This window comes from Salinivibrio sp. VGrn1, from assembly GCF_009377995.1.
In the GTDB taxonomy this organism is placed as follows: Bacteria; Pseudomonadota; Gammaproteobacteria; order Enterobacterales; family Vibrionaceae; genus Salinivibrio; species Salinivibrio siamensis.
In genome coordinates this window covers 461,370-519,040 of the sequence record NZ_SATA01000002.1, presented here as the reverse complement: position 1 = coordinate 519,040, position 57,671 = coordinate 461,370, and the positions used below count along the sequence as shown (strand labels likewise).

The 57,671-nt window shown below is 50.0% G+C and carries 51 protein-coding genes (2 of these 51 cut by a window edge); 27 read left to right on the top strand and 24 right to left on the bottom strand.

All coding sequences use genetic code 11. The features are described 5' to 3' along the window. Window positions 1–214, top strand: the final stretch of a protein-coding gene (gene msrB, locus EHW56_RS05320; protein WP_046075494.1) for a peptide-methionine (R)-S-oxide reductase MsrB. It extends 230 nt beyond the left edge of the window; 214 of the gene's 444 nt are visible here — the last part of the coding sequence; its start codon lies beyond the left edge, outside the window; its stop codon occupies window positions 212–214. A gap of 120 nt (window positions 215–334) precedes the next feature. Continuing rightward, window positions 335–1,747, top strand: coding sequence for a GGDEF domain-containing protein (locus EHW56_RS05315; protein WP_152798819.1), 1,413 nt, complete (start codon window positions 335–337; stop codon window positions 1,745–1,747). 6 nt (window positions 1,748–1,753) lie between these two features. On the opposite strand, the gene EHW56_RS05310 is transcribed toward EHW56_RS05315, so the two are convergent. After that, a complete protein-coding gene (locus EHW56_RS05310; protein ID WP_152798817.1) occupies window positions 1,754–3,136 on the bottom strand; it encodes a lyase family protein in 1,383 nt (460 codons plus the stop codon). A 154-nt stretch (window positions 3,137–3,290) separates the two neighbouring features. Here EHW56_RS05310 and EHW56_RS05305 point away from each other — a divergent pair, with 154 nt between their 5' ends. After that, on the top strand, window positions 3,291–3,575 hold the full coding sequence (locus EHW56_RS05305) for a hypothetical protein (RefSeq protein ID WP_046075496.1): 285 nt from the start codon (window positions 3,291–3,293) through the stop codon (window positions 3,573–3,575). Window positions 3,576–3,629: 54 nt separating this feature from the next. Here the strand turns inward: EHW56_RS05305 and EHW56_RS05300 are convergent, their stop codons facing one another. The 3 genes from EHW56_RS05300 to EHW56_RS05290 form a co-directional block, all read right to left on the bottom strand. Then, on the bottom strand, window positions 3,630–4,097 hold the full coding sequence (locus EHW56_RS05300) for an ASCH domain-containing protein (RefSeq protein ID WP_046075497.1): 468 nt from the start codon (window positions 4,095–4,097) through the stop codon (window positions 3,630–3,632). A gap of 192 nt (window positions 4,098–4,289) precedes the next feature. Further along, window positions 4,290–5,537: a cysteine desulfurase-like protein gene (locus EHW56_RS05295; RefSeq protein WP_152798885.1), complete on the bottom strand. Its 1,248-nt coding sequence runs from the start codon at window positions 5,535–5,537 to the stop codon at window positions 4,290–4,292. A 2-nt stretch (window positions 5,538–5,539) separates the two neighbouring features. After that, window positions 5,540–6,175: a 2OG-Fe dioxygenase family protein gene (locus EHW56_RS05290; RefSeq protein WP_152798815.1), complete on the bottom strand. Its 636-nt coding sequence runs from the start codon at window positions 6,173–6,175 to the stop codon at window positions 5,540–5,542. A gap of 438 nt (window positions 6,176–6,613) precedes the next feature. On the opposite strand from EHW56_RS05290, the gene EHW56_RS05285 reads away from it, so the two are divergent. Together EHW56_RS05285 and acnA are read left to right on the top strand one after the other, a co-directional pair. After that, complete coding sequence (locus EHW56_RS05285) at window positions 6,614–7,216, top strand: DUF6151 family protein (RefSeq protein ID WP_152794500.1); 603 nt, start codon at window positions 6,614–6,616, stop codon at window positions 7,214–7,216. Between the two features lie 175 nt (window positions 7,217–7,391). Further along, a complete protein-coding gene (gene acnA / locus EHW56_RS05280) occupies window positions 7,392–10,130 on the top strand; it encodes an aconitate hydratase AcnA (RefSeq protein WP_172969920.1) in 2,739 nt (912 codons plus the stop codon). A 39-nt stretch (window positions 10,131–10,169) separates the two neighbouring features. Here the strand turns inward: acnA and EHW56_RS05275 are convergent, their stop codons facing one another. Further along, a complete protein-coding gene (locus EHW56_RS05275) occupies window positions 10,170–11,213 on the bottom strand; it encodes a glycosyltransferase family 9 protein (RefSeq protein ID WP_152798813.1) in 1,044 nt (347 codons plus the stop codon). A 96-nt stretch (window positions 11,214–11,309) separates the two neighbouring features. On the opposite strand from EHW56_RS05275, the gene EHW56_RS05270 reads away from it, so the two are divergent. Both EHW56_RS05270 and EHW56_RS05265 read left to right on the top strand, forming a co-directional pair. After that, window positions 11,310–11,720, top strand: a complete 411-nt coding sequence (locus EHW56_RS05270) for a diacylglycerol kinase (protein ID WP_152798811.1) — start codon at window positions 11,310–11,312, stop codon at window positions 11,718–11,720. Between the two features lie 64 nt (window positions 11,721–11,784). After that, window positions 11,785–13,614 carry a DUF3413 domain-containing protein gene (locus tag EHW56_RS05265; protein ID WP_152798810.1) on the top strand — a complete coding sequence of 610 codons (1,830 nt, stop codon included), beginning with the start codon at window positions 11,785–11,787 and terminating at the stop codon, window positions 13,612–13,614. Between the two features lie 77 nt (window positions 13,615–13,691). Here the strand turns inward: EHW56_RS05265 and EHW56_RS05260 are convergent, their stop codons facing one another. From EHW56_RS05260 to EHW56_RS05250, 3 genes are read right to left on the bottom strand one after another with little or no spacing between them, the layout of a single operon-like run. Continuing rightward, entirely contained in the window at window positions 13,692–14,642 is a 951-nt protein-coding gene (locus EHW56_RS05260; RefSeq protein ID WP_152798808.1) for a biotin-dependent carboxyltransferase family protein, read from the bottom strand. Then, window positions 14,627–15,322 (bottom strand): 5-oxoprolinase subunit PxpB, encoded by a 696-nt coding sequence (pxpB, locus tag EHW56_RS05255; RefSeq protein WP_152798806.1) that lies wholly within the window; start codon window positions 15,320–15,322, stop codon window positions 14,627–14,629. The genes EHW56_RS05260 and pxpB overlap by 16 nt, the downstream gene beginning before the upstream one ends. Then, window positions 15,319–16,050 (bottom strand): 5-oxoprolinase subunit PxpA, encoded by a 732-nt coding sequence (locus EHW56_RS05250; RefSeq protein ID WP_152798882.1) that lies wholly within the window; start codon window positions 16,048–16,050, stop codon window positions 15,319–15,321. Before EHW56_RS05250 ends, pxpB begins: the two co-directional genes overlap by 4 nt. A 402-nt stretch (window positions 16,051–16,452) precedes the next feature. Here EHW56_RS05250 and EHW56_RS05245 point away from each other — a divergent pair, with 402 nt between their 5' ends. After that, window positions 16,453–18,123, top strand: coding sequence for a methyl-accepting chemotaxis protein (locus EHW56_RS05245; RefSeq protein ID WP_152798804.1), 1,671 nt, complete (start codon window positions 16,453–16,455; stop codon window positions 18,121–18,123). Window positions 18,124–18,186: 63 nt separating this feature from the next. Here EHW56_RS05245 and EHW56_RS05240 read toward each other — a convergent pair whose 3' ends face one another. The 3 genes from EHW56_RS05240 to EHW56_RS05225 all read right to left on the bottom strand — a co-directional run bounded on the left by EHW56_RS05240 (window position 18,187) and on the right by EHW56_RS05225 (window position 20,457). Next, window positions 18,187–19,491 (bottom strand): MFS transporter, encoded by a 1,305-nt coding sequence (locus tag EHW56_RS05240; RefSeq protein WP_172969919.1) that lies wholly within the window; start codon window positions 19,489–19,491, stop codon window positions 18,187–18,189. A gap of 165 nt (window positions 19,492–19,656) precedes the next feature. Continuing rightward, window positions 19,657–20,013 carry a hypothetical protein gene (locus tag EHW56_RS05230; RefSeq protein ID WP_046075510.1) on the bottom strand — a complete coding sequence of 119 codons (357 nt, stop codon included), beginning with the start codon at window positions 20,011–20,013 and terminating at the stop codon, window positions 19,657–19,659. Window positions 20,014–20,070: 57 nt separating this feature from the next. Continuing rightward, entirely contained in the window at window positions 20,071–20,457 is a 387-nt protein-coding gene (locus EHW56_RS05225) for a hypothetical protein (protein ID WP_052708091.1), read from the bottom strand. A gap of 253 nt (window positions 20,458–20,710) precedes the next feature. On the opposite strand from EHW56_RS05225, the gene EHW56_RS05220 reads away from it, so the two are divergent. From EHW56_RS05220 to EHW56_RS05210, 3 genes are all read left to right on the top strand, one after another. After that, window positions 20,711–21,730, top strand: a complete 1,020-nt coding sequence (locus EHW56_RS05220; RefSeq protein WP_172969918.1) for an ABC transporter substrate-binding protein — start codon at window positions 20,711–20,713, stop codon at window positions 21,728–21,730. Then, window positions 21,731–23,566: a GGDEF domain-containing protein gene (locus EHW56_RS15670; protein ID WP_152798798.1), complete on the top strand. Its 1,836-nt coding sequence runs from the start codon at window positions 21,731–21,733 to the stop codon at window positions 23,564–23,566. It abuts the gene before it with no gap. A 193-nt stretch (window positions 23,567–23,759) separates the two neighbouring features. Then, window positions 23,760–24,299, top strand: coding sequence for a histidine phosphatase family protein (locus EHW56_RS05210; protein ID WP_152798796.1), 540 nt, complete (start codon window positions 23,760–23,762; stop codon window positions 24,297–24,299). A 137-nt stretch (window positions 24,300–24,436) separates the two neighbouring features. Here EHW56_RS05210 and EHW56_RS05205 read toward each other — a convergent pair whose 3' ends face one another. Continuing rightward, window positions 24,437–25,867: a 6-phospho-beta-glucosidase gene (locus EHW56_RS05205; RefSeq protein ID WP_152798794.1), complete on the bottom strand. Its 1,431-nt coding sequence runs from the start codon at window positions 25,865–25,867 to the stop codon at window positions 24,437–24,439. A 222-nt stretch (window positions 25,868–26,089) separates the two neighbouring features. Here EHW56_RS05205 and EHW56_RS05200 point away from each other — a divergent pair, with 222 nt between their 5' ends. Together EHW56_RS05200 and EHW56_RS05195 are read left to right on the top strand one after the other, a co-directional pair. Then, window positions 26,090–26,974 carry an aspartoacylase gene (locus EHW56_RS05200; protein WP_046075515.1) on the top strand — a complete coding sequence of 295 codons (885 nt, stop codon included), beginning with the start codon at window positions 26,090–26,092 and terminating at the stop codon, window positions 26,972–26,974. A gap of 92 nt (window positions 26,975–27,066) precedes the next feature. Then, complete coding sequence (locus EHW56_RS05195; protein WP_172969917.1) at window positions 27,067–28,461, top strand: diguanylate cyclase; 1,395 nt, start codon at window positions 27,067–27,069, stop codon at window positions 28,459–28,461. 1 nt (window position 28,462) lies between these two features. On the opposite strand, the gene EHW56_RS05190 is transcribed toward EHW56_RS05195, so the two are convergent. From EHW56_RS05190 to EHW56_RS05175, 4 genes are all read right to left on the bottom strand, one after another. Continuing rightward, a complete protein-coding gene (locus EHW56_RS05190) occupies window positions 28,463–28,816 on the bottom strand; it encodes a hypothetical protein (protein ID WP_152798792.1) in 354 nt (117 codons plus the stop codon). 9 nt (window positions 28,817–28,825) lie between these two features. After that, window positions 28,826–29,083 (bottom strand): glutathione S-transferase N-terminal domain-containing protein, encoded by a 258-nt coding sequence (locus EHW56_RS05185; RefSeq protein WP_025744429.1) that lies wholly within the window; start codon window positions 29,081–29,083, stop codon window positions 28,826–28,828. 185 nt (window positions 29,084–29,268) lie between these two features. Further along, window positions 29,269–29,787 carry a GNAT family N-acetyltransferase gene (locus EHW56_RS05180; protein ID WP_152798790.1) on the bottom strand — a complete coding sequence of 173 codons (519 nt, stop codon included), beginning with the start codon at window positions 29,785–29,787 and terminating at the stop codon, window positions 29,269–29,271. A 12-nt stretch (window positions 29,788–29,799) separates the two neighbouring features. Then, window positions 29,800–30,201, bottom strand: coding sequence for a GFA family protein (locus tag EHW56_RS05175; RefSeq protein ID WP_077520382.1), 402 nt, complete (start codon window positions 30,199–30,201; stop codon window positions 29,800–29,802). 370 nt (window positions 30,202–30,571) lie between these two features. Between EHW56_RS05175 and EHW56_RS05170 the strand changes: the two genes are divergently transcribed. The 4 genes from EHW56_RS05170 (at window position 30,572) to EHW56_RS05155 (ending at window position 32,886) form a co-directional block, all read left to right on the top strand. After that, window positions 30,572–31,249 (top strand): hypothetical protein, encoded by a 678-nt coding sequence (locus EHW56_RS05170; protein ID WP_152794454.1) that lies wholly within the window; start codon window positions 30,572–30,574, stop codon window positions 31,247–31,249. Window positions 31,250–31,349: 100 nt separating this feature from the next. Continuing rightward, window positions 31,350–31,679 carry a hypothetical protein gene (locus EHW56_RS05165; RefSeq protein WP_152794451.1) on the top strand — a complete coding sequence of 110 codons (330 nt, stop codon included), beginning with the start codon at window positions 31,350–31,352 and terminating at the stop codon, window positions 31,677–31,679. Between the two features lie 137 nt (window positions 31,680–31,816). After that, window positions 31,817–32,281 (top strand): CreA family protein, encoded by a 465-nt coding sequence (locus EHW56_RS05160; RefSeq protein WP_108743013.1) that lies wholly within the window; start codon window positions 31,817–31,819, stop codon window positions 32,279–32,281. 50 nt (window positions 32,282–32,331) lie between these two features. Further along, window positions 32,332–32,886, top strand: coding sequence for a DUF1415 domain-containing protein (locus EHW56_RS05155; protein ID WP_152798788.1), 555 nt, complete (start codon window positions 32,332–32,334; stop codon window positions 32,884–32,886). On the opposite strand, the gene EHW56_RS05150 is transcribed toward EHW56_RS05155, so the two are convergent. Beyond that, entirely contained in the window at window positions 32,847–33,542 is a 696-nt protein-coding gene (locus EHW56_RS05150; RefSeq protein WP_152794447.1) for a fumarylacetoacetate hydrolase family protein, read from the bottom strand. The two genes, EHW56_RS05155 and EHW56_RS05150, sit on opposite strands and share 40 nt — an antisense overlap. A gap of 154 nt (window positions 33,543–33,696) precedes the next feature. Here EHW56_RS05150 and EHW56_RS05145 point away from each other — a divergent pair, with 154 nt between their 5' ends. After that, complete coding sequence (locus EHW56_RS05145; protein WP_152794444.1) at window positions 33,697–34,389, top strand: HAD-IA family hydrolase; 693 nt, start codon at window positions 33,697–33,699, stop codon at window positions 34,387–34,389. Here the strand turns inward: EHW56_RS05145 and EHW56_RS05140 are convergent. Further along, complete coding sequence (locus EHW56_RS05140) at window positions 34,345–35,064, bottom strand: GntR family transcriptional regulator (protein WP_152794441.1); 720 nt, start codon at window positions 35,062–35,064, stop codon at window positions 34,345–34,347. The two genes, EHW56_RS05145 and EHW56_RS05140, sit on opposite strands and share 45 nt — an antisense overlap. Before the next feature lie 269 nt (window positions 35,065–35,333). Between EHW56_RS05140 and EHW56_RS05135 the strand changes: the two genes are divergently transcribed. Next, window positions 35,334–38,180 carry a diguanylate cyclase gene (locus EHW56_RS05135; RefSeq protein WP_172969916.1) on the top strand — a complete coding sequence of 949 codons (2,847 nt, stop codon included), beginning with the start codon at window positions 35,334–35,336 and terminating at the stop codon, window positions 38,178–38,180. A 77-nt stretch (window positions 38,181–38,257) separates the two neighbouring features. On the opposite strand, the gene putP is transcribed toward EHW56_RS05135, so the two are convergent. From putP to EHW56_RS05115, 4 genes are all read right to left on the bottom strand, one after another. After that, window positions 38,258–39,754 (bottom strand): sodium/proline symporter PutP, encoded by a 1,497-nt coding sequence (gene putP, locus EHW56_RS05130; protein WP_152794435.1) that lies wholly within the window; start codon window positions 39,752–39,754, stop codon window positions 38,258–38,260. A 47-nt stretch (window positions 39,755–39,801) separates the two neighbouring features. Then, on the bottom strand, window positions 39,802–40,512 hold the full coding sequence (locus EHW56_RS05125; protein ID WP_046075581.1) for an aldehyde dehydrogenase family protein: 711 nt from the start codon (window positions 40,510–40,512) through the stop codon (window positions 39,802–39,804). A 31-nt stretch (window positions 40,513–40,543) separates the two neighbouring features. Continuing rightward, entirely contained in the window at window positions 40,544–43,657 is a 3,114-nt protein-coding gene (gene putA / locus EHW56_RS05120) for a bifunctional proline dehydrogenase/L-glutamate gamma-semialdehyde dehydrogenase PutA (protein WP_152798784.1), read from the bottom strand. A gap of 231 nt (window positions 43,658–43,888) precedes the next feature. Further along, window positions 43,889–44,665, bottom strand: a complete 777-nt coding sequence (locus tag EHW56_RS05115; protein WP_077606648.1) for an AraC family transcriptional regulator — start codon at window positions 44,663–44,665, stop codon at window positions 43,889–43,891. Between the two features lie 582 nt (window positions 44,666–45,247). Between EHW56_RS05115 and EHW56_RS05110 the strand changes: the two genes are divergently transcribed. Both EHW56_RS05110 and EHW56_RS05105 read left to right on the top strand, forming a co-directional pair. After that, window positions 45,248–47,101 (top strand): SUMF1/EgtB/PvdO family nonheme iron enzyme, encoded by a 1,854-nt coding sequence (locus EHW56_RS05110; protein WP_046075584.1) that lies wholly within the window; start codon window positions 45,248–45,250, stop codon window positions 47,099–47,101. Window positions 47,102–47,617: 516 nt separating this feature from the next. Continuing rightward, complete coding sequence (locus EHW56_RS05105; RefSeq protein WP_152798782.1) at window positions 47,618–48,316, top strand: PAS domain-containing protein; 699 nt, start codon at window positions 47,618–47,620, stop codon at window positions 48,314–48,316. 96 nt (window positions 48,317–48,412) lie between these two features. On the opposite strand, the gene pdxH is transcribed toward EHW56_RS05105, so the two are convergent. Continuing rightward, the gene (gene pdxH, locus EHW56_RS05100; protein WP_046075586.1) at window positions 48,413–49,051 is read right to left on the bottom strand and encodes a pyridoxamine 5'-phosphate oxidase; all 639 of its coding nucleotides are present in this window, start codon (window positions 49,049–49,051) and stop codon (window positions 48,413–48,415) included. Between the two features lie 244 nt (window positions 49,052–49,295). Between pdxH and EHW56_RS05095 the strand changes: the two genes are divergently transcribed. Genes EHW56_RS05095 through EHW56_RS05070 form a run of 6 tightly spaced genes read left to right on the top strand, consistent with a single transcriptional unit; the run spans window position 49,296 to window position 57,376 of the window. Further along, window positions 49,296–50,696 carry an HlyD family type I secretion periplasmic adaptor subunit gene (locus EHW56_RS05095; protein ID WP_077579440.1) on the top strand — a complete coding sequence of 467 codons (1,401 nt, stop codon included), beginning with the start codon at window positions 49,296–49,298 and terminating at the stop codon, window positions 50,694–50,696. A 16-nt stretch (window positions 50,697–50,712) separates the two neighbouring features. Continuing rightward, the gene (locus EHW56_RS05090) at window positions 50,713–52,041 is read left to right on the top strand and encodes a TolC family outer membrane protein (RefSeq protein ID WP_152798780.1); all 1,329 of its coding nucleotides are present in this window, start codon (window positions 50,713–50,715) and stop codon (window positions 52,039–52,041) included. Beyond that, on the top strand, window positions 52,038–52,646 hold the full coding sequence (locus EHW56_RS05085) for an OmpA family protein (protein ID WP_152798778.1): 609 nt from the start codon (window positions 52,038–52,040) through the stop codon (window positions 52,644–52,646). Before EHW56_RS05090 ends, EHW56_RS05085 begins: the two co-directional genes overlap by 4 nt. 13 nt (window positions 52,647–52,659) lie before the next feature. Then, window positions 52,660–53,325, top strand: a complete 666-nt coding sequence (locus tag EHW56_RS05080) for a transglutaminase-like cysteine peptidase (protein WP_046075590.1) — start codon at window positions 52,660–52,662, stop codon at window positions 53,323–53,325. 6 nt (window positions 53,326–53,331) lie between these two features. Next, window positions 53,332–55,266, top strand: coding sequence for an EAL domain-containing protein (locus EHW56_RS05075; protein WP_152798776.1), 1,935 nt, complete (start codon window positions 53,332–53,334; stop codon window positions 55,264–55,266). Further along, on the top strand, window positions 55,259–57,376 hold the full coding sequence (locus EHW56_RS05070; protein ID WP_152798774.1) for a type I secretion system permease/ATPase: 2,118 nt from the start codon (window positions 55,259–55,261) through the stop codon (window positions 57,374–57,376). The genes EHW56_RS05075 and EHW56_RS05070 overlap by 8 nt, the downstream gene beginning before the upstream one ends. 22 nt (window positions 57,377–57,398) lie before the next feature. Here the strand turns inward: EHW56_RS05070 and EHW56_RS05065 are convergent, their stop codons facing one another. Next, window positions 57,399–57,671 carry the 3' portion of a DUF342 domain-containing protein gene (locus EHW56_RS05065; protein ID WP_152794412.1) on the bottom strand. Its footprint extends 1,392 nt past the window's final position, so only the last 273 of its 1,665 coding nucleotides appear in the window; its start codon lies beyond the right edge, outside the window; its stop codon occupies window positions 57,399–57,401.

Sequence of the window (57,671 nt, the reverse complement as noted above, 5' to 3'; positions counted from 1 at the left end):
AAAGTTTGATTCAGGTACAGGCTGGCCCTCGTTTACGCAACCGGCGCAAGATAATGCTATCGCTTATCACAAAGATGGCAGTCACGGGATGACACGGATTGAAACCACCTGTGCGACCTGTGACGCGCATCTTGGCCATGTATTTCCTGATGGTCCCCCACCATCTGGTTTACGCTTTTGTATGAATGCCGTCGCGTTGAAAAAGCTCGATTAAAAAGTACCTGTCCCGCTGAAAACGCAGAGCTCTACCTCGGCTCTGCTATACTATTCATTAACCGTACTGCCGCTATCAATCACGTTTATATCCTATTGCATCGCACGACGCAGAGGTGACATGCTACTGGGGATCTCTCTACCTTCCGCTCGCCACATTTTGTTGTGGAGCTTCATTTACGGGGCAATCGTCTGGCTGGATATGCGCTATTTATCCGCGATACTCGATGTCCACACGGTCACCTTGCTCAATATCTCCAGTGGCCTTGCGGTGGTATTATTCCGGCATCTGGGAATGGGGATGATACTCCCGCTTATCCTTGCCGGCTCTCTTGGCCACGGTCTAGCCGCCATCGCCCGCATCGAGTCGCTCCATCTCGCGACAGGCATTTTTTTTGGTACATTTTTAACGCTCGCCTCGGCGCTCTCCGCATGGCTATGGCAAAAATATTATCCACATTGCCTGGATACCGTGCGGGCCCTTTTTCGGTTTGTTCTCGTTGGATGCCTATTCCCCGCAATAGCAATGGTGGCCATTGTCGCGATCCCGCTTTATATCGATGATCAGTTAGTTCACGGACGACTACAATTCTTGACCATTGAATTTATGATGACTTACACCACATCAACACTGCTTTGGGTCAGCTTGTACACCGCTTGGCAAAGATTGGGGATCGACTGGTCAAAACTCAGTTGGCAAAACGTGGGCTACGTCACTGCCATTATGGCACTCACACTCATCAGTTTTTCTGTGTTTCCAGGCGCAATCTACATCGAGCTTGCGTTGCTGATTTATATCGCTTTCTCCGGCCATTGGCGTACGCTTCTGATTGGTCTTTGTGGCTTAATCATCGTGTCTATCTTAATGGCACCCTTCGATATGGGCGCATTCGCGATCCCTAACCTCTATGACGGCGTGTTAGCACTGCTTATTTTTATCTTTACCACCGTACTGGCCAGCATCAGTATTTCCATCCAAGTGATGGAGTATAAAAATGCCGTGGCAGCACGAGACAGCTGGCAACGAAAAGCCAGCTTAGATCCACTGACGGGCACCGTTAATCGCTACGGCCTATTGCCTGAATTAGCGATTGAATACGAACGCGCTCGGCGAACGCAATACACCTATACGGTCGCGGTCATTGATGTCGATAACTTCAAACAATTTAACGACACATATGGCCACTCCGCCGGCGATCGCGTCTTGCAAGATGTTGCTGCTGAGATCACACGCGCCGTTCGCCAAACCGATTTGGTGGCTCGATATGGTGGAGAAGAATTTGTGATTATCTTTCGCAATACTGACAGTCACGATGCCTACTATGTGGCCGAGCGTATTCGCCAACGTATTGCGGCGAATACCTCACGGTTTGACAATCAGTTGCTCACCTACACGGTCAGCTGTGGCTTATCCGAAAGCCGTCCAAGCGATAGCCACCCTGAGCAAGTATTTGACCGTGCCGATGATCACCTCTATACCGCCAAAAGCTTGGGACGCAACCGTGTGGTGGTAGCGCCCAACACGGCGGCGTGAGCCGCGCTATTCCGCAATGCCGCCCTTTGTCAACTTGGTTGGAGCAAGCAGCTGCGAGAGCTTCTCTCGACCCAGCTCGGTCTCTTCTTCGGCGACATCGAGAATGGGGCGGCCTTGTTGGTATGCTTTCTTGGCAATCTCTGCCGCTTTCAGGTATCCCACAACGGGGTTAAGTGCGGTCACTAAGATAGGGTTACGTGACAGCGCGGCTTGCAGGTTATCTTCTCTCACGTTAAAGCTGCGAATCGCTTTATCAGCAAGCAGTCGGCTTGCGCCAGCGAGCAAGTTGATGCTTTGCAACACGTTCGCGGCAATCACTGGTAACATCACGTTAAGCTCAAAATTCCCTGACTGACCTGCCACCGTCACTGTGGTGTCATTGCCCATCACCTGAGCTGATACCATCGCCGCCGACTCAGGGATCACTGGGTTGACCTTGCCTGGCATAATTGACGAGCCTGGCTGCAACCCTTCCAGCTCGATCTCACCGAGCCCTGCGAGTGGACCGGAGTTCATCCAGCGCAAGTCATTACTTAGCTTCATGGTTGCCACGGCGGTGGTTTTTAGCTGGCCGTGAAGCGCAACCAACGCATCTTGGCTACCAATGGCAAAGAATGGGTTCTCACTGGCAGTAAAACCCGTCTTGCTAAGCGCGGCTACCGCTTCGGCAAAACGCTCGGCAAACAATGGATGAGCATTGATCCCGGTTCCCACCGCGGTGCCACCCTGAGCCAATGCGCGTACCGATGACAGGCTTTGGGTAATTTGTACCATCGCGTGCTCGATCTGCTGAGACCAAGCCTCTAGCTCTTGGCCGATAGTAACAGGCATGGCATCCATCAAATGGGTACGACCCGTTTTCACGATGTGGCCAACTGACTGTTTCTTTTCCTGTAACGCATCACGCAGATGCGCGAGTGCAGGTAGCAGCTTTTGCTCACAGCCTAATGTGGTACTGATCTGAATGGCCGTTGGTACCGCGTCATTGCTGCTTTGGCTCATATTGACATGATCGTTAGGACTGACCGTCTCACCGGATTTCTCGGAGGCTAAGGTAGCCAGCACCTCGTTCATGTTCATATTAGAACTGGTACCAGAGCCCGTTTGAAAAACATCAACAGGAAACTGTTCAATGTGATTCCCCGCCATGATTTCTTTTGCGCTCTCACATATGGCACCGGCAATCTTACTCTCTAACAACCCTAGCGACTCATTTGCCTGTGCCGCGCCATGCTTCACCATCGCCAGCGCACGAATAAAGTCCGCCGGCATCGTCTGATCACTGATTGCAAAATTATTCACCGCACGCTGTGTTTGAGCCTGATACAGCGCCTGCTCAGGCACCTCGACATCGCCCATACTGTCTTTTTCAATACGTGTTTTTGTCATTTTGATACCTTCCTTTCACGTTACGATAATGGTTATCATTAACATATTACGCCTGATAAATGAAACGCGCTGATGCGACGGATTGAAAAACCCCGTGCTTGAACATCTGCTATGGCCTAGTATGGTGCCCGCGTCACAATCAATGAGTAATAATATGCAAGATGAAACCAGTACCAGTATCGCTAACTTGATTGAAGTGGTTGAGAACCAGATCGCCGACCAAGACCCTAAAAAGGTAGCAGAAACCTTGATGCGCCTGCGTATGACCGGCTATTCACGCGACGAAGCTATCGAGTACATTGCCTGTGCGTTAATGGTTGAGATCTATGATGTTAGCCATCACAACGGGCAATTTACCCTGTCTCGCTATGAAGCCAACTTAGACACCCTGCCAGACATGCCATGGGCCGATGAAATTAATTTGGATATCGGTGAGTAAACCTATCGCTCTGATGGCCGTCATCGAAAAAGCCGCTGGGCGCGGCTTTTATATTTAGAGCGGGTAGACCTTTTCAAACTCTTCAAGCACCACATCCGAGTGCTCATCAAAATGTAGGCCGTGTGTTTTAGCGTACTGGGAAAAGTAACCCCAATGCGCTTCGTGCCAACACTGGTAAGATCCATCTCCCTCGCCTTCACGTGCCGCAAATTCAGCGCTGACTTGGTTAAACGGGCAATAGCTCACCTGTGTGGTTTTGACGATACAAACGGGTCGCTGGTGACCATTGAGGACAATCTTATAATGTCCTTTTTGCGGGATCACCGCATTTTTCTCTTCCAAAGAACTACGCAACCGGCAGTGCGCTTTCTTTTTATTCAAACTCACCAAGGTCGCGACTTCATTGGCTCTGACGGTATGGTGGCTTAACGTATCGACTACCACCATATCGTCACTTGGCCGCTGGTGAGTTGGCAGGGTCGCAAGGTACTGGTGCCAAAAGGCGTATTGTTCTTCAGTCATCTCTCTCGCCTTGTTTTCTTTTTGAATGGTTTCTTGGGCAGTTAAACGACGGTTATCTTAACGCTCTGTTTCGTTTTCGCCTATGCGCCAGCTAACGTTTCACATTTTTCTTACAACGAAATAAAGGTCGCTGACACTAACCAACCAATATAAAAAAGCGGCCAGGATGGCCGCTCAGAATAGAAGAGACGTTTAATCGCTAATAAATGGCAATAAGGCTTGGTGAAGCCGGTCAATTTCATCAATTGTGTTGTAATGCATCATACCGATGCGGATCACACCGCCTTTATCTAAGATATCAAGCTGCTCGCACAAGCCTTGGGCGTAGAAGTGTCCATTCCAGACACACAAATTTTGCTCACCAAGTACTTGAGCAACCTCAGCAGGCTCTGCTCCCTCTATGCGGATCGCAAACGTTGGAGTGCGTTTATCGAGCTGATTATCGTCGGTAATACCATAAATACGTACTTTAGGGTAAGCGCGCATCAACTGGATAAAGTGTGCTGACAGTGCTTGCTCATGCGCTTGATACTGCGCATAGCTTGCCGCTAGCCTTTCTCGTAGTGACGACGTGGGATCACCCCATTGTGCGAGATACTCGACTGCGGCGATAAACCCCGCGATGGCCTCAAAGCTTTGGGTGCCTGTTTCAAATCGGCCGGGGCCTTGATTAGTCGCAGGTTCCACTTTATACGGTTTTAACGTCTGTACCCACTCAGGCGCGACATAGACAAAACCAACATGGGGTCCAAAAAACTTATACGCCGAACAGGCAAGGAAATCGCACCCGAGTGCTTGCACATCCACTAAGTGATGGGGTGCATAATGCACCGCATCCACATACACTTTGGCGCCCACTTGTTTCGCCATCTCTACCACTTTTTCCACATCCACCAGACTGCCTGTGGTGTTAGAGGCGAGTGTCACCGCAATCAACTTAGTTTTGTCGGTTACTAGGCTGGCAAGGTGGGTCATATCGATAGAATACGTCGACTCATCAACACGTACCTGTTTCACGATCGCGCCTTTGTCGTGCGCCGCTTGTTGCCAGCTAGATACATTTGAATAGTGATCGAGTGCCGAAACAATCACTTCATCTCCCGCCTGCCAGTCGCGACTGATCGCCCGACTCAAAGAGAAGGTCAAGGTGGTCATATTCGGACCGAATACCATGCTTTCTGACGATGCGGCATTCACAAAGGTGGCTGCCACATCACGTGCGCGCTGCATAAGCTCGGTGGTATAACGACCAGAGAAAAACTGGCCGCCCAGATTGGCATTGTAGTGCCCTAAATAATCCACCATAGCGTCAAGCACCGCGCGGGGCACTTGCGCGCCCCCAGGCCCATCGAAAAATGCGACGGGTCTGCCTTCAATGATTTGCGCGAGTGCGGGAAAGTGGCCCCTAACAGCATGGGGTGAAAAACCTGCCGGTGTCATCATTACTTCCTTGTTGCTGTGAGTACAAATACATCCATCGTACCCGGTTTCTGGTTATCCACGGGCGTAATCGGCTCAGCGTAATGCCATAGTGTACGGTCATCAAGTGCCGCCATTTGTCCCGGTTCCAGCGGCAGGCTAAACAGCGGTGCGCTGGTTTTATGACTAAATACCTGAAAGTCACCGCCCTCAATATTATCGCGGCCAATACTGACAATGGCGATATGATCAAAGCCGTCTTGGTGAACGCCTTCTGGGGCGACTTGCACCGACTGATTATCCGCCTGAATACGAATTTGGTGGATTTCAATATCGTTATCGTCACTTAATTGATACACATCGCGGAACGTGCGACACATTGCATGAAAACCGAGTTTTTGCACGGTTTCTGATTCAATATCTTCAAATGTTCTCGCTACGTCGCCTTGGAACTCGTTAATGTCCGAGGTTTGCATAAATGGTCGCGGTGGTAGTTTTTCGACGCCCCCATTAAAAACATGAACCACCGAGTAACGGCGAAGTCGATAGCCGCCATCAGCATGTGAAGTGCCTGGAAGATTATCAAACGAGGGTTGAAGCTGCTTGATGTGATTATCGTCCAGTTGATTGAGCTGCATGAGTAGTGAAGACGTATTCATGGCTTTCTCCTTTTATCTGTATCGACGCACGCATTGATGCCAGAGCCGTTGCCAGATACAAGATTAACAAATGCGTTACATGTTATATTTAACTAAATCCCCTGTTATTTCCAGCTTCAACCCTAGATTTGTCGACCATAAAAACATCAATCAGAATTATCCGCTATTGATAACCCTTAAGCTATTGAAAACCTCCAACCCTAAAGTTAACAATTATTAAACATCAGCATTAATCACCAACATAAAAACCATTAGCAACATTTTAAATCACCACCTCACCGTTTTTCTGTCACGAAAAGTTGCCATGAGTGATAAAACAGGATGTTATAGATAAGGTTCCGCCCTTTTGTGGCTGTGTCTATCCGTTTATCGCAACCGTCTGAACTCACAATTAGCGCTATACTGTTAAGACACGCTCTGCAGCTTGGGGGAAATAATATGGCTCGTCTTGCCATTCAGTGTTCATGTGGGCAGATGACAGGAGAGATCATTGACGCACAACAAAGCCAACGCTGTGTGTGCTTTTGCAGTGATTGTCAGACCTATGCGCAAACACTGGGCTACCACACTGAACTCGAGCCAGGCGGCGGCACAGAAGTGCTACAAATTACGCCAGCGCAGCTCCGTATTTATCGCGGCCGAGATCAATTAGTCTGTTTAAGGTTGGGCGAGCGAGGCCTACACCGCTGGTATACTCGTTGTTGCCAAACGCCTATCGCCAATACGATTAATGCCGATATTCCTTTTGTTGGCGTGGTGAGTGCTTGCTATCACATTGAAGGGGATAATGAAGAAGAGATCGGCCCGGTTCGCTGGTATGTGCAAGGCCAAGATGCTCGCTCAACGCCTACAGCAAACAAGGTTCACGCACGATTTCCATTGCGCCTGATGGTTATCACTGCCGTAAAGGGCTTGTGGGCACGACTACTAGGCAAACATCGCCCCAATGTCTTTTTTGACCGTGAAGGACGTCCGCGAGGGCTTGTCCATCATGTCGGGCAATCAACACCATCACCGAGAGGAAGACAGTCCCTCCCCTGACGCAGTAAGGCACGGCCGATGGGAGTGATTGGAAATACCGTGATAACGATGCTTTAACTTCATCAAAACCCCATTTACAATAGAGCGGTAAATCAAGCAATCCCCCGAGCGAGGCGACGGCCTTCGAGGTAAGGTCGCCTCTCTTATTCACAATAACGGACAAGGGGAGGCATCCGTGAGCAACCCATCTCAACATCCAGATAGTTTCAATACCCGACGAACCCTACACGTCAATGGTGAAACCTACGACTACTACCGATTGGACGCACTGTCTGAGACGTTCAACATTCATCGATTACCTTACTGCCTGAAAGTCCTGCTAGAGAACTTACTACGCAAAGAAGATGGTAAGAATGTTTCTGCCGATGACATTCGCACACTTTGCCAGTGGCAAGCTGATAAAGCAGGACAAGATCAGGTGAACTTCACCCCCGCTCGCGTCGTACTTCAAGACTTCACTGGCGTACCTGCCGTGGTGGATCTAGCAGCCATGCGTGCCACGATGCGAGAGCTTAAAGGTGACCCAGCTAAAATCAACCCGCTTGGTGCGGTTGATCTTGTCATCGATCACTCAGTGATGGTCGATGATTATGGCAACCCTGATTCCTTGCAGAAAAACACTGAGATTGAGTTCGAGCGCAACAGCGAGCGCTACCAATTTTTGCGCTGGGGTCAACAAGCCTTCTCCAATTTCCGCGTCGTACCACCTGGCACTGGGATCGTACACCAAGTGAACCTCGAGTTTTTAGCACCCGGTGTATTGGTGGAAGAGCACGGCGACAACAAGTTAGCCATGCCAGACACGCTCGTGGGCACTGACTCGCACACCACCATGATTAACGGCTTGGGTGTGCTGGGTTGGGGGGTAGGCGGTATCGAAGCGGAAGCGGCGATGCTCGGCCAGCCTATTACTATGCTAATTCCAGAAGTGGTCGGTTTTGAGCTTAAAGGTGAGCTGCCTGCGTCTGCCACTGCGACTGATTTGGTACTCACCGTCACCCAAATGCTACGTGAGCGCGGCGTGGTGGGTAAATTTGTTGAGTTTTATGGCCCGGGCCTCGCTAAATTGCCGCTGGCTGACCGCGCAACCATTGCCAATATGGCGCCAGAGTATGGTGCAACCTGTGGCATCTTCCCGATTGATGAAGAAACGCTTAGCTACATGCGCCTGACAGGACGCACCGATGAGCAAATCACGCTGGTCGAAACCTACGCTAAAGCACAAGGCTTGTGGCGTGATGACGATGCACCGGTGGCTGATTATAGTGACACGCTCCATCTCGATCTGGGTGATGTGGTACCAAGCCTGGCGGGTCCCAAACGTCCACAGGATAGAATTGCATTAACCGATGCCAAAACCCAATTCGATCAGCTGTTGGAAAAAGAACAAGCGGCGTCTAATAATGTGATTGCAAGCTTTGCCAGTGAAGGGGGTCAAACCGCAGTCGATAACCCCAGTCTTCGTGAGCAAGGGAAAGTAGAAGTCGACTACAAAGGTGAGCGATTTACGCTTGAGCACGGTGCCGTTGTGATCGCCGCGATCACCTCCTGCACCAACACGTCGAACCCGGCCGTGCTTGTCGCCGCTGGGCTAGTGGCACAAAAAGCACGCGAGCGAGGCTTAAAAACGAAGCCTTGGGTGAAAACGTCTCTCGCACCTGGATCACAGGTAGTGCCTGCGTATCTAGAAAATGTTGGCCTACTTGAGCCACTTGCCGAACTTGGCTTTAACATCGTCGGCTTTGGCTGTACCACCTGTATTGGTAACTCTGGGCCATTACCAGAGCCGATCACAGAAGCCATTCGCTCTGCTGACCTGCTCGCGACCAGCGTGCTCTCCGGTAACCGCAACTTTGAAGGCCGTATTCACCAAGATGTGAAAGCCAACTATTTGGCATCGCCCCCATTAGTGGTTGCCTATGCACTGGCAGGTAATATGAATGTGGATGTCCTTAAGGAGCCATTAGGACAAGATGAAAGCGGCAAGCCGGTCTACCTCAGAGACATCTGGCCAACGCCACAGGAAGTCGCGCAAACCATCCAATCAGCGATGACGGAGGGGCTGTACCAAGACAAATATTCGGATGTATTTGCCGGTACAGACGCTTGGCGGAAACTGCCAGTCCCTGAAGATGAGATTTACTCATGGCCTGACTCCACCTACGTTAAAAAACCAACGTACTTTGATGGCATGACCATGGCGCTCCCCGAGATGAAACCCATCAAGGGCGCACGCTGTGTGGTGAAAGTGGGCGACTCTATTACGACTGACCATATCTCACCTGCAGGGGCGATTAAACCGGATAGTCCAGCGGGCGAGTATTTGAAATCCAAAGGGGTTGAGCCGAAAGATTTCAACAGCTATGGCTCCCGCCGTGGTAACCACGAAGTCATGGTGCGCGGCACCTTTGCCAACGTGCGTTTAAAAAACCATATGGCACCAGGCACCGAGGGCGGCATGACGACCTATTTACCCACCAATGAGCAAATGAGCATCTATGAGGCGGCCCAACGCTATCAACAAGATGGCACCCCATTGGTGGTCTTGGCCGGCAAAGAGTACGGGACAGGGTCGAGCCGTGACTGGGCAGCCAAAGGCACTAACCTGCTGGGGATTAAAGCAGTCATTGCTGAAAGCTTTGAACGTATTCACCGCTCTAACTTGGTTGGCTTTGGTGTGTTGCCGTTGCAATTTAAAGACGGCGATTCCGTCGAGTCACTCGAGTTGGATGGCACGGAAACGTTCGATTTTGAGGAGATCAGCGGCGAACCGTCCACCCTAAAAGTGTGTGCGGTGCGGGATGATAAAACCATTGAGTTTGACGTCAACGTCCGCATCGACACCGCCGTCGAGTGGGATTACTACCGCCATGGAGGCATTCTCCACTATGTGCTGCGCCAACTCGCCAGCTAATACTGGCATCGCTACCACAAAGGCCCCACGGGGCCTTTCTTATTGCTTCGCCATCATGGTTTCAAAGGCGTCGATCACCTGCTGAGTGTCAATGGCGGCCATCACATGATCGCCTTTCACCCGCGTGCTCCATGCTAGCTGCTCAACGGGCTTGCCATGTTGCTGTTCAGCAAAGGTTTCGTAAACACTGACCACATCCGCGAGATTATTATAAGGGCCGGTGCGCTTCGGGTTGCTATGGCCATAAAGGCCTAAGACAGGCGTGCCTTGGGTGGTCGCCATGTGCGCGGGGCCAGAGTCGGGGGCCAGCACCGCATCGGCGCGTGCGAGCACCGCGGCCAATTGCTTGAGACTTGTTTGTCCCACCAAGTTAACCAGTGGTACGTTGGCGTCGGCAATAATACGCGCAGCCAGCGTTTTTTCACGCGCAGCCGGTGAACCACAGAGTACCACCTGATAACCTTTACCGACCGCGTAGTCGGCAAATTCGGCGTAGCGCTCTGGCAGCCAGTTGCGCTCATCTTTACTCGCGGCGGGACTGATCACGATAGTAGGCTTATCACCGAGTTGCGCTTTGGCAAAGGCATGATCGTCTTCAGAAAGTGGTAGTTGCCACTGCGGCGGCGTAACCGGCACGCCCAAGTATTGAGTAAAGGCGAAAAAGCTGTCTAACACATGGCACGACTGGGTGTCGGGGATCCGTTTATTGGTAAACAGCCACTGCCCCTCTTTCGCTCGGTGACGATGAAACCCCACGCGATGGCGCGCGCCGATCCCCACAGTCAATAAGCTAGCGCGTAAAGCAAGCTGCATATGCACTAGCGCATCAAACCGGCGCCCTTTCAGCTGCTGCCAGACGTGACGCATGCCTGCCAAGCCTGCCTTTTTGTCAAACACCACCAGCTCCACTCCTTCAAGCCCGGCTAAAAGCTGTGCTTCGACTTTACCAACCACCCAAGTGATCTGCGTCTGTGGCCAATGGCGCTGCACGGCTTGAATCGCTGCCACCGCATGGCAAACATCGCCAATCGCAGACAGGCGTAAAAAACACAGGGAGCGTGGGGCGTGAGTAAACAGAGGCATAACAAATTCCAATTAAGTTATCGCGCCGATTATGCAGTTGGCTCGGTTAAATGTAAAATGCCAGCCTATCGATCAAATTGTTACGAGAATGTATTTATGGGCGCTAATACATCCCCCTCAGAAAAGTCGCGAGGGATCATACGTATCATTAAAGCCACCGGCTATTCTTGGGCTGGATTAAAAGCGGCATATCACCATGAAGCGGCGATCCGTCAAGAAGTTGTATTATTGGCTGCGGCGCTAGTCGTATTACTCTGGCTGCAATTACCGCTGACGGAATCCTTGATGATGTTCGGCGTCATTGTGTTAGTGATTATCGTCGAATTACTTAACTCCGCCATTGAAGCCGTGGTCGACAGAGTGGGTGAAGAGCGTCATGAGCTAAGTGGCAGAGCCAAAGATATTGGTTCTGCGGCGGTATTTGTCAGTTTGCTTTTGGCGGGTGTGGTCTGGCTTGCCACCCTTTGGCATCACTTCGGCACGCCACTTATTCAGTCATACACCTAAACACACAACCCGGCAACGCGCCCGATACGTTGCCGATTGATTCACTCAACTGTGATGAGAAACCATGTCTTTTAAATCGCGACTTCAAACACATAGCTGGTTTATTGCCATTAACGCCCTTGTATTGATGGCAATAGCCAGCCGCTACTTTGCGTTTCTACCGAGTTTTCCCACTGAGCCACTTGGCATCACCTTTATCGTGGTCAGTATCTTTAGCCAAATGGCCTTACTCGCCGCCATTGTTGGCTTGGTGACACTTCCACTTTTACTCCTGCCAAACAAGTTGCGCCAACCATTGCTCGCCTTGATTGCGTCGGTGGGTGTGATCACGCTTTTCATCGATACCATCGTGTTTGCCCAGTACCGATTCCATATTAATGCCATGGTGCTGGATTTGATCCTCGCCGGGCAAATTGTCAGCTTCCCGCTGATCACTTGGCTGATGGTCATCGGTGGCGTGATTGCCTGCCTCGCCGCGCAATGGGCACTTTTGGCTGCGTTGTCGCGCACACGTTTTTCCCACCAGCACAAAGTCGGCAAAAAATTTGCGCTGCTCACGTTTCTTACCTTGCTTGCCACCCACGGGATTCATATCTGGGCTGCGGCCTATGCGTACCAACCCGTGACAACAGTGAAACGTTATTTGCCACTTTTCTATCCAGCCACCGCCAACAGCATGATGCGCAAAAATGGCTGGATTGATGAGCAAGCTCTAGCGCGCCAAAAGGCGATGGATGTAGATCGCGAAGCCGACCTGAACTATCCCCTTTCGCCGCTGAGCACGACCAACGTTACACAGCCAGTGAATATCATGTTTCTGGTGGTTGATTCATGGCGTGCGGATACCTTCAACGCCGACAACACCCCTAACCTTTGGGCGTTGGCACAAAATGGCCGTACCTATTCACATCATCTTGCGACGGGGAACGCCACCCGTACCGGCATTTTTGGCCTGTTTTATGGCATGCCTGGCACCTATTGGCACAGCTTTCTTGCCAATCAACAATCACCGATGCTGATGGATCGCCTACAGGCGCTCGATTATCAACTGGGTGTGTTCACCGCGACACAATTGGAAAAGCCGGAATTCAATCAAACCGTATTTGCTAAGGTGTCCGATTTACGTAACGGCTCTGAGGGCGACTCTCCCGCCGAGCTAGACGCGGATCTCACCCAAGATTGGATCCGTTGGCACCAAAAGCGTGACCCCAATCGTCCCACTTTCTCGTTTTTGTTTTACGATGCGCCACATGGCTATGATTTTCCTGCGAACTTTACGCCCAAGTATCAGCCGATGTTGGACGAAGTTAACTATCTCAAGCTTAATAACGAGACAGATCCGACACCGTTTTTCAATCGCTATAAGACCAGCGTGCGCTACGTGGATAGCTTGGTGGCCAAAGTCATTGAGGAGCTAAAACAAAGCGGAGAGTTCGACAATACTCTGCTGGTTCTCACTGGCGATCACGGCCAAGAAATGAATGACAACCAACTGAATTTTTGGGGACACAACAGCAATTTTACTGACCCACAAATTCACGTGCCTTTCGCAATGATAGGCCCCGGCATCGAGGCAAAACAGGTCGATACCGGCAAACAACTCACCAGCCACCAAGATGTTGCGCCTACCCTAATGAAGCATTATTTAGGTGTAACGTCCGATCCAGCCAGCTATGCGATTGGTCATGACTTGCTTGCACCAAATCCCGGTCAAGATTGGGTGTTATCGTCAAACTACAGCGGCTATGCGTTAGTGACCGACGACACTATTTTAGAAGTGGGTGCAGGAGGGCAATATCAATACATGGATAACACCAACCGACCCATAGAAAACGCGTCACCTGACTTTGCGCAAATGGAAAAAGCCCTCGAGCAAATTAGCCGTTTCCGCTAGTCCGTCGCTTGCACGTTAAAGCCTATCCATTTATGAGCCTCTGTCTTCCAGAGGCTCATCTATCCATTTTCTGCAGGCTATATCCAGTCAAAAAACTGCATAAACTCTTGCCATTGCGCCGATGCATCCGCCAGCCGCGCTGGATAAAAACGCACGGCCTGACCGGGTGGCGTTTGCGCCAACATGCTCAAGCTGGCACGGGTTAAACAGCCAAGCTTAGGATAACCACCGAGTGTTTGCCGATCGTTGAGCAACACAATTGGCTGACCATCCGGGGGCACTTGCACGGCCCCGAGCGCAATGCCTTCGGAAACAATGCCCGGTTGCTTGCTCACGACGATCGGTCCATTGAGCCGCACGCCCATACGATCACTGTGCTGATCGACCGTGTATTCGCTCTCAAAAAATGCCGTTAGCGCCTCTGAACTGAAGCTATCAAATTGATACCCCGGCACAAGACCCAGTGGGGTCAGGGCATTGTAGTCAGGAATAAAACGGGTCGGCACACCACGCACCCTCGGCAACAGCGCATGCGGCCGGCAAGGCAACACCTCTCCTTTCGCGAGTGCCATGCCTCCCGACTGTTCACCTAATCCAGAATGCAGGCCGCCGAGTTGATTGCGCATCACCGTCGCGACACTGCCAAATGCGCCATCTACCGCCAATCCGCCACGCACCGCGAGATAGGCGCGCAAGCCACGGCGTGCGTAGCGTAAACTCAGTTCATCACCCGTATTCAGCGTTAACGTCTGCCACATGCCCACACGTTGACCATTGATACAAGGTTGCATGTCTGCACCGGTGATAGCGATCGAAAGGGCGTGATCAGCACGAAAACGTGCCTGACCCATGGTTATCTCGACAAGCGGTGTATTGGCGGGGTTATCGAGTAAATAATTCGCCCAAGCAAAAGCGTGGCAATCGACCGGCCCGCCTTGGCTTAAGCCAAGCTGGCCCACCCCATAGCGCCCTGTGTCTTGCACCAAGCTCAATACGCCGGGGTCAAGCACCGTTAATCCTGCCACCATTGACCTCCTACCGCGCGGTAATCAGACTCTGACATTGGCTCAAAACGGACGGTATCACCTACATCAAACGGCATCATGGGCGATTGACGGGGATTAAATAGCACCTTGGGACAATTGCCAATAATTTGCCAGCCTGCGGGCGAAGCCGCCGGATACACCGCAGTTTGCTGTTGTGCAATGCCCACACTACCAGCGGGGATCTGATGACGAGGCGTGGTATGACGTGGCATGGCTATGGTCTCATCCACCGACGCAAGAAAGGCAAAGCCGGGCGCAAAACCAATCGCACAAACGGTGTAAGTTTGTTGGCTGTGTCGCGCAATCACCTCTTGCTCACTCACGCCGGCAAACTCGGCGACCGCAGCCAGATCGGGCCCGACCGAGGGGTGATAATACACCGGCAACGTCACCTGTTTTCCGCTCCCAGCGTCACGGGTGACTCGCAGTGAGTCGCCTTGATTCATCACCCACGTTTTCAACCCTTCTGGTGAGAGTAAGCGAACATTTACTTCCACCAGAACACTGGTGTAGGCAGGAATTAACTCAACCACACCACGGCTAAAGTGTTGGCGGATTCGCTCACACAACGCAGATAATTGTGGGACTAAGGCAAGATCGATCTTATTGTCCAACCAGATCATTACCGTGGTTTCACTGACCTGCTCAACCTTGAGTGTCATGGTGTTAAGGCCTTTCTGAGTTGTTTTATCGCCTCGACCGATTGTGGGTTATCGCCATGCACACACACCGTATCCGGCGAAAGCGAGAGCGTTTGTCCCTCAAGGGTTGTCACCGAGCCATGCTGAGATAACTGCAACACTTGGGCAATCATCGCGTTGGCGTCATCTAACACCGCGCCCGGTCGACTGCGCGGCGCCAATTGTCCTGACGCCAGATAGGCTCTATCGGCAAAGGCCTCAAAAATCAGCGGTACACCGGCTTGTTGAGCAAGCTGGCGATGCGGACGGTTATCAGGCAGTGCCAGCAACATTAATGGCGTATTGGGCAGTGTATCAGCCACCGCAGCCAACACCGCTTCAAAGCAATCATTGTCCACCATCATGGTGTTATACAGCGCACCATGGGGCTTCACATAATCAAGACGCGCATTAAAGCGTGCACAGATCCCTTGTAATGCGCCGATTTGATAGCGAACGAGGTGACTAATTTGTGCTGGGGTATGATCAATATGACGACGGCCAAAGCCCTGCTTATCGGCGTAGCCGGGATGAGCACCCATACTCACATTGTGCTTTAATGCGAGTGCCACCGTGGCCGCCATTACATCAGGATCAGAGGCATGAAAACCACACGCAATATTAGCCATATCAATCCACGGCATTAGCGTGCTATCCATTCCCATTGTCCACGCACCAAAGCTTTCACCCATGTCTGCGTTTAGTTTCATCATTCCCTCGATTTCAATGACTTTGCTTTACCTTACGGCTTTTTAACCCACGGATAAACCAACACAACTCGGACTCATGATCACCCACTCCCGTAGCACTTACTATCTATAAAAGAACAAATTAAGCCTATAAAAACAGACAAAGATAGAATACTCCACTAAATCAAAGGTTATTTTTTAGAGATCAGAGGAGTGAACACACCCCTAACAAGTTAATCATTAATCGTCGAGTAATCAGATGTTTAACAAAAATATTTCTGTATAGATATGTAGGCACACATAATAGATTGCAGGATGCATCCTAATCCATATTAAATAAAAGGGCTTTTTGCGCGGCAAACGGAAAGGATATCTTCCATACTTGAGCAAACGAGAAACCACAATTAACACAAGGTATCCGGTATGTTGAAGTTAATGCTGCGCGGAAAGCTCTTAGTGCTTGCCATCGTCCCTTTGATCTTATCCATTCTGGTGACTTTGTTTATCACTACCTATTACGAGCGTGAGCTGGTCGAAGAGAACATTGCCACTTTTCGAACCAAATTGATCGATGAGCGAAAAATGCAGCTTCGCGAAGCCACAGAAATTGCCGCAACAGTGGTAAAAAATGCGCAGCAAGCGAGCGGCGATGCCACACAAAATGTCAAAGACGCACTTCGTGAAGTGACCTTTGGTAAGGCAGGCTACTTTTACATTTACGATAAACAAGGCAATAACGTATTCCATGCCTTAAAGCCAGAGCTAGAAGGCCAGTCCTTGATTAATCTTACTGATCCTAAGGGCAACAAAATTATTGTAGGCCTGCTCGACGCGGCGCAAAGTGGCGATGGCTCCTTCACCTACCTCTATCAAAAACCGGGTACCGATGAACTGATCGAAAAGATTGGCTATGCCGACATGGTTAATAACGGCCAATGGATGTTGGGAACGGGGGCCTACATTGACGATATTGAGGCGCGCGTTGCCGATTTCCGGGAAAATGCAGAAGAGGCATTAGCGGCACAAACTGCTCGAATGATCATTGCAGGTATCATTATTCTAGTTGTTACCTTTGTTGCGGTTGCCTTGGTTGCCCAACGGATGTCAACACCAGTGAAAGACATGCTGGACAACCTCAATGATATTGCCGACGGCGATGGCGATCTAACCCAACGCCTGAAAATTAAAGGCAGTGACGAAATTGCGCTGCTTGGGGATGCGTTTAATCGCTTTATCGACAAGCTGCAAACCACCATCCGCAGCGTGGTCGATGTCACGGAGAAAGTGAGCCACACCGCACGCACAATTAACGAGCAAACCCAAATGGTTGCCACGCAATTACAAACTCATGATAACGAGACCGAGCAAGTGGTCACCGCTGTTACCCAAATGAGCTCGGCTGCGCAGGAGGTGTCTCAGAACGCCACCCAAGTGGCTGATGCCACCAGTGCTGCTACTGATGATGCGCGTCACGCCCAAGAAAAAGTCCAGTTCTCGATCACCTCGATGCAAGCGCTGGTTGAGCAAATGAACACCTCCAGCAGCCATGTGGATTCTCTGAATGAGCAGTCCCATAAAATTACCGGCGTGCTTTCTGTGATTGGCGATATCGCTGAACAAACCAACTTGCTGGCACTTAACGCTGCCATTGAGGCCGCGCGTGCAGGCGAACAGGGTCGCGGGTTTGCGGTGGTCGCTGATGAGGTGAGAACCCTCGCAAGCCGCACGCAAAAGAGCACTCACGAAATTCGCGAAATGCTGGATGAGCTACAGTCATACGTTAATCAGGCTGTGGACGGAATGAAGCAAAGTAATGATACTTGCCAACAAACCTCAGAGGCATCTAACGAAATTGGTAGTGGCATTGATTCGGTAAGTAATGCCATTACCCAAATCAATGACATGACCAGCTATATTGCCTCGGCTGCCTCGGAGCAAACCACAGTGACCGAAGACATTCACCGTAATCTGGTATCGATTCGCGACATTGTGAGCCAGCTACTTAACGCCAGTAATGACTCGGCACAAGCGGCGACTGACTTGAATCAGACAGGCGAAGAGCTCAAACGTCTGGTCAGCCAGTTTAAAGTCTAACCGGCAACGCCAAACCAAAAAGGCGCTGATCACCAGCGCCTCTTTCATGTTCCGTCCGCAGACTTATCTTTCTACTTCTGGCAGTGCGCGCGCCATCAATGCACCCAGTAGACCCAACGCCGATAACACTGCGATCACTACCATTAATCCCCACTGGCTCAACCATGCCGTGACACCGCCCATGAATAAGAGCACGAAACCAATCAAGGTGTTGCTGACCGAGACATAATCGGTGCGCTGATTGCCCTCGGCCATGTTCACAATGTAGGTTTTACGCCCAAGGCGTACACCCTCGTGAGCAATAGTCAGGACAAAGTAGACGCCAGGAAGTACCCACGCCAAAGAAAAAAGCGCGGGATACCAGAGACTAATACTCACTACCACCAGCCCCAATAACGCCGTCACCACCGCAGCCATTATCATCACTTGGCGGCTGGAGCGATCGGCAAATAGCCCCCAAAAAGGAGCCGACAACAAGCTTGCGATGCCACTAATCGCGACAAAGCTTGCGGTGGTGATCGCCAGCGCTTGGCTATGCTGACTGGCTAACAGCACATAATAGGGCGCGGATAGGGCCGAACAGAGTAACAGTGAACGGGTGATCACAAAGTGGCGTAGACGTCTATCATCCACCAACAAGCGCAGTTTAGAAAGCGCATGCGTGAGCGCATTGGCACCGCCTTCTGTGGCCCCTTCGTATTCATCAACTTGGCTGTAAACCGCTGCGGCAATCCACCAAAGTACTGCACCGAACGCCAGTAGCGCGCAATAGACCCACACATGCTGCTGATCCGAGACACTGAATAATCCGACACCGGCGGCAATCGTCACCGCCCCCGCCAAGCTTGACGACCACCCGTTCAGGCGCCCTCGTTGCGGCTTAGGGATGGTTTTCCCTAACACATCTTTCGAGGCGACCGAGCACAAGCCTCGCGCCAAACTAAATACCACCAGCAAGCCGATAATGCTCCAGCCGGCTACTTGACCGGTTAAAAGTAACGCAGCGATCGCCATGGCTAGGATACACGCCCCTTGAATGACAGAGCCCGCCACCCATGCCCACTTACGTACCGCAAATTGGCGGACATAACCGGCGATACCCAACTGAGGCACTAACGAGCCCGCCTCTCGTATTGGCACCAATAAGCCAATTAACGCCAAGGGGGCGCCCACTGCGGTGAGAAGCGCTGGCAAGACAATTTTCGGGTTAGATACCGCGTCGCCAATTTTGGTGAGTCCTTGGCTAACGATGATGCGGAAAAAATTGCCCGGAACCTCACGGCACGCACTGCCATCAATGTCTTTACAGGCACGCGCATCTTCTTCATTAAAAAGTTTTTGGTGTAAGTCATCCGCTAATTTGTGCACACTTTCTCCCAGTCTCTTCTTTTTGTTTTTATTCTGCCCTTATTGGCAAGGCACGGCAAAATCAACGTGATAATGTTCATCATGGCGAACCCAAGACCGCCGCGTTGAAAACTGAATATGTTGCTTTAAGTACTGCCCATACGGGGTATCGTACAGTGTTGGTACTTACTGTAAGTCTTTATGACGCAAGCGCGTGAGCCAATATTCACGATAGCGAAAATAGCAATAGGTCGAGGCGAACAAGAAAAACAAATACGAAAGCGAAAAGACCAAAGGCGAGGTGATCAACGCATGTTTTAACCCGAGCAGTACACCCGCCGCTGTGACGGCAATCTTAGCGACTACCCCGAGCAACAACAAAAACAGCGCAAACTGGGGGTAATGACTGCTACGAAACGTGATCCAATAGCAAGCACCCACCGCTGTACTGGCGACGCCTAGCCCAAGAAGATAAGAATGGAAGTGCTCACCCGCCAACAAACCACCAAGAATGCTAAGCACGATAATCACAATAAACGTCATGAGTTCCCACCTTTTTTCTCAGTATGGCACTGATGCAAACCGCCAAGGAGACGCCTATTAAGAGAGTACGATCTTGCTCGCAGGCTCTATGCACGCGGTTGAAATTGACGGCTGGACGTTTGCTGTCAAAGCACCATAGCGGTGATTAAGGGCGTCGACAGTGACGATTTGCCCTTGCCGGCGAATACTCACTTTAGTGCCCAAATCCACCCCCGTGAAACGCATCTGCTCATCGCCGCCACTCAAAAAGTGGAAGCGGTCAATCGCCAAATCAACGAGCCGAAAGTCTCGGCGACGACAGCTCAATCGCGCCACCCAGCTTTTCGCCGATAAGACTTGCGTGGGAGACAAGGCGCGCACTGCAAACTGCCAGCCTTCACTCTCACCATAAAAATCCATCGGAAAATGCCGCTTAAATTTCTTCTTATCGTAGTAAGATTTCATTGCATTGTTATCATTTTGTTCGCCATTGACTGGCACTCTAGTCTACATAACTATGATGCCGTATATGCTTTCTCTTGCCCAATAAAATTTACGTGTCAAACAGCGGCTATCTGAACGAATTACAGACAATGATAAACCTACCGCAATCAAGCGTATACATATGCGCTATCCTTAACAGAGGTGGCCAATGGAGAGGACCCTTCCCTACATGTGTAGAAGACTGATTTTGTGGTGTGTTGTTTCTATATACACGATGTTCAGTACGCACATTCATGCTGAACAGGCTCAGCCCCGTGTACTATTTATTAATCCCGGTTATGCAACGGAAAGCTTCTGGCAGGACGTAGATGAATATGCCAATAGCGCTGCCTCAGCATTAAATATTGACCTAACGATTCGCCACGCCGATCGCAATCATTTTGCCGTGCGTCAAATACTCGCCGCAACGTTGAGTAAACCGACCCACCCTGATTACATCATCATCGTGAATGAAAAGCTGGCGGCCAAAAACCTACTTCCTATACTGAGAAAGTATCCTATTTATGTACAACTTATCTTGAATGATGTCGATCAGCAGACCAAAACCAAGCTCTTCCAAGACCCACATTGGCAACAATACTTACTGCCGAGCATTATTCCCAACAATCATTCGATAGGCTATGCGATCGCCGAAGCCATGGTGCAAGCAGGCGATAATGCGCCCGGCGAAGCCGTCATGATTTCAGGTGATCTTACCACCCCCGCATCCGTCCAACGCGAAGCGGGCGGCAAGCGCTTTTTCGTTGAACGCTCAGACATTACCTTACATCAAGTTGTTCATGGTCAGTGGAATGAGTCCATCAGCCAAGAGCAAATGCATACCTTGTTGCAACGCTACCCAAATGTGCGCTATGTGTGGACGGCCAACGATCATATGGCGTTTGGCGCGATGAAAGCCGCACGGCAAGCAGGAAAAACGCCCGGCGATGACATCTATTTTGCCACGGTCAATACCTCCGAGCGCGTGCTCTCTTTGCGAGAAAAAGGCGACATTTCAGCCCTTGGGGGCGGGCACTTTAAAGCCGCTGGCCTTGCATTGAGCCGCATTTACGCTCACGATAAAGGTTGGCCGTTACCACAGCAATGCGCTGGACAGTTGTTTCACTTAATTGAACCTGGCTCCGCTTTTTTCGTACAGTTGCGCGAGCAGGCGTGGGATCAAATCTCGTTTTTGAACATGGCGAAAGGGATTGAAAGCCATTGTCATTCAACCACAACCCAAATGGATAACTAAGTGATAAAACGCGATGTAAACTTGCGCGGTCTTCAAGCGCGCGTCGCCTTCGTTGTGCTCGCGATTAGCTTACTGTTTGCGGTAGGGAGTACACTGACGCAGATGTACATCAACTACCAGCGCACACTGGCTACGACCACAAAACTGGTAGAGAGCAGGAGCCATAACTCGGCTCGCGTGATTAGCCATGCATTGTGGGTCGTTGATTTAGAGCTTGTGCGCCGCAGTGTAAAGGGATTGTCGATGATCCCCACCATTTGTCGCGTCGAGGTAAAAGGTGTTGATGGCACACACATCACTGAAGTCAATAATACCAGTGAGGACTGTGACGCCAATCATCAGTCATTGTTGAGCGTTCAAGGTAACAATATTGGCACCCTGAACATTGTGCTCGATCGCAGTGCGATTAAACGCGATGCCTTCACAGGCGCCGTGCCTGTCGCTGTCGTCCATTTTACTGAAACCTTTATCATCACTCTGCTGATTTTGTGGGTTATCCATCGGCTGTGCTCGCGCCCACTCCAACAGCTTTCAAATACGCTCGATTACTACCAAACCGACAAGGCCAACCAAACGAGTGTGCCGCTCTCGTTGATTCAACGTAATGACGAAATAGGTAAAGTGTCTCGCTCAATCAATGCGATGCAATCGCGTATCAGAGACGACTTTCTACAAAAACGCGTGACAGAGCGTGAACTTCGTCAACATCAAACTTTATTGAAAGAGCAAGTCGAGCAACGCACCAAAGCCCTCAATTGGCAATCAAACGCTAGCTCTCTACTGGCCGATATTTCAATTCAATTTTTACGTGCAGACTCGCAATATATTACTGAAGACGTAGAGAAAATTTTTCCCGATATGGCGTCATTACTCGGCGTTGAGGCGATTGGCTGGTATGCCTTTGACGCATTCCGCGCTGAACGTCGTTGTTACTGGCCACAAGAGATTGATTTTGCCCCCCAGACCGTCGATTTAAGCGATATGCACATGATAAAACGGTGGCTGGCTGATACCGACGCACTGGTCGTTCCCCATGTCGGCCAGCTCGGCGATAATGCAATTAACGAGCGCTCTTGGTTGCGCCAACGGCATATTTTATCGTTTGCCGCTTTTCCGCTAACCGACGGTAGAAAAAGCTTTGGTATGATTACAGTGGCAAATCGCCGTCTACCCTTCATCTGGGATAACAATAAGACATTGCTTTTAAAACGTTTCGCCACCGCCATCAGTGAAGTGATGATCCGTGAACGAAACCATTACGCCATGGAAGAGCTACAAGAAGAGCTGATTGTCGCCAATGAAAAGTTGAAAGTACAAGCAGAAACCGATGACCTCACCCGGTTAAGTAATCGAAGACCGTTTAAACGTGAGCTCAAAAACCATATCCAACATGGCATCGCCAGCCGGTTACCTGTCGCCGTCATGATGATCGATGTCGATCATTTTAAAGCGTATAATGATGAATACGGTCACCTCAAAGGCGATGACGTTCTCACCCAAATCGCGCGCGTGCTGCTTACACAAACGGAACGCTTTCATGGTTCCGTGGCACGCTTTGGGGGCGAGGAGTTTGCGATCACGCTCTCAACGCGCTATGCCTCGAAGTTAACTCAGCTGGCCGAAACCATTCGCGCTGAAATTGCCAAGCTTGATATCGAGCACAAGAAAAACCCAGATGGTGACAAAATCACTGTCAGTATCGGTGGCATTATTACGCTCCCAACTCGCGAAACCACGGACTCATACCTACTCGAAATGGCTGATCAGCGTCTATATCAAGCCAAAGAAGAAGGCCGTGATCGCACCAAAATATTAGATCAAACCAGAGAAAAATAGCGAGCTTGCTCACGCCCTCCTCTCAATCCCACGGGTGAGTCATGACAGTCCGATGACGGTATGCTACAACCCTCGTAAGCGATATGTTGACCACCCGCCAAGCGGGTGTCTCGCCTCGTTATCCGGATAATAAAAATGTCACCGACTCAAGAAGCAACGCTTCAGACGCTGTCGACGCAGAAAAGGAAGCCCTATGAAAGTCGTCTTTGTCCGTCACGGAAAAACCGATTACTCTTTGGCCGATGCTCGCCAAATGAGCCAACTGGAAAAAGACTATGCACCACTCCAACGTGCATGTATTCCCGCTATTCAATCGCTAGCCGATCACCCGAGTTTACAACACGCAGACATCATCCTCTCCTCGCCCTACACACGTGCCTTACAAACAGCAGAAATCCTCAACCGGCAATTGCAAAAAGAACTGTTTGTCGAGCATGACCTCCGCGAGTGGCAAGCGGATATCAAAGGGAGCTATATTCCTCTTTCTGAGCGCGATCGACGCTGGATTGAGTACCGAGAACTGTTTGCCAATGGAAATGAAGTGACCAATGCAGGTTATGAGTCCGCGACCGCGTTATATCGCCGAGTGACATCTGTGCTCGACACCTATAAAGCCTACAATACAATTGCGGTTATCGCGCATTTTAACGTGATTGAGAGCTTAGTGGGTTATCGTGAGCAAGGGATTGAATATGGAGAAGTGATTGAGGTCGACTACCAACCCAATCTCTAATTTCTCCCCATTGGCGGGCGAGGCTTTAGCGCTAAAACGGTAAAAATCGCATACCTCGATGCAATGACTTTACCGATAGTTATAAAAGGGACGCACTAGGCGTCCCTTCTCGTCTTACGGCGATTCTACCAGAGCCTTTACTCTATCAAACCATTGTTCTTAATCACGTTTTGATACCAGTAAAAGCTCTTTTTACGATGGCGAGAAAAGTCGCCACTGCCATCATCATGACGGTCAACGTAGATGAAACCATAGCGTTTGCGGTATTCGCCCGTGGTAAAGGACACACAATCGAGACAGCCCCATGGCGTATAGCCAATCACCTCAACGCCATCTTTCCAAATGGCATCCGCGAGCGCCTCAATATGTTGTGATAAATAGCTGATTCGGTAATCATCATTGATTTCCCCTGAGGTTTCACGCTTATCTGTCGCGCCAAGCCCATTCTCCACCACAAAAATCGGTTTTTCGTAACGCTCATACAGCTCAGAAAGCGCAAAGCGTAAACCTTTGGGATCAATTTGCCAGCCCCAGTCCGAAGCGGGTAGATGCGGATTCAATCGGCTTGCACTGAATAAAGCATTTTCATCTTCTTCTGGCGGGTTGGCATCTACGATATTCGTCATGTAGTAACTGATCGCCAAAAAGTCTGCACAGCCGTTTTTAAGAATCGTTGCATCCTCTTGATGCATGTTGACCTCGATCCCTTTGCTGGCCCATTGCGGCCAAATATAGTGTGGGTAGTGGCCTCGCAACTGCACATCGCTGCATAAATATTTGTCACGCATCGCTTGCTGTGACGCCAACATATCATCAGGGTGACAACTCGCCGGATACAACGGCATCATGTGGATCATGCTACCTATTTTAAAATCCGGATTAATCACATGCCCTAGAGACACCACTTTGGCGCTGGCGACGAATTGATGATGTAGCACTTGATAGAGTCTCTGTTCGGGATGATCGTGCTCGGTAAAAACCACACCTGAATTACAATAGCCAAATAGCGGATAGTCCCAGTTGATCTGGTTGTTGATCTCGTTAAAGGTAATCCAATAGGAGACTTTGTCGCGATAGCGAGTCATTACGGTCTCGCAAAACCGCACGAAAAACTCAATCACATCTCGATGAGCCCAGCCCCCGTATTGGGTGACAAGGTGCTGGGGCATCTCAAAATGAGAAAGCGTAATGACAGGTTCAATCCCCTTCTCTAATAGGTAGTCAATAAGGTCATCATAAAAGGCAAGGCCCGCTTCATTCGGCGTGATCTCATCACCAAGAGGAAATATCCTCGACCACGCGATAGACGTGCGAAAACACTTAAACCCCATCTCCGCAAAGAGATCAATGTCTTCACGGTAGCGATGATAAAAGTCCACAGCATCATGGTTCGGATAGGCTTCATGTTCTTCAACACGCTGGGTAATTTTGCGCGGTGTACCATGGGCACCTTTGGTCAGCACATCCACAATGCTGACGCCTTTACCGTCGCAATCCCATCCCCCCTCAACTTGATGAGCCGCTACAGCGCCACCCCATAAAAAATGCTCAGGAAATACCGTTTTCATTGTTCACCTCTTTGTATCGTCTTCCGCTAGGCTAACGATTTCCACTCAGCTGAAGTGTGAACTGACTCGAAAAAGCATAGGACCTCCACTACCAACTCGCGATCAAGTGAATAGAAAAGCATTAATAAAGAAAAATTATGCTATTAACCTATCGAATGGTTAGTGCTAAGCTGTCTAAATAGACAAATCCATGCGATTATTCTTCACATATCAGGAGCTTTCATGAGTCGGTTTAGTAACGTTGCTATTGTTGGTGGCACCCACGGTAATGAGTTTAGCGGTGTTTACGCACTAAAACAGTGGCAATCCAACCCAGCAATCACAGCCCGCGATAGTTTTTCCACCGAACATGTCTTTGCGAACCCCCCTGCTTATAGCGCCAACAAACGCTATCTAGACTGCGACCTTAACCGCCAATTCGATCCTAAACTACTGGCTGACTACAGCTTGGCAAACTATGAGCAAAGTCGCGCTAAAGCCCTCAACCAACAATTAGGCCCTAAAGGGGATCCGCGCGTCGATTTTATTATCGACCTGCATAACACCACCAGCAACATGGGACCCACACTGATACTCTTGACACTTGATACGTTCAATAAGCAGCTCGCCGCTTATATTAGTGAGCGTATGCCCGATGCCATCATCTTAGTCGAAGATCATATTGAACCTATTCAGCATGCATTTTTATGCTCGATCGGCAAACAAGGGGTGATCGTTGAGGTAGGCCCACAGCCCCAATCGGTACTGCGTCATGATGTAATGGAATCGATGCAAGAAATGACGACACACATTTTGGACTTCGTGCATCTGTTTAATATTGATAAGGTGCCAGCACTGCCTAAAAACGTCACCGCGTACCGTTACAAAGAGACACTGCATTTACCACAAAATGAGCATGGGGAACGTATTGGTATGGTGCACCAGCACGTTCAAGACAAAGACTTTCAGCCGATAAAGCCCGGTGACCCACTGTTTATGTGTTTTGATGGCAAAGAATTAACATGGCAAGGCGACTACACGGCCTATCCGCACTTCATTAATGAAGCAGCGTATTACGACAACAATATTGCGATGTCGATGGCTAACGTATTTACCTTCACGGTATAACCTGTTTCTCCGCCTAATCTCCTCAGCGAGCGCGAGCTGCTGGGATTTGTACTACGCTTAGTCTAAGCCAAATAGACGTACAGAGCCCAGCAGTGAATCAGCCCATTGACCAGTACAAGCATATTGTCACATTACTGCCCTCGCTTTTTCGCCATCTCGATACGGCGGTTGTTATTGCTGATACAAATCGCCGTATACAACTATTAAACCCCGAAGCAGAAGCCCTATTTGGTTGCAGCCTAGCGGATGTAAAAGGCGCTAGCACGCGCATTCTTTACGCCGAGCAAGAAGACTTTACCGCAACGGGCAAAGATCGTTTTAACACCCACTCAGTTCACGCATACTACGATGCTTATGTGGTGAGATATAAGACCGCCGATGGCCATGTGTTTTTAGGCGAAACACATGGTGGGCCAGTGTGCGATGAGCAACAAGTTGTCACCATGTATGTGGCTTTTATTCAAGACATTAGCACCCGCGTAGAAGTAGAATCCGCGCTCAACCAGCTCCACTCAATCACGTCAGCACGCAATTTGGATTTTTGCCGGCGCGTAGAGCGTATTCTCTCTCTCGGTTGTAAACACTTTAATTTGCCTATCGGTATACTCAGCCACATTCATGGTCAGCGTTATACCGTACAATATGCGCAGCACCCTGATGACACCCTGCAGCCTGGACAGGTGTTTGATCTAAAAGAAACATACTGTTGTCACGTCTATGAGGCCAATGAGGCGCAAGGGTTCCACCATGTTTCGCAAAGCGATATCAAAGCCCACCCCTGCTACGAACATTTCGGCCTCGAAGCATATATCGGTGCCCCCATTTTTATTGATGGCGAGCGCTATGGCACGTTAAATTTTTCAAGCCCTGAACCCACTCGCCCCTTTATTTCGCAAGACTATGAACTGGTACGACTCTTTGCCGAATGGGTCGGTCACGAGCTGGCGCGTCTACGAGATTGGGAAGCACTCGAACAAGCGCAACAATTGCTTGAAATACAAGCGAATACTGACTCATTAACGCAACTTTATAACCGCCATTACCTCAGCAACGCTCTCGTTCAAGAGCTGGCACGCTGCGAACGGTACAACAACCCCTTGACGCTGGCGATCGTAGACTTCGATAACTTCAAACGCTTAAATGACACCTTTGGTCATCGGGCAGGCGATATCGCCTTACAACGCTTCGGCAATATTGTGCGGGAAGAATCACGGACTAATGACATATACGGTCGCTGGGGCGGAGAGGAGTTTCTCTGTTTGCTTCCTGAAACGGATTTGAGTGGTGCTGAGGTTGTACTAAAGCGCTTGGTCGAGCGCGTACATGGCGAAGAAATCCACGTCGACGGACAAACCTTACGCTGTACCATCAGTATCGGTTATACGGGCTTCTCGGCGGGTGATACACAAGACAGGATCATTCAACGTGCCGATACCGCGCTCTATCTCGCAAAAGAAAACGGCCGCAATCGAATCGAGCGGGCATGATTTAACCTCGCTGTTTTCGAGCCCAAGTCACATAGTCTTGGATCACAGGCTCAGCGAGTAAAAGGTCGAGGCTGTGTAATACGCGACCCAGGTGTTTTTCACTGAATTGGCGATGAATAAAAGCATGGCAAGGCCGACATACCCAAATACCGTGCTCACGCATGTAGGGTCGGGAAAAGCGCTTGGCGAACCATTTGTTGTTATGACAAGTTTTGGGGATCAAGTGATGGAAGGTCAGCGGCTTTGAGTGCTGACACAGTGCACAGGGCGTTGAAGAAGGCGGAGAGGCAGGCATACAGGTAATAATACTTAAAAAGAAGGTCGCATCGATCACTACGACCCTCGTAACCAGCATCTGGTTCAATTACGCGAAGTTGTCACGCAAGTATTCAATAATGTCGTCCGATTCATACATCCACTGTGTTTCGCCGCCTTGGTCAATACGCAGACAAGGCACCATGCCTTTGCCGCCTTCGGTCTGTAGGCGTTGCCATTCTTCGGCGTTAGCGTTCATATCCACCAGCGGAATATCTAACTTGAGCTCTGTCATGACTGCACGCACTTTATGGCAAAATGGGCAGTGCTCTTTGTGATACAAGCTTAGTCCGTTCAAATCAGCCATTATGTTTCCTTTTAGGTCATCAGGGCGGATTTTCAAATGCCGCCATATGTGTGAATTCATTCCACGTAATGATGGCATTGAACTTGGTCCCAACGCTAGTCGTTAGCCTGTTTTATTGGCACCAAATAAGCAACCGAGTGCATAATGGAGATTAACCCATCACCTCAAGGTCGCTTGCTCATCACTCAAACACTGGATAATGTGTTCCGGTAACAAAGACAGTCAATCACTTCGCCAGCCACGTGTGCCACGTTGAATTTTTTATCGCATAGGTTAAACCCATTCCGCTCTAACACCGTTTGTGATGCAATGTTGGTCGTAGATGCCATGGCGTTGAGTGTCACAAGTCCGTGCTCGCGCGCGATCTCTAACGCATACTTTACCGCTCGAGAGGCAACCCCCTTCCCAGTATGTTGCTCTGCAATGCGATACCCTAACGAACCTGATGAAGATACCGCATCAATTTGGCTGATATTAACCCGTCCCAAAAGCTGGCCCTCGGCATCCGTGATCAACATAGGTACGTGTTGTCCTTTCTGATGTAAGGCAAGTAATTCGCAGATGTGGTCATAAACGCCTGCTTGGCGATAAAACGCCTCACCGCGCGATTCAATATAGGTTTCAAAATAAGCACGGTTTTGTTGTTCAAACTGGAACACCAAGTCCGTATCAGCCAGGATAAGAGGGCGGATCAGTAACTGCATAACACGACCAAATTAATCCGGCCCATGTTCAAACTGTTTTAATGCCTCATTAGGCGTATGCCATGGTGCCTTCGACGCCGTGTGAATATGAAAATTTGGCGCCGATTGTGGGGCGGTATCCAAAATTCCCAGACGAATATTGAACACCCCCTTATTGATTTTATGAGAGAAAAGGCTCGACCCACATTGCCCACAAAAAGCAAGCACCGTTTCTGCGCTCTTCTCATAATAACGAATATGCGTTTGGCCAGCCGTGACCGAGACTTTGTCTGCCTCTATGCCGCCGACTGATGAATAGTCTGAACCAGTAAACTTTCGACATTCAGAGCAATGGCAGTTTCCCATATAAAGGAAAGTGTCAGGTAATGTAAGACGGACACCACCGCATAGGCAACGAGCAGAGAGCGTGGACATGAGTATACCTCTATCTAAAATATCAGACTTTATTGTCTACGCCTGTCTATCAAAACACAATTAAAATGTTGAATTTCATAGGTATAGCTATCTGCTCATTTTCGCCATTGATGTTTGCCACTTTCGCCCATTTTCTATTTACAGTGTAAATTTATTGACAACGCGTCGACCTAACGAGACGCCTGACGAACAAATGCTCACAATCCTGACGCCTCCCTGAACATATAGTGACATCGATCACATAAATTATTGCAGTTTAATGAAGCTCACCGTACTATCAATCCAAATGACATTTTTGGGATAAGGGTCACACATAGGGTGGTGACACCTGCTACGGACGGGCAGATCGTTTTATCGAATTGAGGATAATATGACATTACCACGGTCTTCATGTGCTGCGCGTACGGTGCTTAAAGGCGCCGGACAATTTTTTATAATCGCCCTTTACTTCGCTGGTATTGCAGGCATTGTTCATTACAGTGTGGCTTCTCACAACGTTGCTTCCGAATCATCATTGATTGAGCTGTCCCAGCTGGGGCTACTCGCCGCGACGGTATTTGCGTTTCGTCGTGTCGCTAAGTTCAGTCAATCCCTTCACCACGCTGCCGGGCTTATGAGTGCCTTTTTCTTGGTATTAATGATCCGAGAACTGGATGCCACACTTGATGTGGTGATGCATGGTTTTTGGAAAGTACCGGCACTCATTGTAACGGGGCTCGCCATTTGGCCCGCTTTGAAACACTGGCGAGAGACCCTCACTAGCCTTGCGCACGCAATCCATTCAAGACACAGCACGGTTTTAATGATCGCGTTAGCGCTATTACTCGTGTATTCGCGCTTATTTGGTATGGGCGAGTTATGGGAACAAGCGATGGGCGCCAACTACGTGCGAGATGTGAAAAATATTGCGGAAGAAAGTACCGAATTAGTCGCTTACTCACTCATTTGGCTGTCGGCGCTGGGGTATCTTTCTGAGGTAAAGAAGTGGCGTTTCGTAACAAAGACTCAGCCAAGCCAAGCGACAATCGAAAGTGACATCTCTGCCTAAGCCCCTCTTCCCCAAACACTTATCTTGTTTCGACGTCGCCATTGGGCGACGTCGCGGCTTAATGCTAAGATTAAAACAAATAGCATAGGAAGTCAGAAGCATGACGAGAACATTTTTGGTCTTTACGCTCTTTATGAGTATTTTTGCTCACGCTAACACGGAAGATACATCAAACGCCGAGCAGCTGTTGACGGGAAAGAACGAGGCTATTTGCAAATCGACGTTTGGACAAGAAATGATTAACCAGCAAATGACGTTTAGTAATCAAGCTAACGCGCAAGACGTTAGGCGCATTGCCGAGCGTAAAATTGCTGCAGCCCGAAAAAAATTCGCCGATACCGGCAGCTACTGCGATGCCGCCCAAGTATTAATGACGTTCGAGCCTAAATCCCTAGCAGGTCAAGATGGCGATGCGCAGTTTCGCGAGTAATAGCGAACAGCCTGCCATTGACTTACATCTTTTTGTCGGCGACCAACAATCATAGGCCTTCTTGGTCAACGCACACTTTTCCTCCTCCCGCCTAGGCTGTGATACACTCCCGCCACGGATAAACAAGGGCTTTGATGATGAAAAAAATGCTATTTGCAGTCGCGCTCGCCGCGGCGCTGGCTGGTTGTGACAACGATGAAGTTGGGGACGTAAGCTTGGGGATGTTTACCATGAAAGACATCAAGCTTAACCATCTTGTCGATCCTGTGGTGAGCGGGGTAACGTGCCATGTCGCCTCTGTCGAAGCTGACTTAAGCTTTTCTGATCCCAGTGATAGCGCCATCTCTTGTCGTCAAACCGGTGAAATTACGCCAGAGATGATTGCCAATATCGATAAAAGCGCATCGGGTGAAGTGGTATTTAGAAAATCAAAAAGTATTTTCTTCAAGTCGATGAAGATTCGTCGGATCTTTGATGTAAAAAATCAAACCTTGATGTATCTCTCTTACTCAACAAAAGAAACATCCGGCAGCTTTAAGCATAGCTTGTCCACGGTTCCTCTTTGGGGCACCAAAGCCTATCAATCACAGTCACAACAATAATCGTCGCTGCGTGCCTTTTAGGTGCGTGTGCTGATTTAGGCAACAACTCGATGAATACAGTAGAAACACACATAAATGCGTGGCTAGATGACGTGGTGATCGGGCTAAATCTTTGCCCTTTCGCTGCTAAGCCCCGTCGCAAACAACAAATTCATATTGATATTTGTGACGCCCAAGATGATACCGAGATTTTAACCGCGATTTATCAGGCTTTAGTCCATCTTGATCACACCGATCCTGCCATCACTGATACCACGGTGGTCGTGGTGCCCAACGCACTCGCTGACTTTGATCACTACCTCGACTTAGTCGATGCTACCGAGGCGATGATTGACCACTACCACTGGCGGGGAGTTTTCCAAGTTGCCAGTTTTCATCCCGACTACTGTTTTGAAGGCTGCACCCCTGAAGATAGCGAGAATTTGACCAATCGCTCACCCTATCCATGCTTTCACTTAATCCGTGAGGCCAGTATGTCGCGCGCGCTCGCCCATTATGGCCAAGACCCAGAACAGATCCCCGCGCGTAACATTGCCCGTGTTTCAGCACTGACCCACGAAGAGCGTCAAGCACTCTTTCCTTGGGTAAAAGCCTCATCAGACTGAACTACTACCTGGGTTTGGGCAAGGTGTTGTCCCTCAAGCGACAGCGATAAAAGGTCGCTGTTTTCCAGCACACCAACCCCTTCAGGGGTGCCCGTCAACACAATGTCGCCTGGGCTCAACCAAAATGTTTGGCTTATATGCTGAATAAGCGTGATCACGGGCATTAACATGGTCGCGCTATTTCCCTGCTGCCGCATCTCGCCATTGATAGACAATGAAAAGGCGACCTCACGCCAATCATCAGGCACCGACACAAAACGTCCAACCGCTGCGCTCCCCGCAAATGCTTTTGCCCGCTCCCAAGGCAGTCCTTTTTGTTTTAAGCGGCTTTGCGTTTCACGACGGGTCAAGTCCAGCGCCAGTGTCATCCCGCCCAAGGCGTCTTCAACGGCTTGTTTAGTGGCATGAAATAAAGGTTTGGTGATTAGCACCGCCAACTCGGTCTCGTAGTGAACGGGGGCAAATGACGCCACTATCGCCAGCTTGTCATCCAGAGGTTGGATTGCACTCGGCGGTTTCATAAACAGCACAGGTTCGTCCGGAATAGGATTGTTAAGCTCCCGCGCATGGGCAGCATAATTACGTCCTACACACACCACCTGTCCAACGGGCAAATCGATCGCCCCACCCTTTAACCATTGATGTTGATAACGCATCGGTTTTGTCCTTGCTAATGAAAAGTCGATCCCTGACTAATTTTGATAACGAAAAAGGCAAGAATGCAAGACACAGTTGGCATTTCCCGTGTCACTGACTTGTTGATTTTTTTTTCTCGTCCAAGGATACAAAGAGAGATTGAAGGGAGCACCTATGCCGCAACATCCATTTGATCCCCCCATTCATTGCGTCATTTTTGATTGCGAGGGAACCTTAGTTGACTCAGAGAGATTATCCCACCAAGCCTTGGTAGAAACCTTCTCTACCTTTGGTGTGCGTGTTGACCTGCAAGACTCGCTCGATCATTTTGAGGGCGGAAAACTGACCGATGTCCTTCAGCAAACCTGCGAGCGAAGCGGCGCACATATTCCTATTGATCAACTCGAGCCACGTTTTCGACACTTATGTCGTCAGTATTTCGAGGCTGAGTTAGCGCCAGTAAAGGGCATTGAAACCGTCTTACAGGCGCTTGAACAGCAAGGGATTGATGTTTGTGTCGCATCAAATAGCCCCGTAGAAAAAATGGCCCATGCACTTCAACTCACCAAGCTGTTGTCCTATTTTGAGCATCGCTTATTCAGTGCCTTTGATACTAACAGCTGGAAGCCGGCCCCGGATCTTCTTCACTACGCTGCGATGAATATGGCATGCCCCACTGCCCAGTGTGTGTTCATCGATGACACCAACAAGGGCATACAAGCGGGGATCAATGCCGAGATGCGTACCATCCACTTTAACCCCAACCCCAATGTACCCACTACGGTGCACCCTTTGGTGACTCGGCTGTTTAAAAGTGAAGACTTACTCTCGTTTTTTCACAGGGCCAGCCTGAGCATCACGCGCTGAGCAACCACAGAGTGTCACCGCATGCTGCCGCCACCACTCCGTATCAATCCGGATAGTCTGGCCCCCGTGGGCGTGCTGGATGTGCCACTCTCGGGTCACCATTAACACTGGCGTACCAGCAGGCACGGCCAATACACTAGCACGCTCACTGTCTAGCGCTTCCCATGTGCTCGACCAATACACATCCGCATCGGCTGGCGTGTTTAACAACGTTGCTTGGTCGCCAGTTTGCCAGATGCTGGGGAAATAATCAGGATGGAGATACGTACGCACAAAGCCAACAGGGAGCTGTGCGATCTGAATCAGTCCCTCTCCCTCGAAGACCTGAGCAAATGGAGGCAATTGCATCTGATCACTCACCGACGCCGACGCCATGGGCGTCTTTTGCGATAACCAAGCAAATTGGCCACCGTGTTGAGAGAAATTGTGCTGCCAATCGACGAGTTGGCTGGGATCATACGCACAAGGGGTGGGCGCCACAAACCAGCCACGTCGCTCTCGCCGATATATGCGTCCTTCCGCCTCAAGCACTGCAAGTGCCTCTCGCAAGGTGACACGGGTAGTGGAAAAGGTGTCTGCAAGCTGGCGCTCACCTGGGAGTTTTTTGTCCGGCGCCAATAAACCGCGATCAATTTGCGCTAATAACTGCTGGCGAATCACCATAAATTGCATCATGAGCTGTCAGGCCTGCGTGATCTTTGTATCGCTAGTGTGATCATTCTCAATTTGTTGTCAAAACCTGTCCATTATGTCCAAGAAATAAACAGTGATTAAGATAGAATCGCCAGTCTACTCGGAATCGGAGCAAAGAACAAAAGATGCACTTAAGGAACACGCTGAGACATATTTCCCCACAACTAGGCCGACGTCTCGTGTGTATTACGCTTTTTTGTTGGTTAGGTTTGGCAGGGCATATCACGCCCAGTTATGCCAAGGATAACCAATTGTCTGATTATTTTATTGAAACCTGGACCTCTGCCAACGGATTGCCGCATAACAGCATCAATGCCATTGCCCAAACCACTGACGGCTACTTGTGGTTTGCCACTTGGGAGGGCGTGGCACGTTATAACGGTTTAGAGTTTGTGCGCTTTGACCGCGGCCCTGATACACAAATGAAAGATTCAGGGACGCGCGCCCTGGCGACAGGGCCTGACAATCAACTTTATGCCGGAGGGGCACGAGGCAGCTTAGTGATGCGACAAGGCTTTTCGTGGCAGGGCCTTCCCACAGCCCCCAGCCTCATTAATGATGCGCTCCATGACCAGACAGGTGGCTTATGGTTAGCCGTAGAGGGAATGGGGATTGCTTACTACGCCCCTGAACAGCTCTCGCAACCCGACCCCACCCCACAGACATTTATCGATACCCTCAGTAGCTATCACTTGACCCAGACCGCCGATGGTCAAGTCTATGCGGCCACCGAAAAAGGGGTCTACCAACTGTCTTTGCAAAACGGCGCGACGCCTCTCTCTTTTCACAACCTGTTTCGCAAAGCCTTTTATGTCTCGAGTGGTCAGGATGGGAGCCTCCTAGTCGGCTCCGAAAATGGCGCTTGGCGCTATAAAAACAGTCGCTGGACGCCACTGGCGAGTGAGCTACTCCACCAAGCGATTACCATGGTTGAACAAGACAGCCGTGGCGCCTATTGGTTCGGGACCCTTAGCCACGGTATTGCTCACATGAAAGACCAACATATCGATTTTCTCGACGATCACCGCGGCCTGCCCAACAACCGGATATTATCCTGGTTTGAAGACAATGAGGGCAGTATTTGGATAGGCACTAACGGCGGTGCAATGCGGCTTAGATACGCACCTTTTGTGACGCTGACTAAAGACAATGGGCTAGCCGGTGACTATGTACGCACCGTACTTGCTGACGATAAAAATACGGTGTGGGCAGGGACCAGTGAGGGGTTAAGCCAAATTGATATCGTACAAGGTAATGCCAAAATATTAGCCGACGACATATCGGTGCTCAGTCTCGCGCCTCGAGCACAAGGTGGCGTCTGGGTAGGCACCTATCAACAAGGCCTCTATTATTGGGAGCAAGGCTCGCTCACTCCCGCCGAAACACTGAACGATCAATTGCCTGACAATGAAGTCAGGGCGATTGTCGAACGTGATGGTGCATTATGGGTGGGCACACCACGTGGCTTGGTCACGTTTTCGTCTCTACCAGGCAGTCAACCCGCGCACTCGTCAACCGTTTATCAAAAGCGTGCACACTACAATAGTCAAAATAGTGCCCTACCCGGCAACTATATTATGTCGTTAACGTTCGATGAAACGGGCAAGCTATGGATAGGCACCGGCAGCGGAGCCGGGTATCTGATCAATGAGACCATCACGCCGCTCGATTTCACCGAGCAAGAGCAAGCGCAGTATGTTTTTGGCTTTTTTCACGAGCCTGGCTACGTTTGGATGGCCACTGATCGGGGTATTGTCCGTTATCGGCAATCTGATAGCCAACTCGCGTTAGTCGGCCGACCACATGGCCTACCGATTGATAAGTTCTTTCAAATCATCAAAGGCGATGACCAAAGTTTTTGGTTGTCCAGTAACCGAGGGATCTGGCGGGTCAACTATCATCACGCGCATCAAGTGGCGGATAAAACCCGCGCGCGTATTGACTTTGAGCACTATGATCAAAGCGATGGCATGCTGAATAGTCAGGCTAACGGCGGCTCTAATCCTGCGGCGACAAAAACCGCGGCAGGCGATATTGTCTTCGCCACCGCTCAAGGCGTGACGAGTGTTAAACCCGCTCGATTGTCACAGATGCTCAGCCAGCCCTTGCCGATCGTGATGCAGAACGTGCACTTTGATGGCCAAGCGATTAACCCAGAGGCGAGCAACAGAGCTCCTGCTGGTACCAATCGCGTCTCCTTTTCCTATGCTGCGCTTGGCTATACCATGCCAGAACAAATCCAGTACCGCACCCAACTAGAGGGCTTTGAGTCTGAATGGGCCTACCGTCACGAAAACCATATTGCCGAATATACGAATTTACCACCGGGTGACTACACCTTTAAAGTCAGTGCTCGCTACCCCTATAGCAACTGGAGTGATGATGTGCTTAGCTATCGCTTCAGTGTGACCCCCTCGCTTTGGCAACGGTCAGATATACGTGCGCTGGGGTTCTTGGCCTTAGTCACCCTCGCCTACGGCGCCTTTATGTGGCGAATCCGCCGAATGCAACAAAAAGAGGCGCAGCTCAAAGCGCTGGTGGAAGAGAAAACACACGCGCTACAAGCGCAAGCTGACGATTTTGAACGTATGTCGAAAGAGGATGCATTAACCGGCCTTGCGAATCGACGCGCCTTTGACGAATACTGGCACCTGGCCTTTGATGAAGCCAACCAGTCGGGGCAGCCCTTGCAAGTAGCGATTCTAGATATTGATCATTTTAAGCGCATCAACGATCAGCATTCACACCTGGTTGGCGACCAGATTATCCAACGAATCGGAAGCTTTTTAGATAAAGAACGCGAGCAATTAAGTCATATCGCCCGCTGGGGCGGCGAGGAATTTACGTTACTGTTTGCAGGGACACCGGCCGATAGTTATCGCTACTTTGATGGATTACGCCGTCGTATCGCGGCATTGACCCTTGACGACATTGCGCCGTCATTAAAAGTGACGGTCAGCATTGGTGTGGCTGGCAATCATCAGGCTACCGATTATGTCGATGGCCTCAAGCAAGCTGACCAAGCCTTGTACCGTGCCAAGCGTGACGGACGGAACTGTGTGCGCCAACGTAGCGAACACGAGTCACAGCCATCCTAAACGTGAACGCCAAAGAAAAAGGAGCGCGAATGCGCTCCTTTATACGATGCTTTGAATAGAGGCTTTATGGCCAAGGCTTAGGCCATGGTTTCTAAGCTCTTTTCATAAGACTCGTATTGTTTTGATACCGACTCGCTTGGGCCACCGGTTGCTTTACTCACCACAATCGCGCCCAATCCCGCAAAGATAAAGCCAGGAACAATTTCATACAAATCGAAAATGCCGCCTGAAAGCTGTTTCCATACCACAACTGTCACGCCGCCGACCAATATCGCCGTCAGTGCACCGTTACGGTTCATGTCACGCCAGAACAGACTGAGCAGCAGTGCTGGGCCAAAGGCAGCCCCAAAGCCCGCCCATGCATACGACACGAGGCCGAGGACTGAGCTTTCTGGATCCATCGCTAAGCCAAGCGCAATCGCCGAGAGTAAGATAACAGCGCCGCGACCCACCATCACCACTTCTTGCGTAGAAGCATCAGGACGGAACACTTGCTTATAGAAATCTTCCGCTAACGCAGACGACGAAACCAGTAGCTGTGAATCCGCGGTACTCATGATCGCAGCCAAAATGGCGGCAAGCAGGATACCTGCGATAACAGGATGGAATGCCGCGTTAACGAGAAGCATGAAGATTTTCTCGCCATCCTTCAGGTCACCGGTCATGTCGTTTTGTACGTACAAAATGCCCACCAGCCCGATAAGCACCGCACCAAACATTGACAGCGCAGACCAACCAACGGCAATACGGCGCGCGGTAGTGATGTCTTTGTTTGAACGGGTGGCTTGGAAACGTGCCAAAATATGTGGCTGTCCAAAGTAACCCAGTCCCCATGCGGCCAGCGATACAATGCCGATCCAAGATAGCGGCTCGCCCTCAACATCACGCCAAAGCGTCATCAACTCAGGGTTAACAGCCGCCACATCGCTGCCAAGCTTAAAGATGCTCCCGTCCATGATCACGAAAGGCACAATCAGCAGGGCTGCCGCCATCAACAAACCTTGTACCAAGTCAGTCCAAGATACCGCCAAGAAGCCGCCGAACAAGGTGTAAGACACAACACAGATGGTGCCAATCACCACCGCAGTGGTGTAATCAAACCCAAACACCGTGGTGAAGAGTTTGCCGCCTGCAACCAAGCCGGAGCTGGTGTAGAAAAGGAAGAAAAGCAAAATGAAGAAAGCAGAGATGGTTTGCAGCAGTTTTGATTTATCTTCAAAACGGCGGGCAAAAAACTCCGGTAACGTCAATGCGTTATCTGCTTCAATACTGTATGTACGCAGGCGTTTGGCACAAATTAACCAGTTCAGGTAAGTCCCTAACAGCAAACCGCCTGCTAACCAAAGTGATTCCATTCCCGCAGCGTAGGCATAGCCAGGAAGGCCAAGCAGCAACCAACCACTCATATCTGATGCACCCGCTGACAATGCAGCAGGCCATGGGCCTAAAGAACGCCCCCCGAGGAAGTAGTCTTCGGAGTTGGATGTGCGTTTGTAGGCATATACACCAATGGCAAGCATCATGATGAGATATGCCAGAAAGGTTGCACTGATGGCATAGCTATTGTCTATCATATCTGTCCCTCAATTACATGGCCCCAATCGGGGCCATTTCTGGAAAGTTAATGTTCACCACTGCCGAGTTCCAGAAGCGTGGCATTACCACCTACAGCAGTGATATTTATGGTTCGGGTGCATTCGGTCACAAAACGCAACACATAGTCAGGCGTGCCGATCACGGGATAGTCAGCCGTGTCAGTTTCCGCAACCAGTGTGGCAATCACACCCTTACGTTGTGCGAGCTGGCGATTGACATGCCGCACATGTGCGTCCTCCCCTGTCGTTGCCAACCCGACGATATGCGGATGAACCAGCAGATCGCTGAGCGCGTCAATACCAACGCGAACCGCCACACGGTCTGGGCATCCGGCTTTAATGAGGTCGGCCAGTACAGCGTCGACCATATCAGCGTGAGTGCCCTCAACACTCACTACCACACAATTACCAGCGACCAAGGCGGCGGCTAACTGGCCACATAAGGCAACGGACGTCAGCGAGGCATCGCCCGTCACCGCGACGGTGCCACGCCCGGCGGTATAGAGCTCGTTAGTTTCCCCCGTTGGCCCTGGTAATTCATGTACTTTGTTGAGCAGCCGCTCTGCGCTGTCGCACTGAAAACGGATCATGCTCGCCGCTTGGGCAAAGTCATCGCCCCGTGCGGCAACGGTTTCAGACCACCGCTGTAATAAAGTGATGCGGCCAGCAACGGTTTGATCGTTCCAGTCTTCCCATACCGCGTCACACTGCTCTAAAACGTTATTTAATTGCTCCATCACGCTTCTCCTGATCTTGATACCAACCGACTTATTGAACGTTTACTGACGCTTGTGTAAAGCGGTAGAGATAATGTGGTCCGCCCGCTTTCGGGCCGGTGCCGGACAGGCCACGGCCACCAAATGGCTGAACCCCAACCACCGCGCCGACTTGATCGCGGTTTACGTAGCAGTTACCCACGCGCGCTCGGTGCTCAATATGAGCACATGTGGTTTCATTACGGCTATGCACACCCATTGTCAGACCGAAACCAGTGCGGTTGATATCATCAATCACTTTGTCGAGTTCGTTTGCGCGATAACGAACAATGTGCAAAATCGGACCAAAGTGCTCTTCGCTCAGCTGGTCAATGCTGCGAATTTCAAAGGCCGTTGGCGGGACAAAGGTGCCTTTATCACACTCAGACGAGAGCGAGACTTGGGTGACCAATTTGCCGCTGCGCTTCATTTGTTCAATGTGAGCAAGCAATTTGTCTTTCGCGGTTTGATCAATCACCGGTCCCACATCGGTAGAAAGGCGCTCTGGTCGCCCCACCGACAACTCAGCCATTGCGCCTTTAATCAGGCTAATCACACGGTCTGCGATATCCTCTTGAATGTACAGAACACGCAGGGCTGAACAGCGCTGACCCGCGGACGCAAACGCTGAGCGCAATACATCACGCACCACTTGCTCAGGTAATGCGGTACTGTCTACCAGCATGGCGTTTTGTCCGCCGGTTTCTGCCACCACAGGCACAGGATCAGCGTCACGCTCAGCCAATGTACGTGTGATATGCTGAGCAGTAGGCGTTGACCCTGTGAATGCCACACCGGCAATACGGCTGTCTTCGGTCAATGGCGCACCCACCACAGGTCCACTGCCCGGGAGCAGTTGGATAACGCCAGCTGGGATCCCGGTTTCAAGTAGCAACTCAATCGCGCGATAAGCGATAATGGAGGTTTGCTCTGCCGGTTTTGCCACCACGGTATTACCGGCTACCAGCGCCGCACTGACTTGCCCCAAGAAGATAGCCAATGGGAAGTTCCACGGGCTAATACAGGTAAATACGCCACGACCTTGATAGCTTACGGACTGTATCTGGCCGTCAAAGCCTGTGTATGAAAGCGGCTCGCCCTGCAACGCTTTGGCCTGCTCGGGGTAGTAACGCAAAAAGTCGACCGCTTCACGCACTTCATCAATGCTGTCGTGAATCGTTTTACCGGCTTCGCGATGACAAATCGCCACCAATTCACCCAAATTCGCTTCGAGTTTATCAGCCAGGTCAAGTAAGTACTTACCACGCTCACTAACCGCTTTTTTCGACCACTCTGGGTAAGCATTCGCGGCAATATCGAGTGCATTGTTCACCTGATCAGACGTCGCCCAGTCAACTTGGCCGACAGGCTCCTCGCGATCATAAGGCGCAGCGATAGGATGCGTGTCACCAGCCAGACGTTGGCCATTGACAATGGGGCCGGCCTGCCATTGGTGCGCGCCCATAAAAGGCGCAACGCTTGCAGTGAATGGTTGCCATTCTGAGTCGATATCGGTCGCCACGCCTTGAGAGTTCTTGCGTGAGGGGCCAAAGATATCTAACGGCAGAGGGATACGATCGTTATGCAGTGTTTGATTGGCACGCAATGTATCGACAGGATCGGCGATAAGATCATCAATCGGGCAACGCGCGTCGACCAGACGGTGAACGAACGAGCTGTTTGCGCCATTTTCCAGTAAGCGACGCACCAAATAAGGGAGCAAGTCTTTGTGGCTGCCTACTGGGGCATAAATGCGCACCTCGGTATTAAATAAGGCTTTTGCATGGTTGTACAGCGCGTCACCCATGCCATGAAGGCGCTGGAACTCAAAGTCTTGATGGGATGCCATTGAGGCTATCGCGGCGATGGTATGGGCGTTATGACTGGCAAATTGCGGATAAATGAGGCCGCGGACATGCTCGCTCAACAGAAAACGGGCACAGGCGAGATAAGAGACATCAGTCGCCTCTTTACGGGTGAATACCGGATAGCCATGGTGTCCACCTTGCTGGCATAGTTTAATCTCGCTATCCCAGTACGCCCCTTTTACCAAGCGCATTGGGATCACATCACCTTGCTCTTTTGCTAACGCCGCTAACCAGGTAATCACAGGGAGCGCGCGTTTTGAATAGGCTTGCACCACCAAACCAAATTTACCCCAGCCCTGAACCACAGGATCGCGATATAGCTTTTCAAATAGGGCTAGCGAGAGTTCTAGACGATCCGCTTCTTCAGCATCAATGGTGATCGCCACATCTTTTTCACGGGCACGCTTGAGCAGTACCAACACAGTGTCGAACATTTCGTTCATCATGCGATCGTAGTTGGCTGCTTCATAGCGCGGATGCAAAGCCGACAGCTTAATCGACACCGACGGCGATGGACCTTGGTAGCTAGATTTGGCTTCGCCCACAGATTCAATGGCTTGTAAGTAGTCCGCTAAGTAGGCTTTAGCATCTTCTTGAGTGAGTGCCGCTTCCCCTAACATATCGAATGAGTAGGTAAAGCCGTTATTGCGGGGGCCTTCACCGTTCTTTTGCGCCTCATCAATATCACGGCCAAGCACGAACTGGTGGCCCATGATTTTCATCGCCTGATGCATGGCTTGGCGAATCACCGGCTCGGACATTTTGTTAACAAGACGGTTTATAACAGAGGCTGGTTTCCCTTCGGTGCTTTCATCCAAGGTCACCACTTTTCCGGTGAGCATCAGTCCCCACGTTGAGGCATTAACAAACAGGGAGTCGGAGTGGCGCAAATGGGCTTTCCAGTCAGCAACACTCAGTTTATCGCGGATAAGTGCATCGGCGGTGTGCGAATCAGGGATGCGCATCAGCGCTTCAGCCAGACACATCAACAAAATCCCTTCACGGGTATCCAGGCTGTACTCAAGCAAGAGCGCATCAATCATTTGAACGGCTTTTTTATCCGCCCGTACCTGCTCAATCAACTGCGTGGCTTGACGACGTGTTTGCTCACGCTCACTGTCAGTGGCTTCCGCTAAGGGAATTAACTGTTGAAGCCATAGGCTTTCGTCAACGCAATACAGCGGAGAGATTTCAGACCAGATCTGCGCTAGTGGGCGCTCGATAAACGAGGGCTGCATAGCATCGATGGCTTTAAACATAGTGGTATCCTCACTCACGTCCTCCCAAACTCGGGCAGGAAAAATGTTACGTCATTGTTACTTTGCGATCGATTCTATGCGTGGTCTATCAGTAGGGTCTTACAAAATACACCGGCATTATTGCAAAATCCTCCGATGATTAACAAATAAAGCTGTCGATCGCCATAATGGCATAACAAATGAAGTGCATATTATTGATGCCTGAGACGGCGAAAGCATATCGGGCCAAGCTTAAACCGAGCCCTTAAACTTGGCAGGCGAGAGGCCAAAATAGCGAGAAAATGCATTAGTGAAACCGCTTTGGCTAGAGAAACCGCAGCTATCGGCAATTTGTGCCATGGTCAATTCACTTTCTTTAATCAGTTGTTTCGCTAAGGCAAAGCGTTTTTCAAGCACATATTGATGTGGCGTGGTGCCCACCTGCTCTTTAAATAACTGGTGGAATTGGCTTTCAGCCAGAAAAACACTGCCCGCTAACTGCGCCACCGAGATTTTGCGGCTGATGTGCTGATGAATATAACGGTCAATGATATCCATGTTTAAACGGTGACCATCACGTCGCGGAGAAACATGATCACGGAAATGGCGATGTAACACGCACATCAGCGTATCCGCACAAGCGCGGCTAAGCAGCAAATCAGACGGGTTGGCGATCATCTCTGCGGTCAGCGCCTTGATCAGCATTTGCGCGTGAGTGTCGAGTTGGAAGTAAGGCTCGCGACTAAACAAACGCGCAATGTTGTCATGCATGGACGCATGCCCCACCCATTCTTGGTATGGAAGATTAATCACCAGAATTTCATTACGTCCAACCCCGGTAAATGCATGCTCGTGTGATTCCTCCACCAAACAGCCTTGGCCTGGGCCAACCAGACTGCCACGCCCATCAACATCGAATTCCGTTTGCCCTTGCAGACCAATCACGACCTGCTTGTACTCATGGCTATGGTGAAGCTGTTGCCGAGGCAAGGCGATCACTTCAGAGACTTTGGGTGTTTTCACCACCATGGCTATCCCTCTCGGTGCGGATTACGGGTTTGCCGCCAACATTCAAGTACCTTTTCCTCATTCTGGCACGCTTATCACCCGTGTGCGACTGGATTCTATGTGCTTATTCTCAACTTTACGGAACAATGATCAAGTAGTGCATTTTTTACGGCCTCTGTCATTTTGACGCTAAAAATGCGAAGGATCCCTCATGTATTTCTTGTTGATCGGATGAAAGCCGGATGTAACGCGATAAAAAAACCACCACAAAAATAGATAAAAAATATAAAATTCAAACATTTAAACCTTGTTCGATGAAAGCCTCACTGACTTGATCATTGTTTCGAGGCGATCAAAGGGGATCAACACCTTGATCATTCTTCCGTTTTATCGTGTCTTCACGCAATCTTATTTGAAGCAAGCCACCGCTTAAGGTAATCTCGCATAAACATAAAAACCATGAGCACAGTTGCACCGATCACGTCGCAGAATGCTGACTGCCGTCAAATAATTAGCACGGTTTGCGTGGCAACGCGGGTTTCCGTGATAGTCTACTTTTTGGACATAGGTATTATTATTGCGACATGCGTAAGCAAGGGAACTATGACAACGAAATATATAAAAGCGTTATGCTTAGCGCTCCCTCCCCTACTGCTAACCGAGTTGGCGTTCGCTGAAAACGCGTCTTCCGCTGATAATCTCGATCCGGTCAGTGAGTTGGTTGAGAAACTCCGCGATAAAGAAGATACGTTGGAGGCTCGAAACGATGAACTGGCTCTGCAGCAGGCGAAATTGGATGACCTTTTGGTCAAGCGCGCGACGTTAGAAGATGAGCTGAGCAACCTGAAACGCAAACGCAGTAATGCTAAAGCAGAGCTGGATGCGAAATTTCAGGATTTAATTGCCGATCCGAGCACAGATATCAGCCCGTATCAGCAGGCCTACCAACAAGCATGGCAGCAGGTGAACAACCACCAGCAAACACAAGCTGCCAACGAGTCCGCCATTATCGAGCAGAAGAAACGACTGGCGAAACTTGAACGAGAACAAGCACTATTGGCAACAACCCTTGAGAATTTACATGAGGCCATGCGCGAAGCACGCGCGGAACGTCTACGTAAAGAGCTCACCCAAAAAGACACTATTGAAGTTGTCCATAGCTTGACCTGTTCGCCCAACATGACATTGTCGGCGTGCGCGAACCAAGGTGAGACGCTGACCATGCAAAAAGCGATTCGTGACTTCCGAGGCCAGGTAACGGACTTTGTCACCGAATCCAATGCAGTGAAGCAAAACATCGATAAAGTCGCGTTTAATATCCACGTCACTAACAGTGAAGTCGTTGACGCAGGCTTTACCGGTGGCATGGACTACACAACGCGTATTAAAGCGGAGCTGGTAAGCCGTCCTGATAAAACGGCGGCATGTCGACTGCTTGATCTTGAAGACAGATACTGTGTTGAAACCACCCAAGCACAGCAGCAAGCCAATCGTAAACAGCAGGCGAAACGCTGGGTTAACGTGACAATACGGTCTAATCGTTACGATGACAGTGTGACCATTAATGATGTGTCATACGGAAGTACGCCCGTAGAACTCATGCTGCCAGTGGGCAATCATGACTTAACGGTCACTAAACCTGGTTTTGTGCCTTATGATCGCGAAGTCTACCTCGGTAAAGATCAAGTGGTGTGGGCCAAACTGAAAGAGCAGCCTAATCAGCCGCCAAGCCCAGGTAAAAAGTTCACTGACCCTGTTGCCAACAATCTCGAAGCACCGCAAATGGTGGTGATCGGCGCTGGCGAATACAAAGTAGGGCCAGATGCACGTGAAAATGTGGCTATTCAGCAATCATTTGCGATGGGCGCAACGCCCGTCACGGTGGAGCAATTTGACGCCTTTGTGACAGCCTCCGGTTATGTCACCGCGGCTGAACAAGGCAATGGCTGCAATATGCTGGTGAATGGCGAGATCAACCAAAGCCTAGAGACAGATTGGCGTCAACCCGGCTTTGATCAAGCGGCTGACTCTCCGGTCGTTTGTGTGAATAAAGATGATGCCGAGGCTTACACCAAGTGGCTAAGCCAACAAACGGGGCAGCGCTACGCACTTCCAAACGATGTTGAGTGGGAAGTGGCCGCCCGTGGTGGCACGGAAAGCGATTACTGGTGGGGCAATGAAATCGGTGTCGGCAACGCCAATACAGGCTGGAGTGGCACAGTATGGTCAAACGACCGCACCTCACCGGTTAAAAGCTTTCCGCCTAACCCATTCGGTGTTTATGACACCGCGGGGAATGTTTGGGAGTGGGTGAGCAATGATACGCCAGTCGCCCGTGGCGGTGCGTGGAACTTTTCACCTCAACGCTCACGCGTTTCCGAGCGTTTGGAGTTAGGCGAAAACACCAGCGCTAACTACCTTGGGTTCCGCGTGGTGCGAGATATCAAAACCCCTTAATCTCGTCACACTGAGCCTCATCACCATGGTAGAAACAAACGCCGCTATTCGTAGCGGCGTTTTTTGTTTGGGGGCAAGCCATTTTGTCTTGATGCTTTTGACCCTAGACACCGACACAACCTAAACAAGATCAAGCCTGCTTGAACGGGCGAAAACCAACAATCTTTATATTAAGTTGCTTGATTCGATGTCAATAGGTCAAATCCCCCCTACCCAACGTCTAGTCTTCTGGATATAGTAAACCCCGTAAACGCGATTTGTCCCGATGAATGCGTTTATAGCAGTTCCTAACACTGTTAGGTGCAGTCAGATACCAGCGTCGTCACTTACCCTCAGACATCCGCTTGGTATCTCGACAACCTCTTCTACACGTCGTACAGGATATGTCCTGAAAGGGAAATCTTGTCTTTGCCGGCTTTATGCCGGCTTTTTTTTATGCTCCAATAGCTTGTCCGTTTTTCTATATCTTGATGGGCGCTTGCGTCCAATAATAATAACAATGAATGGGTAAGCAATATGAGTCACGTTCCCCCTGCTCTGTCTATGCTAGAGCAATTACCTGGCTGCTGGGGCTGCAAAGATACTCAGTCGGTGTTTGTCTACGCCAATAGTGAATACTGCTGCCTCATGGGCCTTACACAACCGCAAGACTGCATAGGCAAAACCGACCATGATATGCCCTGCCCCACCACGCGTTGCGCCAATCAATTTCAAGCGCAAGACCAATATGTGATGAAAACAGGCAAGCGACTCCGTGTGCTCGATATTCATCCTTATGCCAATGGCCGTTGGCATGCGCACCTGTTTACCAAAACGCCTTGGTTCAATGAAAAGGGGCATATTTGTGGGGTCATGTTCTGTGGCCAGGAGCTCAGTGATACCGCTATTTTAGAAGTCGGGCATTGGGTGTGCCGTGCCGTCACTCACCCTGAACAAGCCTTGTACGATCATCACCATAGTGACTCTCAGGTGCACCTGACGTCACGAGAGCGGGAGGTCCTTTTCCTTCATCTGCATGGTAAGAAACCGCAATTGATCGCACAGACATTGTCGGTGTCCGTCAAAACCATTGAGAACCACTTTGCGCATTTACGCGAAAAGTTCGATGTCGACTCCAAAGCAGGTTTATTAGAGCATGCGCTCGCGCAAGGGTTTGGCTCCGCGATTCCCGAAAGCTTATTAACCCAACAATTGTCTGTGGTGCTGCGAGATTAACCAAGCAGCCCCCAACTCAACCATGCGCCATCTCACCGTCACTCTGGGAGGACGAGATGGCGTCTCCCACCGCTATCGTCAAGGCCGCGTCACAAGCTACGGCGCTAGGCGCTCAATCGCCCAGCGATCACCCTCTTGGCGCTGATATAAGAAACGGTCGTGCAAGCGGTGCTCGCCACCTTGCCAAAACTCAATACTTTGGGGCTTGATTCGATAGCCGCCCCAGAAGGTAGGGACAGGCACTTCCCCTTTCTCGAACTGCTTTTTCAGCTCTAAAAACTTGCCTTCTAACGCCGAGCGTGCTGATAAGCGTTCGCTTTGCTTGCTTGCCCATGCCGCGATCTGGCTTTCTTTGGGGCGGGAAGTGAAATACTTAAATACCTCTTTTTTACTCAGAGGCTCCGCCTCACCCATAATATGGACTTGTCGCTCAATAAAATGCCAAGGAAAGTGCAAACTAATCTTGCTGTTTTTTTTCAAATGTAGCGCTTTGCGACTCCCCAAGTTGGTGTAAAAAACAAACCCCTCTTGATTAAAGTCTTTTAATAAAACGATGCGCTGAAAAGGTTGCCCATCTTCATCGACAGTGGCGACAGTCATTGCGGTTGGATCAGGCACTTGGGTATCAATGGCTTGTTGTAACCACTGGCCAAATAAATCCATAGGCGCGTCGGGTAAATCGTCACGACGCAATCCCCCTTGGGTGTATTCTCTTCGAATATCTGACAACTCCATTGCTTTCTCCAATTCGTTTATTTTCAGCTATTTTGCGCAGGTACCTAACGATACACAAGTGCAATTTATTACCGTGGCGACAGATATAGGGATCAATGACCTCGACGCTTTTCATTGCTCAGGCTTGGCAACGTGAGCGGTCTATATTTTCATCGCGCTGGCCCACTCGGAGAGTGAGAAAGTCTGCAAAAAATCAGCACCATAGACTAAGCTTGAAGGAAGTGAAATACCCGATGGGGGTCAGATGGCGATACGTGATAAATCTCGCGCGAGCTTGCCCCGAGATGAGCACCTCGATTACATCGATGACAAGACGGCCGCACTTTTGCTCAACACGCCGAAAAGTGCTCGCGTTTTGCTATGGACTATCGTGCTATTTTTGATTGTCGCCACGGCCTGGGCATCACAAGCACAGCTCGATAAAGTGACCGTCGGACAAGGAAAAGTGATCCCCTCTTCACAGCTTCAAGTCGTGCAAAACCTTGAGGGGGGCTTGGTCAAAGCGCTCTTAGTCCAAGAAGGCGACAAAGTGAATAAAGGGCAACGGCTTATCCTCATTGACGATACCCTCTTTCGCGCCAATTTCCGAGAAAGAGAACAAGAGTTGCTCGGTCTACGCGCAGATAGATTGCGCCTGCAAGCGTTGCTCGCCGCTATTCGTGTCGATGAAACCGTGCCTTTTGAGCAATGGCGAGAAAGTATCCTGCTTGAGCGCCAACCACTCTTGTTTCCGGACGTCTTTACCACGACACGCCCAAACTTGATCACGCAGACACAAGCGCGATATCAAGAACAGCTTTCTAATATTCAAAATCAGCTCTATGTCACCGCGCAGAAAATCCGGCAAAAGGAACAAGAGCTTGTCGAATTGGAGTCTAGAATCGCGAATCTCGAACAAAGCCAAGCATTCGCGCAAGAGGAGCTCGATATCACACGCCCGCTTGCCGATGAAGGCGTTGTCCCCAAAATCGACTTGCTCAAGCTCCAGCGCCAATTAAATGATACTCAGCGTGAGTTATCCTCAGCGCAGCTTTCTCTCCCTTCCGTGGTCTCCTCATTGCGCGAAGCTGTTTTCCAACGTATTGATGTTGCATTAACGTTTCGCACCGACCAGCAAGAGCGACTCAACCAAGTAGAGAAGCAAATTGCCGCGATGTCTGAAGGGCGTGTTGGATTACAGGATAAAGTCTCACGCACCGTCGTGACCTCGCCTGTCAATGGAACGGTTAAAAAGCTGCACGTCAACACAGTAGGCGGTGTCATCCAACCAGGTATGGACATTATAGAAATCGTACCGTCCGAGGATAACCTCTTGATTGAGGCGAAAATTGCCCCTCAAGATATTGCTTTTTTACGTCCAGGCCTTAATGCCGTGGTCAAATTCAGCGCCTACGATTTTACCGTCTATGGCGGACTGGATGGCAAGCTTGAAACCATCAGTGCTGATACCATCGAAGACGAAGAGGGAAACAGTTTTTATCTCGCCAAAATACGTGCCGAAAAAGACAGCTTGGGCACAGAAAAAAGCTTACCCATAATTCCAGGCATGACAGCCTCCGTCGACATTATCACGGGTAAACGCACGGTTTTGGATTACTTACTTAATCCCATTACGCGCGCGCAAAAAACAGCATTGCGCGAATAAAGAGGCAACAGGCTTTATGGCTTACCACTTTCCTTGGCAACCATTTTGGTTCATCGCCCTTACAATTGGATTAGTCGCGCCGGCTCATAGCCAGTCCCTTGAGCAAGCCGTAGTGACAACGCTGGCCACGGATCCTGAGTTGCGTGGCGCATTTCATCAGCTGCAAAGCCTTCATGAGAGAACAAAGGCCAGTGAGGGCGACTATCTACCCGACGTTGATTTGAATGCGGGGATTGGCTACGAACGCATCGATAATGATACAACACAAGCGCAAGATGACCTCGATTTTGCGAGAAAAGATGCCACCCTCAACGTTCGGCAATTAGTGTGGGATGGACAAACACACAACAACATTGCTCGTAATCGTTATGAGACTGAGAGCCAGCGCTTTCAACTGCGTTCCGATGCCTCCGATAAAGCACTCCAAGTCGCAGAAGTGTATCTTGAGATACTTAAAGCCCAGCAGGTGCTAGATCTCTCTAGCGCGAACATGACGGTACATGAGGAGATTCTGTCTGATATTCGTCGCCGAGCAGATACGGGGATCGGCTCAACGGCCGATCTTTCCCAAGTCCAAGCGCGTGTTGCACGGGCCCGAGCCAACCTCTTATCCGCTGAAACCAACCTAGAGGATGCCTTTACCGCATTTTTTCGCGTGGTTGGCGAGCCCGCAAACAACCCTGTCCAACCCGTTATTGATGACGCTCGCCTCCCAACCTCACTGGAGAGTGCCCTTGAACAAGCCGTCAAACGTAACGCACTACTCAAGCTGGCGCGTTACGATATTGAAGCGGCAAAATCACAGTATCAACAATTTAAAGGGGCGCACCACCCAAACATCAGTCTAGAAGTCAGCCAAACTTGGGCAGATGAAGTCAGCGGCGTGGATGATTTTAGTGATGAATTTAGCGCCATGCTACGCGTGCGTTACCAACTGTTTAATGGCGGTAGCGATCAAGCCGATATCCGACGAGGCGCCTACGAGTTAAATCGAGCCAAAGATATCTTTGATAACGCTTATCGGCAATTGGAAGAAAGCACCCGGTTAGCTTGGAGTGCGTTTCAGCTCACTGAGCAACAAAAAGTCCTTTTGCAGCAGCAAGTTGATGCCGCTTCGGATACAGTGCAAGCGTATGAAAAACAATTTAGAATTGGACGACGAACGCTGCTCGACCTGCTAAATACTGAAAACGAGTTACTAGAGGCGAGGCGCGCTTACCTAAACGCAAACTATGATCATTTGCTTGCACAGTATCGTTTACTCAACAATACCGGTCATTTATTGGAAGCGTTGAGAGTATCCTTACCCGAACAGTGGCAAGGGACAGAAGGAGAAACGGAATGAAAGTATTCGGACTGAGCCTCATTCTTGTGCTCGTAACCGGATGTACGGTGGCACTCTCTCCGCCCCCTACGGCCAAGCAAATTCATGACGTGACCGACAGTGATCAAGATGGCGTGATCAACGCCCGTGATAGATGCGCCAATACGCCACGCGGCGCCGTCGTTGATAATCAAGGCTGTCCCAATTACATTCAACCTACCAGCGAGCACCCGTCACCCACCGCATCAGCACGACAAATCGATGTGTTCTTTGCCCTCGATACCGCAAAAGTGACGACCGACGCTATAACCGATATCGACGCTATGGCAGACTTTCTCATGAATTACCCTGATACTGAGCTCCGTTTAACCGGTCACGCCAGTGCGGACGGTTCGACATCCTACAATCACGCGCTCTCTTATCGTCGAGCAATGACTGTTAAACGTGCGCTTATCGATCGTGGCATTAGACCACAACGAATCGACGTGGTTGCCAAAGGAGAGACGGACGCTAAGCATGGTAGTGAATCGGCCGATAAGTATCGGCGAGTCAGTGGTGAAGTATTGAATTTTAAAGGGGATGTCGAGAAAGCATGGACCATCTTCACGCGTCGACCTCAGTCTTAAAGCGAAAATATTTATGAAGCAATGGCATATTGCCGGGTTATGTTTGTTGCTCTCTCTCAGCGCGATGAGCCTGACCACCAAAGAGTCACGCTGGGTGGGGCAAGTGTCGAGTTTTTATGGTGAACGCGCGGGTAAGCGTGTCACGGCATGGCGCAACATGGTGGAAAATACGCAAGGCGTGTCAGAGCAAGAAAAGCTGCGCAAAGTGAACGATTTTTTTAATCAGCTGTATTTTGTCGATGATATTGACTTATGGGGAAAAAAAGACTATTGGGCAACGCCCTTAGAGTTTCTTGGCGCAGCGGCCGGTGATTGTGAAGACTTTAGTATTGCAAAATATTTTTCTCTTCGCGAATTAGGCATTGATGATAAAAAACTGCGCCTGGTGTACGTAAAAGCAATCCGTCTCGACCAATTTCATATGGTCGTTGCGTATTACCCAACGCCATCATCCGAGCCGGTGCTACTCGATAACTTAGATCCAACAATTAAACGTGCGTCGTTACGACGCGATCTACTGCCAATATATAGCTTCAATGGTAGCCGACTATGGTTAATGAAAGAACGCGGCCAAGGCGAGCTTGCAGGCAACGCTTCCCGGCTTGGCCTTTGGAACGATTTACGTAGCCGTATCGACACCTTAAAGATGCAAAAACCGATTAGACAATTTGATAGGTAAACACCGATGACGTTATTCAATCAAATATTCTCGTGGATGCTAGTGATTTTCTTCTGCATAGTGCTGGCCGTCTTCGGTATCGAGCTGAATACCACACGCAACTTTTTACTCAATCAGCAAACCTCTGATGTCAACAACACGGTCAATTCGATGGGGCTAGCCTTAGCACCCTACTTAGAATCGGATGATAAAGTCGCCGCCGAGTCGGTGATCAATGCGTTTTTTGATGGCGGTTTTTACCGCGAAGTTAATCTGACCTTGCTGTCAGATAACAGTGAGATTGTTCGCGAGTATCCCGTACAAATCCAGGGTGTGCCCCAGTGGTTTATCGACCTCGATGTTTTCCCTGTGATCACCGAAAAACAAACCATCACCAGTGGTTGGATGCAACTTGCCGAAGTCGAAGTGGTCGCGCATCCAGGTTATGCGTATAAGCAACTGTGGAAATCATTTGTCCAGTTAGGGACAATTTTGGCAATCATCTTTTTGGTCGCGTCCGTGATCATTGGTTGGCAATTACAGCGATCGCTGAGACCCCTTGCCCGTATTACGGCTAAAGCAGGCGAAATCGCCAAAAACAAGTTTGGTGATCCCATTCCGCTCCCTCCCACGACAGAGCTAAAAACCGTGGTTAATGCCATTAATGTCATGACCGATCAGCTCAAACACTACTTTGAACAACAGGCAAAAGAAGCCGATAGGTTACGTAAAACCGCCTACCGAGATGCGGTATCTGGCCTTGGCAACCGCAGCTTCTATGTTGGCCAGCTTAAATCTTGGTTAACTGAATCGGGTGTTGGCGGTATGGCCTTAATCAAAGTGGATCTCATTGGAGAGGCCTATAAAAACCAAGGCTTCGAATCTGGGGATCGTATTGTTGAGCAATTTGCGAATAACCTCACCACCACGATTATCAGCGACGACAGCATGACAGCAGCGCGCTTGAGCAAAGATGAATTTGTGATCCTAGCGCCTAACTCAGACCCCGATGACTTGCGCTTACTCGGCGAGAGTGTGCTCGCCATGGTAGTAGACATGCAAGCGGATCCGACCGGTCTCACGCCGCCTAAGGTAGCAGTGGGGTTAGCCATCAACGGCGGTGGAAATCAGGATGCCAGTGTGCTGCTGTCACAAGCGGATAACGCCTTATCACAGGCACGCAATACGCCGGAGCACCCTGTCGTACTGATTGACCAATCTATCGGTGACGCTGCAATGGGTAAACAGCAATGGAAAGCACTGCTGCATGAAGCCGTGGCCAAAGAGCTGTTTGTGTTCAAATACCAACCCGCCACAGACAGCGAATCAAACCGGCTGCATCAAGAGGTCTTTTCCGCGATAGAAAAGGATGAGCACTATTATGGCGCTGGCCACTTTTTAGGGGCGGTAGAGCAGCTCCAACTGGGTGAAACCCTCGATAAATATGTCATTACTCACGTGATTAAAACCTTGTCTCAAGACGCTAGCGTCGGCCCATTGGCGGTTAACCTCACCTTAAGTAGTGTAACCAATGCGTCATTTATTCGTTGGTTGGGGACAACCTTGTACCAGCACCGCAAGCTGGCAGGCCAACTGTTATTTGAGATCCCAGAGGTCGCTTTTGTCCGTCACGCTGACCACACTGGATTGTTGACCGATCAAATCCGTCAAGCAGGCTTCCAATTTGGGGTCGATAATTATGGCCGCAACTTCCAGTCTTTGGATTACTTACAACGCTTTAAGCCCGATTACGTAAAAATAGACTTTGCCTATACCAGTCATATAGAAGACGACGCCCAAGGGCATGTTTTGGCATCCATTTGTCGTACCGCGCATAACTTAAACATCACTACTATCGCGACACGCGTGGAAACAGAAGCACAGCTTGCGCGCCTTTCCGAGCTGTTCGTCAATGGTTTCCAAGGCTATATCTTCAATAATACTCAGGACAGCCATGGTTAAAGATCCGCTTCTGCAATCATTGATTTATGTATCGCGTTACTTCGGTAACGCGAACTCCCCCGATGCCCTTGTGTCTGGGCTCCCTATCTCCGACGGCTACCTGTCACCTTTTTTACTGCCCCGCGCGGCTGAACGTGCGGGGATTGTCGCGAAAGAAGAAGCGATGCCACTCGAGCGCCTCTCTTCGCTGCTCTGCCCGGCTATTTTGCTAATGAAAGATAACGACGCGTGCGTCGTACTAGAAATGGATGCGAAAAAGGGGCGTGCGGAAATCGTTTTGCCGCATGCGGATATGACACCGCGTTGGGTGATGCTTGATGATCTTAACGATGCGTATCTGGGGCGTCTTTTTTTGCTGAAAAAGCAATATCGCTTTGATGAACGCGCGCCAACAGCACAGGTGAAGGATGAGGGCCATTGGTTTTGGGGCACGCTCTGGCAATCACGTCATATTTATCGGGATGTCTTAATCGCCTCACTCTTTATCAATGTCTTTGCGATTAGTGTGCCGCTATTTTCTCGCCTCGTTTACGACAAAATCGTGCCTAACTTGGCCTTCGATTCACTGTGGGTGCTCGCGAGTGGGATTTTGGTCATTTTTGTCTTCGACTTGCTCCTTAAATTGCTGCGCAGTTACTTTATTGATATTGCAGGTAAGAAAACAGATTTACTCATTTCTTCACGCATATATGCCAAAGTCATAGGGGTAAGAATGGACGCCAAGCCCCCTTCAGTCGGGGCCTTTGCACGGCATATGCAAGAATTTGAATCCATCCGCGAGTTTTTTACCTCGGCGTCTATATCCACCCTCATCGACCTCCCCTTTGCCATCATCTTCTTGCTCGTGATTTGGTTTGTCGCCGGTCCTTTAGTAATCGTGCCTATCATTGCGGTCACGTTATTGGTCATCCATGCATGGCTAATTCAAAAGCCCCTGCGGCGCACAATTGAGGAAGGGACACGTCTTTCTTCACAAAAGAATGCCAACCTCATAGAAAGCCTGTCAGGGCTTGAAACCATTAAAATATTCGGGGCGGAGAGTCAGTTTCAGTATCGCTGGGAAGAAGCGGTGGCCCATATGGCAAACTGGAGCATCAAAACACGCCGTCTCACAGACTCAGTCCATAACTCGGCCAGTTTTGTTCAGCAGTTTGTCATCGTCAGTATGATTGTATTTGGTGTTTACCAAATAGCCGCGGGCGAACTGACAATGGGGGGATTGATTGCGGCAAGTATGCTGAGCTCAAGAGCAGTAGCGCCCTTGGTTCAATTGTCTTTGCTCTCGACACGCTATCACCAAGCAAAATCAGCACTCGATATCATCGACCAACTGATGGCATTGCCATCAGAACAAACCGAAGGTAAGCGTTATCTACATCGCCCGATGCTGCGTGGCAAAATTGAGCTCGATAAGGTTGACTTTCATTACCCTAACACCACTGCCCTCGCCTTACGCCAAGTGTCCTTTCGCATTTATCCCGGCGAAAAAGTCGGTATTATTGGCAGAGTGGGCTCAGGAAAAACAACGCTTGCCCGCCTGATAGTCGGCCTTTATTCTCCCACCCAAGGCTCGGTTGCCATCGATGATACCGATATCTCTCAACTTCATTATATCGACGTTCGTCGCAATGTCGGTTTTGTCCCTCAAGAGCCGACGCTATTCTTTGGCTCAATCAGAGAGAATATGACCCTCGGCCAGCCACTTGCCGATGATATTGATATTATGGACGCCGCTGCCCGCTCGGGCGTGTTAAGTTTTACCCAATACCATGCCTCAGGACTAGAAAGACAAGTTGGTGAAGGTGGCGTCTTATTGTCAGGGGGACAGCGACAAGCCGTTGCAATTGCTCGCGCCTTTTTAAGCCGCCCACCTGTGATTTTACTCGATGAGCCAACCAGCCAGATGGATAACCGCACAGAACAGTTCATTAAGACGCAGCTAAAAGATTTACGCAGAGAGGAGACACTCATTCTCAGTACCCACAAAACCAGCATGCTGGATGTGGTTGACCGTCTTATTGTGATGGAGGAAGGATGTGTGGTCGCAGATGGACCGAAAAAGGCAGTGCTTCAGGCCTTAAAAGAAGGAAAAATCCGTAAAGTTGACTAACAGTTTACACTGTAAACCAGTATCAACCATTGGCTTGATACGGTTTTAATTCAATCGCGGCATTGTCATAAAATAGATGTGATGGGCCGTGCTCTGAGTGAACCAAGTGCTTTTCTTCGCCGATAGTACAGTGAACACGACTAAGTAGCGACTTAGTCGCAATGATACTGGCCGTTTGGTATCCGCTTTCTATCGCCGCGTCTGTCTCTTCTATCATGACTTCTATCTCGCTTAGCGCAGAAGCGAGGTGCTCGCGTGTCGAGCTTATTCTTTCAACCATGGCCGCGTCGCGCTT

Coding starts and splice junctions, on each gene's coding strand:
- EHW56_RS05140 (WP_152794441.1), bottom strand. CDS start 35,064: ATGATGCAATTTATGGTGATTCGCCAGCAGTTATTAGCGCAAATTGAT.
- EHW56_RS05105 (WP_152798782.1), top strand. CDS start 47,618: ATGAGTCACGTTCCCCCTGCTCTGTCTATGCTAGAGCAATTACCTGGC.
- EHW56_RS05300 (WP_046075497.1), bottom strand. CDS start 4,097: ATGACTGAAGAACAATACGCCTTTTGGCACCAGTACCTTGCGACCCTG.
- EHW56_RS05175 (WP_077520382.1), bottom strand. CDS start 30,201: ATGTCCACGCTCTCTGCTCGTTGCCTATGCGGTGGTGTCCGTCTTACA.
- EHW56_RS05110 (WP_046075584.1), top strand. CDS start 45,248: ATGACAACGAAATATATAAAAGCGTTATGCTTAGCGCTCCCTCCCCTA.
- EHW56_RS05090 (WP_152798780.1), top strand. CDS start 50,713: ATGGCTTACCACTTTCCTTGGCAACCATTTTGGTTCATCGCCCTTACA.
- EHW56_RS05160 (WP_108743013.1), top strand. CDS start 31,817: ATGAAAAAAATGCTATTTGCAGTCGCGCTCGCCGCGGCGCTGGCTGGT.
- EHW56_RS05270 (WP_152798811.1), top strand. CDS start 11,310: ATGGGCGCTAATACATCCCCCTCAGAAAAGTCGCGAGGGATCATACGT.
- putP (WP_152794435.1), bottom strand. CDS start 39,754: ATGATAGACAATAGCTATGCCATCAGTGCAACCTTTCTGGCATATCTC.
- EHW56_RS05115 (WP_077606648.1), bottom strand. CDS start 44,665: ATGGTGGTGAAAACACCCAAAGTCTCTGAAGTGATCGCCTTGCCTCGG.
- EHW56_RS05095 (WP_077579440.1), top strand. CDS start 49,296: ATGGCGATACGTGATAAATCTCGCGCGAGCTTGCCCCGAGATGAGCAC.
- EHW56_RS05125 (WP_046075581.1), bottom strand. CDS start 40,512: ATGGAGCAATTAAATAACGTTTTAGAGCAGTGTGACGCGGTATGGGAA.
- EHW56_RS05260 (WP_152798808.1), bottom strand. CDS start 14,642: ATGGTGGCAGGATTAACGGTGCTTGACCCCGGCGTATTGAGCTTGGTG.
- EHW56_RS05205 (WP_152798794.1), bottom strand. CDS start 25,867: ATGAAAACGGTATTTCCTGAGCATTTTTTATGGGGTGGCGCTGTAGCG.
- EHW56_RS05230 (WP_046075510.1), bottom strand. CDS start 20,013: ATGACGTTTATTGTGATTATCGTGCTTAGCATTCTTGGTGGTTTGTTG.
- EHW56_RS05290 (WP_152798815.1), bottom strand. CDS start 6,175: ATGAATACGTCTTCACTACTCATGCAGCTCAATCAACTGGACGATAAT.
- EHW56_RS05080 (WP_046075590.1), top strand. CDS start 52,660: ATGAAGCAATGGCATATTGCCGGGTTATGTTTGTTGCTCTCTCTCAGC.
- EHW56_RS05180 (WP_152798790.1), bottom strand. CDS start 29,787: ATGCAGTTACTGATCCGCCCTCTTATCCTGGCTGATACGGACTTGGTG.
- EHW56_RS05085 (WP_152798778.1), top strand. CDS start 52,038: ATGAAAGTATTCGGACTGAGCCTCATTCTTGTGCTCGTAACCGGATGT.
- EHW56_RS05190 (WP_152798792.1), bottom strand. CDS start 28,816: ATGCTGGTTACGAGGGTCGTAGTGATCGATGCGACCTTCTTTTTAAGT.
- EHW56_RS05220 (WP_172969918.1), top strand. CDS start 20,711: ATGTTCAGTACGCACATTCATGCTGAACAGGCTCAGCCCCGTGTACTA.
- EHW56_RS05170 (WP_152794454.1), top strand. CDS start 30,572: ATGACATTACCACGGTCTTCATGTGCTGCGCGTACGGTGCTTAAAGGC.
- pxpB (WP_152798806.1), bottom strand. CDS start 15,322: ATGACACTCAAGGTTGAGCAGGTCAGTGAAACCACGGTAATGATCTGG.
- EHW56_RS05185 (WP_025744429.1), bottom strand. CDS start 29,083: ATGGCTGATTTGAACGGACTAAGCTTGTATCACAAAGAGCACTGCCCA.
- EHW56_RS05275 (WP_152798813.1), bottom strand. CDS start 11,213: ATGCCTCTGTTTACTCACGCCCCACGCTCCCTGTGTTTTTTACGCCTG.
- pdxH (WP_046075586.1), bottom strand. CDS start 49,051: ATGGAGTTGTCAGATATTCGAAGAGAATACACCCAAGGGGGATTGCGT.
- EHW56_RS05245 (WP_152798804.1), top strand. CDS start 16,453: ATGTTGAAGTTAATGCTGCGCGGAAAGCTCTTAGTGCTTGCCATCGTC.
- EHW56_RS05285 (WP_152794500.1), top strand. CDS start 6,614: ATGGCTCGTCTTGCCATTCAGTGTTCATGTGGGCAGATGACAGGAGAG.
- EHW56_RS05200 (WP_046075515.1), top strand. CDS start 26,090: ATGAGTCGGTTTAGTAACGTTGCTATTGTTGGTGGCACCCACGGTAAT.
- EHW56_RS05225 (WP_052708091.1), bottom strand. CDS start 20,457: ATGAAATCTTACTACGATAAGAAGAAATTTAAGCGGCATTTTCCGATG.
- EHW56_RS05210 (WP_152798796.1), top strand. CDS start 23,760: ATGAAAGTCGTCTTTGTCCGTCACGGAAAAACCGATTACTCTTTGGCC.
- EHW56_RS05070 (WP_152798774.1), top strand. CDS start 55,259: ATGGTTAAAGATCCGCTTCTGCAATCATTGATTTATGTATCGCGTTAC.
- EHW56_RS05295 (WP_152798885.1), bottom strand. CDS start 5,537: ATGACACCGGCAGGTTTTTCACCCCATGCTGTTAGGGGCCACTTTCCC.
- EHW56_RS05155 (WP_152798788.1), top strand. CDS start 32,332: ATGAATACAGTAGAAACACACATAAATGCGTGGCTAGATGACGTGGTG.
- putA (WP_152798784.1), bottom strand. CDS start 43,657: ATGTTTAAAGCCATCGATGCTATGCAGCCCTCGTTTATCGAGCGCCCA.
- EHW56_RS05315 (WP_152798819.1), top strand. CDS start 335: ATGCTACTGGGGATCTCTCTACCTTCCGCTCGCCACATTTTGTTGTGG.
- EHW56_RS05165 (WP_152794451.1), top strand. CDS start 31,350: ATGACGAGAACATTTTTGGTCTTTACGCTCTTTATGAGTATTTTTGCT.
- EHW56_RS05305 (WP_046075496.1), top strand. CDS start 3,291: ATGCAAGATGAAACCAGTACCAGTATCGCTAACTTGATTGAAGTGGTT.
- EHW56_RS05145 (WP_152794444.1), top strand. CDS start 33,697: ATGCCGCAACATCCATTTGATCCCCCCATTCATTGCGTCATTTTTGAT.
- EHW56_RS05150 (WP_152794447.1), bottom strand. CDS start 33,542: ATGCGTTATCAACATCAATGGTTAAAGGGTGGGGCGATCGATTTGCCC.
- EHW56_RS05310 (WP_152798817.1), bottom strand. CDS start 3,136: ATGACAAAAACACGTATTGAAAAAGACAGTATGGGCGATGTCGAGGTG.
- EHW56_RS05075 (WP_152798776.1), top strand. CDS start 53,332: ATGACGTTATTCAATCAAATATTCTCGTGGATGCTAGTGATTTTCTTC.
- EHW56_RS05265 (WP_152798810.1), top strand. CDS start 11,785: ATGTCTTTTAAATCGCGACTTCAAACACATAGCTGGTTTATTGCCATT.
- EHW56_RS05250 (WP_152798882.1), bottom strand. CDS start 16,050: ATGAAACTAAACGCAGACATGGGTGAAAGCTTTGGTGCGTGGACAATG.